General features: G+C 62.7%; 53 protein-coding genes (1 of these 53 only partly in view). 25 read left to right on the forward strand and 28 right to left on the reverse strand.

Annotation, left to right across the window (positions count from 1 at the left end):
• Positions 1-171: 171 nt before the first annotated feature.
• The gene (gene ppk1 / locus MA04_RS04570) at positions 172-2,256 is read right to left on the reverse strand and encodes a polyphosphate kinase 1 (RefSeq protein WP_163121949.1); all 2,085 of its coding nucleotides are present in this window, start codon (positions 2,254-2,256) and stop codon (positions 172-174) included.
• A 251-nt stretch (positions 2,257-2,507) separates the two neighbouring features.
• Here ppk1 and MA04_RS04575 point away from each other — a divergent pair, with 251 nt between their 5' ends.
• Complete coding sequence (locus MA04_RS04575; protein ID WP_262459609.1) at positions 2,508-4,625, forward strand: TonB-dependent siderophore receptor; 2,118 nt, start codon at positions 2,508-2,510, stop codon at positions 4,623-4,625.
• A gap of 50 nt (positions 4,626-4,675) precedes the next feature.
• Here MA04_RS04575 and hemB read toward each other — a convergent pair whose 3' ends face one another.
• The gene (hemB, locus tag MA04_RS04580; RefSeq protein ID WP_262459610.1) at positions 4,676-5,686 is read right to left on the reverse strand and encodes a porphobilinogen synthase; all 1,011 of its coding nucleotides are present in this window, start codon (positions 5,684-5,686) and stop codon (positions 4,676-4,678) included.
• A 190-nt stretch (positions 5,687-5,876) separates the two neighbouring features.
• Between hemB and greB the strand changes: the two genes are divergently transcribed.
• Genes greB through elbB form a run of 3 tightly spaced genes read left to right on the forward strand, consistent with a single transcriptional unit; the run spans position 5,877 to position 7,689 of the window.
• Positions 5,877-6,392, forward strand: coding sequence for a transcription elongation factor GreB (gene greB, locus MA04_RS04585; RefSeq protein WP_163121945.1), 516 nt, complete (start codon positions 5,877-5,879; stop codon positions 6,390-6,392).
• The gene (locus MA04_RS04590; RefSeq protein ID WP_163121943.1) at positions 6,389-7,042 is read left to right on the forward strand and encodes a DUF502 domain-containing protein; all 654 of its coding nucleotides are present in this window, start codon (positions 6,389-6,391) and stop codon (positions 7,040-7,042) included. Before greB ends, MA04_RS04590 begins: the two co-directional genes overlap by 4 nt.
• The gene (elbB, locus tag MA04_RS04595) at positions 7,039-7,689 is read left to right on the forward strand and encodes an isoprenoid biosynthesis glyoxalase ElbB (protein ID WP_262459611.1); all 651 of its coding nucleotides are present in this window, start codon (positions 7,039-7,041) and stop codon (positions 7,687-7,689) included. The genes MA04_RS04590 and elbB overlap by 4 nt, the downstream gene beginning before the upstream one ends.
• A gap of 153 nt (positions 7,690-7,842) precedes the next feature.
• On the opposite strand, the gene MA04_RS04600 is transcribed toward elbB, so the two are convergent.
• From MA04_RS04600 to MA04_RS04625, 6 genes are all read right to left on the reverse strand, one after another.
• Entirely contained in the window at positions 7,843-8,166 is a 324-nt protein-coding gene (locus MA04_RS04600) for a YqcC family protein (protein ID WP_163121939.1), read from the reverse strand.
• Positions 8,159-8,866: an HAD family hydrolase gene (locus MA04_RS04605; RefSeq protein ID WP_163121937.1), complete on the reverse strand. Its 708-nt coding sequence runs from the start codon at positions 8,864-8,866 to the stop codon at positions 8,159-8,161. Before MA04_RS04605 ends, MA04_RS04600 begins: the two co-directional genes overlap by 8 nt.
• 69 nt (positions 8,867-8,935) lie before the next feature.
• Entirely contained in the window at positions 8,936-9,844 is a 909-nt protein-coding gene (xerC, locus tag MA04_RS04610) for a tyrosine recombinase XerC (RefSeq protein WP_262459612.1), read from the reverse strand.
• A gap of 4 nt (positions 9,845-9,848) precedes the next feature.
• Positions 9,849-10,562, reverse strand: coding sequence for a DUF484 family protein (locus MA04_RS04615; protein ID WP_063140985.1), 714 nt, complete (start codon positions 10,560-10,562; stop codon positions 9,849-9,851).
• Positions 10,563-10,584: 22 nt separating this feature from the next.
• Positions 10,585-11,463: a diaminopimelate epimerase gene (gene dapF / locus MA04_RS04620; RefSeq protein WP_163121933.1), complete on the reverse strand. Its 879-nt coding sequence runs from the start codon at positions 11,461-11,463 to the stop codon at positions 10,585-10,587.
• Positions 11,464-11,533: 70 nt separating this feature from the next.
• Positions 11,534-12,142, reverse strand: coding sequence for a TetR/AcrR family transcriptional regulator (locus tag MA04_RS04625; RefSeq protein ID WP_262459614.1), 609 nt, complete (start codon positions 12,140-12,142; stop codon positions 11,534-11,536).
• A gap of 136 nt (positions 12,143-12,278) precedes the next feature.
• On the opposite strand from MA04_RS04625, the gene MA04_RS04630 reads away from it, so the two are divergent.
• From MA04_RS04630 to MA04_RS04640, 3 genes are all read left to right on the forward strand, one after another.
• Positions 12,279-13,754, forward strand: a complete 1,476-nt coding sequence (locus MA04_RS04630) for a flavin-containing monooxygenase (protein ID WP_163121929.1) — start codon at positions 12,279-12,281, stop codon at positions 13,752-13,754.
• Between the two features lie 47 nt (positions 13,755-13,801).
• Positions 13,802-14,761, forward strand: a complete 960-nt coding sequence (locus MA04_RS04635) for an alpha/beta fold hydrolase (protein ID WP_163121927.1) — start codon at positions 13,802-13,804, stop codon at positions 14,759-14,761.
• An 85-nt stretch (positions 14,762-14,846) separates the two neighbouring features.
• On the forward strand, positions 14,847-15,686 hold the full coding sequence (locus MA04_RS04640; protein WP_262459615.1) for a 23S rRNA (adenine(2030)-N(6))-methyltransferase RlmJ: 840 nt from the start codon (positions 14,847-14,849) through the stop codon (positions 15,684-15,686).
• Between the two features lie 171 nt (positions 15,687-15,857).
• Here the strand turns inward: MA04_RS04640 and lysA are convergent, their stop codons facing one another.
• On the reverse strand, positions 15,858-17,099 hold the full coding sequence (gene lysA / locus MA04_RS04645; protein WP_163121923.1) for a diaminopimelate decarboxylase: 1,242 nt from the start codon (positions 17,097-17,099) through the stop codon (positions 15,858-15,860).
• A 13-nt stretch (positions 17,100-17,112) separates the two neighbouring features.
• Complete coding sequence (gene lptM / locus MA04_RS04650; protein ID WP_163121921.1) at positions 17,113-17,283, reverse strand: LPS translocon maturation chaperone LptM; 171 nt, start codon at positions 17,281-17,283, stop codon at positions 17,113-17,115.
• 306 nt (positions 17,284-17,589) lie between these two features.
• On the opposite strand from lptM, the gene rnk reads away from it, so the two are divergent.
• The 4 genes from rnk (at position 17,590) to MA04_RS04670 (ending at position 22,118) form a co-directional block, all read left to right on the forward strand.
• The gene (gene rnk / locus MA04_RS04655; RefSeq protein ID WP_163121919.1) at positions 17,590-17,988 is read left to right on the forward strand and encodes a nucleoside diphosphate kinase regulator; all 399 of its coding nucleotides are present in this window, start codon (positions 17,590-17,592) and stop codon (positions 17,986-17,988) included.
• Between the two features lie 172 nt (positions 17,989-18,160).
• Positions 18,161-18,688: a sigma-70 family RNA polymerase sigma factor gene (locus MA04_RS04660; RefSeq protein WP_163121917.1), complete on the forward strand. Its 528-nt coding sequence runs from the start codon at positions 18,161-18,163 to the stop codon at positions 18,686-18,688.
• Positions 18,685-19,632, forward strand: a complete 948-nt coding sequence (locus MA04_RS04665; protein ID WP_163121915.1) for a FecR domain-containing protein — start codon at positions 18,685-18,687, stop codon at positions 19,630-19,632. The genes MA04_RS04660 and MA04_RS04665 overlap by 4 nt, the downstream gene beginning before the upstream one ends.
• A 212-nt stretch (positions 19,633-19,844) precedes the next feature.
• Entirely contained in the window at positions 19,845-22,118 is a 2,274-nt protein-coding gene (locus tag MA04_RS04670; protein ID WP_262459616.1) for a TonB-dependent siderophore receptor, read from the forward strand.
• A 16-nt stretch (positions 22,119-22,134) separates the two neighbouring features.
• On the opposite strand, the gene MA04_RS04675 is transcribed toward MA04_RS04670, so the two are convergent.
• Both MA04_RS04675 and MA04_RS04680 read right to left on the reverse strand, forming a co-directional pair.
• On the reverse strand, positions 22,135-22,701 hold the full coding sequence (locus MA04_RS04675; RefSeq protein WP_262459617.1) for an NnrU family protein: 567 nt from the start codon (positions 22,699-22,701) through the stop codon (positions 22,135-22,137).
• Between the two features lie 73 nt (positions 22,702-22,774).
• Positions 22,775-23,380, reverse strand: a complete 606-nt coding sequence (locus MA04_RS04680; RefSeq protein WP_163121909.1) for a TetR/AcrR family transcriptional regulator — start codon at positions 23,378-23,380, stop codon at positions 22,775-22,777.
• 103 nt (positions 23,381-23,483) lie between these two features.
• Between MA04_RS04680 and MA04_RS04685 the strand changes: the two genes are divergently transcribed.
• The 3 genes from MA04_RS04685 to MA04_RS04695 all read left to right on the forward strand — a co-directional run bounded on the left by MA04_RS04685 (position 23,484) and on the right by MA04_RS04695 (position 24,633).
• Complete coding sequence (locus MA04_RS04685; protein WP_262459618.1) at positions 23,484-23,948, forward strand: hypothetical protein; 465 nt, start codon at positions 23,484-23,486, stop codon at positions 23,946-23,948.
• A 61-nt stretch (positions 23,949-24,009) separates the two neighbouring features.
• Complete coding sequence (locus MA04_RS04690; RefSeq protein ID WP_163121905.1) at positions 24,010-24,240, forward strand: CopG family transcriptional regulator; 231 nt, start codon at positions 24,010-24,012, stop codon at positions 24,238-24,240.
• Positions 24,241-24,633, forward strand: a complete 393-nt coding sequence (locus MA04_RS04695; RefSeq protein ID WP_163121903.1) for a type II toxin-antitoxin system VapC family toxin — start codon at positions 24,241-24,243, stop codon at positions 24,631-24,633. It begins immediately after the preceding gene.
• 67 nt (positions 24,634-24,700) lie between these two features.
• Here the strand turns inward: MA04_RS04695 and argH are convergent, their stop codons facing one another.
• Positions 24,701-26,095, reverse strand: a complete 1,395-nt coding sequence (argH, locus tag MA04_RS04700) for an argininosuccinate lyase (RefSeq protein ID WP_163121901.1) — start codon at positions 26,093-26,095, stop codon at positions 24,701-24,703.
• A gap of 116 nt (positions 26,096-26,211) precedes the next feature.
• On the opposite strand from argH, the gene MA04_RS04705 reads away from it, so the two are divergent.
• Both MA04_RS04705 and MA04_RS04710 read left to right on the forward strand, forming a co-directional pair.
• Positions 26,212-27,297, forward strand: coding sequence for a sensor histidine kinase (locus MA04_RS04705; protein ID WP_163121899.1), 1,086 nt, complete (start codon positions 26,212-26,214; stop codon positions 27,295-27,297).
• 25 nt (positions 27,298-27,322) lie between these two features.
• A complete protein-coding gene (locus MA04_RS04710; RefSeq protein ID WP_097058834.1) occupies positions 27,323-28,066 on the forward strand; it encodes a LytR/AlgR family response regulator transcription factor in 744 nt (247 codons plus the stop codon).
• A gap of 28 nt (positions 28,067-28,094) precedes the next feature.
• On the opposite strand, the gene fic is transcribed toward MA04_RS04710, so the two are convergent.
• Entirely contained in the window at positions 28,095-29,216 is a 1,122-nt protein-coding gene (gene fic, locus MA04_RS04715) for a protein adenylyltransferase Fic (RefSeq protein WP_262459619.1), read from the reverse strand.
• A gap of 168 nt (positions 29,217-29,384) precedes the next feature.
• Here fic and hemC point away from each other — a divergent pair, with 168 nt between their 5' ends.
• The 4 genes from hemC (at position 29,385) to MA04_RS04735 (ending at position 33,423) form a co-directional block, all read left to right on the forward strand.
• The gene (gene hemC / locus MA04_RS04720; RefSeq protein ID WP_080531644.1) at positions 29,385-30,314 is read left to right on the forward strand and encodes a hydroxymethylbilane synthase; all 930 of its coding nucleotides are present in this window, start codon (positions 29,385-29,387) and stop codon (positions 30,312-30,314) included.
• On the forward strand, positions 30,311-31,018 hold the full coding sequence (locus tag MA04_RS04725) for a uroporphyrinogen-III synthase (RefSeq protein WP_233925464.1): 708 nt from the start codon (positions 30,311-30,313) through the stop codon (positions 31,016-31,018). The genes hemC and MA04_RS04725 overlap by 4 nt, the downstream gene beginning before the upstream one ends.
• Positions 31,019-31,225: 207 nt before the next feature.
• The gene (locus MA04_RS04730) at positions 31,226-32,206 is read left to right on the forward strand and encodes a uroporphyrinogen-III C-methyltransferase (protein ID WP_080531643.1); all 981 of its coding nucleotides are present in this window, start codon (positions 31,226-31,228) and stop codon (positions 32,204-32,206) included.
• Positions 32,203-33,423: a heme biosynthesis HemY N-terminal domain-containing protein gene (locus MA04_RS04735; RefSeq protein WP_080531642.1), complete on the forward strand. Its 1,221-nt coding sequence runs from the start codon at positions 32,203-32,205 to the stop codon at positions 33,421-33,423. Before MA04_RS04730 ends, MA04_RS04735 begins: the two co-directional genes overlap by 4 nt.
• A gap of 122 nt (positions 33,424-33,545) precedes the next feature.
• Here MA04_RS04735 and MA04_RS04740 read toward each other — a convergent pair whose 3' ends face one another.
• The 14 genes from MA04_RS04740 to MA04_RS04805 form a co-directional block, all read right to left on the reverse strand.
• Complete coding sequence (locus MA04_RS04740; protein ID WP_080531641.1) at positions 33,546-34,091, reverse strand: PqiC family protein; 546 nt, start codon at positions 34,089-34,091, stop codon at positions 33,546-33,548.
• Complete coding sequence (gene pqiB, locus MA04_RS04745; protein ID WP_262459620.1) at positions 34,069-35,709, reverse strand: intermembrane transport protein PqiB; 1,641 nt, start codon at positions 35,707-35,709, stop codon at positions 34,069-34,071. The genes MA04_RS04740 and pqiB overlap by 23 nt, the downstream gene beginning before the upstream one ends.
• Positions 35,678-36,961 (reverse strand): paraquat-inducible protein A, encoded by a 1,284-nt coding sequence (locus MA04_RS04750; protein ID WP_080531639.1) that lies wholly within the window; start codon positions 36,959-36,961, stop codon positions 35,678-35,680. The genes pqiB and MA04_RS04750 overlap by 32 nt, the downstream gene beginning before the upstream one ends.
• 168 nt (positions 36,962-37,129) lie before the next feature.
• The gene (locus tag MA04_RS04755) at positions 37,130-38,125 is read right to left on the reverse strand and encodes a 2Fe-2S iron-sulfur cluster-binding protein (protein WP_262459622.1); all 996 of its coding nucleotides are present in this window, start codon (positions 38,123-38,125) and stop codon (positions 37,130-37,132) included.
• 41 nt (positions 38,126-38,166) lie between these two features.
• Positions 38,167-38,862 carry a class I SAM-dependent methyltransferase gene (locus MA04_RS04760; protein WP_163121880.1) on the reverse strand — a complete coding sequence of 232 codons (696 nt, stop codon included), beginning with the start codon at positions 38,860-38,862 and terminating at the stop codon, positions 38,167-38,169.
• An 8-nt stretch (positions 38,863-38,870) separates the two neighbouring features.
• Positions 38,871-39,257, reverse strand: coding sequence for an MAPEG family protein (locus tag MA04_RS04765; RefSeq protein ID WP_014996311.1), 387 nt, complete (start codon positions 39,255-39,257; stop codon positions 38,871-38,873).
• Positions 39,258-39,506: 249 nt separating this feature from the next.
• The gene (gene ilvD, locus MA04_RS04770; RefSeq protein ID WP_262459623.1) at positions 39,507-41,354 is read right to left on the reverse strand and encodes a dihydroxy-acid dehydratase; all 1,848 of its coding nucleotides are present in this window, start codon (positions 41,352-41,354) and stop codon (positions 39,507-39,509) included.
• A gap of 231 nt (positions 41,355-41,585) precedes the next feature.
• Positions 41,586-42,917, reverse strand: coding sequence for an ATP-dependent protease ATPase subunit HslU (hslU, locus tag MA04_RS04775; RefSeq protein ID WP_163121876.1), 1,332 nt, complete (start codon positions 42,915-42,917; stop codon positions 41,586-41,588).
• Positions 42,917-43,438: an ATP-dependent protease subunit HslV gene (gene hslV / locus MA04_RS04780; protein WP_022995158.1), complete on the reverse strand. Its 522-nt coding sequence runs from the start codon at positions 43,436-43,438 to the stop codon at positions 42,917-42,919. The genes hslU and hslV overlap by 1 nt, the downstream gene beginning before the upstream one ends.
• 209 nt (positions 43,439-43,647) lie before the next feature.
• Complete coding sequence (locus tag MA04_RS04785) at positions 43,648-44,301, reverse strand: SPOR domain-containing protein (RefSeq protein ID WP_080531638.1); 654 nt, start codon at positions 44,299-44,301, stop codon at positions 43,648-43,650.
• Positions 44,301-46,055 carry an arginine--tRNA ligase gene (argS, locus tag MA04_RS04790; protein WP_262459624.1) on the reverse strand — a complete coding sequence of 585 codons (1,755 nt, stop codon included), beginning with the start codon at positions 46,053-46,055 and terminating at the stop codon, positions 44,301-44,303. Before argS ends, MA04_RS04785 begins: the two co-directional genes overlap by 1 nt.
• Before the next feature lie 95 nt (positions 46,056-46,150).
• Complete coding sequence (locus tag MA04_RS04795; RefSeq protein WP_262459625.1) at positions 46,151-47,296, reverse strand: HlyD family secretion protein; 1,146 nt, start codon at positions 47,294-47,296, stop codon at positions 46,151-46,153.
• A 14-nt stretch (positions 47,297-47,310) separates the two neighbouring features.
• Positions 47,311-48,900, reverse strand: a complete 1,590-nt coding sequence (locus MA04_RS04800) for a DHA2 family efflux MFS transporter permease subunit (protein WP_262459626.1) — start codon at positions 48,898-48,900, stop codon at positions 47,311-47,313.
• Between the two features lie 80 nt (positions 48,901-48,980).
• The gene (locus MA04_RS04805) at positions 48,981-51,179 is read right to left on the reverse strand and encodes a primosomal protein N' (RefSeq protein WP_262459627.1); all 2,199 of its coding nucleotides are present in this window, start codon (positions 51,177-51,179) and stop codon (positions 48,981-48,983) included.
• 134 nt (positions 51,180-51,313) lie between these two features.
• Here MA04_RS04805 and rpmE point away from each other — a divergent pair, with 134 nt between their 5' ends.
• The 5 genes from rpmE to MA04_RS04830 form a co-directional block, all read left to right on the forward strand.
• The gene (rpmE, locus tag MA04_RS04810) at positions 51,314-51,532 is read left to right on the forward strand and encodes a 50S ribosomal protein L31 (protein ID WP_014996299.1); all 219 of its coding nucleotides are present in this window, start codon (positions 51,314-51,316) and stop codon (positions 51,530-51,532) included.
• 192 nt (positions 51,533-51,724) lie between these two features.
• On the forward strand, positions 51,725-52,999 hold the full coding sequence (locus tag MA04_RS04815) for a malic enzyme-like NAD(P)-binding protein (protein WP_026948244.1): 1,275 nt from the start codon (positions 51,725-51,727) through the stop codon (positions 52,997-52,999).
• Between the two features lie 132 nt (positions 53,000-53,131).
• Positions 53,132-53,680 carry a hypothetical protein gene (locus MA04_RS04820; RefSeq protein ID WP_262459628.1) on the forward strand — a complete coding sequence of 183 codons (549 nt, stop codon included), beginning with the start codon at positions 53,132-53,134 and terminating at the stop codon, positions 53,678-53,680.
• A 35-nt stretch (positions 53,681-53,715) separates the two neighbouring features.
• The gene (locus MA04_RS04825) at positions 53,716-55,113 is read left to right on the forward strand and encodes a DKNYY domain-containing protein (protein ID WP_262459629.1); all 1,398 of its coding nucleotides are present in this window, start codon (positions 53,716-53,718) and stop codon (positions 55,111-55,113) included.
• Positions 55,110-56,292, forward strand: partial view of a DKNYY domain-containing protein gene (locus MA04_RS04830; RefSeq protein ID WP_262459630.1) — the 5' portion only. 140 nt of this gene lie beyond the right edge of the window; the window shows 1,183 of its 1,323 coding nt (coding positions 1-1,183); the start codon lies at positions 55,110-55,112; the stop codon falls past the right edge of the window. Before MA04_RS04825 ends, MA04_RS04830 begins: the two co-directional genes overlap by 4 nt.

Genomic DNA, 56,292 nt, shown 5'->3' on the forward strand with positions numbered 1-56,292 from the left:
GGTAGCCATGTTCAAGGCAGGGTTGACAGCAACGGGCGAGTCCATACATAGGAGCTTGCCTTGCAAGCGAATTGAGCTCTGGGCATCCCGAGAGATTCGCCAGCAGGGCTGGCTCCTACAGTGGCTTCGTAGCCCCATCAATGGGAAGCTGCTGGCTCACGAGGAGGCCGGTCAACCGTTGCTCAGTGCTTCCAGCAAAGCTTGTTGGGCCAGGAAAGGCTCCTCGCCAGCGGCTGGTTCGGCGCGGCGATAAATACCGTCGGCATTCAATATCCAGGCCTGGGTATTGTCGCGCAGGTAGAAGAGCAGCCCTTCTTCCAATATCTGCTTCTTGAGTTTGGGGTCATTGACCGGGAAGCAGGTTTCCACCCGGTTGAACAGATTGCGGTCCATCCAGTCGGCGCTGGCGCAGTACACCAGATCCTCGCCGGCATGGTGAAAATGGTAGATGCGGGTGTGTTCCAGGAAGCGGCCGATGATGGAGCGCACCCGGATATTTTCCGACAAACCGGGGATGCCCGGCCGCAAACAACAGATCCCGCGCACGATCAAGTCAATCTCCACCCCTGCCTGGCTGGCCTGGTACAGCGCCTGCATGATGTGCTCTTCGGTGAGGGAGTTGAACTTGGCGATGATCCGCGCCGGTTTGCCGGCACGGGCCTGTTCGGTCTCGAACTCGATCCATTCCATCAGGCTTGGATGCAGGGTGAACGGTGCATGCTTGAGTTGCTTGAGCCGCGCCGCCTTGCCCATGCCGGTGAGTTCCTGAAAGATCTTGTGCACGTCCTGGCAGATTCCCGGCTCGGCGGTGAGCAGCCCGTAGTCGGTGTAGAACTTGGTGGTTTTGGTGTGGTAATTGCCAGTGCCCAGATGGGCGTAGCGCTTCATGCCGTCGCCATCCCGACGCAGCACCAGCAGCATTTTCGAGTGGGTTTTATAACCCACCACGCCGTACACCACGATGGCGCCGGCTTCCTGCAGGCGGCGGGCGCCCTCGATGTTGGACTCCTCGTCGAAGCGGGCGCGCAGTTCCACCACCGCGATGACTTCCTTGCCGTTACGGGCAGCGGTTTCCAGATGATCCAGAATTTCCGAGTTGGTGCCGGTGCGATACAGGGTTTGTTTGATCGCCAGAACCTTGGGATCCCGGGCCGCTTCGGCCAGCAGGTTGACCACCGGGCTGAAACTCTCGAACGGGTGGTGCAGCAGGATATCGCCCTGATCGATGGCATCGAAAATGCTTTCGTATTTGCGCACCGGCGCCGGCACCCGCGGGGTGAAAGGCGGATAGTGCAGGCGTGGCCGGTTGACGCTGGTGAACATGCGCGCCAGGTTCACCGGCCCATTGGCCTTATAGGCGTCCACCTGACCCAGTTCGAACTGTTCCAGCAGATAATCGATCAGGTGCTGCGGGCAGTTGTCGGCCACTTCCAGCCGCACCTCATCGCCGTAGCGTCGGGACAGCAGCTCCCCTTTGAGCGCGCTGGCCAGATCCTCCACGTCCTCGTCCACCTCCAGATCCGCGTTGCGGGTGACGCGGAACTGATAGCAGCCGGTGGCTTTCATGCCCGGAAACAGATCGCTGACGTGGGCATGGATCATGGAGGAGAGAAAGATGAAATTATCATCGCCGTTTTCGCACACCTCGTCGGGCAGTCGGATCAGGCGCGGCAGTGAGCGCGGTGCGGGCACGATGGCCAGCCCCGTGGAGCGGCCGAAAGCGTCCTTGCCGTCCAGTGGCACGATGAAATTGAGACTCTTATTGACCAGTCGTGGGAACGGATGGGCCGGGTCCAGGGCGATGGGTGTGAGCACCGGGTAGACCTGGTCACGGAAGTATTTCTTGACCCATTCGGCCTGGGCGGTGTTCCAGTCTTCACGACGCAGGAAATGCACCCCCTCTTCCGCCAGCGCCGGCAGAATGATGCCCTGGAGAATATGATACTGGCGCTGCACCGCTTCATGGGTAATGCGAGAGATTTCCGCCAGCACCTCTTGGGGCAGCATGCCATCCGGTCCCGGCGTGCCGGTGCCGGTCTCCATCTGATTACGCAGCCCGGCCACCCGGATCTCGAAGAACTCGTCCATATTGGAGGAGAAAATCAGCAGGAAGTTGAGGCGCTCCATCAGGGGGTGGCGCTCATCCATGGCCTGCTCCAGTACTCGCAGATTGAACTGCAGCAGGCTCAGCTCGCGGTTGATGTAGTTGTCGGCGTTACTCAAGTCCATGGACGGCTGATTGGCGTTGGCGTTCATGATGACATCCTGGCCCGGGGGGAGGCCATCTATTGGATGACATTAATATGACATGGCAATGACAGCCACAAATAGATTTTCGTCCAGCCCATGGATTGTTGTGGTCACCTCCGTGGGCACCTGTGGGTCGTCGCAGGTGACGTCAAAAAGGGCTAATGCAATTTTTGGAAATTTATCTGTTAATGCGCATCGTAGTGATAATTGTTATCATTTGATGATCTTGCCAATGTCCATGCAGTATGGGAGTTATCATGAATCATCACACAGTGACCGGGGTGCGCGGTGGGGGCCGTCCCCTTGGTTTGATCGGGGTATTGCTGCCCCTTTGGGCTTTTTTACCATCCCTGGCCTTGGCCGAGGAGGCCACCAATGTACTCGACCCGGTGGAGGTGAGCACGGACGCTCCCGAGCGCGAAAACTACATTGCGCTGGACCGGCCCGCCGCGGGCAGCAAACTGCCGGTGGCGGTGGAACGCCAGCCGTTCGCCATCGAGGTGGTGGACCGGGCAACCATGGAAGATACCGGCGCCAAGAATATCCAGGATGCCTTGCTGTATTCACCCGGTGTGCATAGCGGTAACTTCGGCTTCGATACCCGGATCGACTCGGCTAAGGTGCGCGGGATGGAACCGTCGTTCTATGTCGACGGGCTGCGCTATCTGTACGGTTCCTACAATACGGTGCGCCCCAATCTGTACGCCCTGGAAAGTATCGAGGTTCTCAAGGGGCCTTCTTCCGTCCTGTATGGACAATCGGAATTGGGCGGCATCATCAACGCCGTTTCCAAGTTGCCAAAAGCGGAAAAGCAGGGGGAGCTGTGGGCCCAAGTGGGTTCGTTCGATCGCAAGCAGATCGCCGCGGATGTCACCGGCCCGCTGTCGGAAGATGGCAGGCTGTTGTATCGGTTGGTGGCCCTCAAGCGGGACAGCGGTACGCAGGTGGACCACGTCGACGACGATGGCTATTTGTTCGCGCCGTCCATCACCTGGCTGCCCACCGATGACACCACCATCAGCCTGTTGTTCAACAGTCAGGAGGATAACGGGGCGGTGTCCGCCCAGTTTCTGCCGTCCGAGGGCACCATCGATCCCGGTCCGTTGGGTGATATCGGGTCCGAAACCTTTGTCGGCGAGCCCGACTGGGACCGCTATGACCGCCGCCGGGATGAGGTTTCGCTGCTGGTCGATCAGCGTCTTGACGAGCAATGGTCCATCGGCCTGACCGCACGTTATTCGGAGAGTGACACCGAGACCCGGGAGCATTGGGCCGCCATCGGCTCCCCGCCGGATGCCGACGGCATGATCAACCGGGCCATCTACATGTCCGACAAGGGCACGGAGGTGTTGAACTTCGACGTCCGCCTCAAAGGTAACATCGACGTGGGCGTTACCCACCACAACATCGTAATCGGAGTGGATCGGCAGGACGCGCTCTGGACCGAGGACAACACCTTCTCCGGGGTGGGTACGCCGATCAACGTCTACGATCCGGTCTACGGCGACGTCAATTACGCGGCCCTTGATCCTCAGGACATGAACGACAATGAGCTGAAACAGACGGGCGTTTACCTGGTCGATCACATGGAAGTGGGCCGCGTGGTGGTGTCCGGCGCCCTGCGTTATGACGACACCACCAGCACCACGCTGGTGGTGAATGGCGCGGACACCGACAAGGACGATCACGCCACCACCGGCCGTCTCGGCCTGATGTACCGGTTCGATTTTGGTTTGTCACCCTACATCAGCTATTCGGAATCGTTTGTTCCCAATCTGGGGACCTCCGGTGGTCAGTCGCTCGATCCCACCACCGGTGAACAGCGCGAGGCGGGCATCAAGTACCTTTCACCCGCCAAGGATTGGGAAGTCACCGCCGCCTGGTTCGATATCGAGGAAACCAACCGGGTCATGACGTCGGGGACCAACCCCCAGGAGGTGGATCAAACCGGTGCCACCGCCGACGGCTGGGAAGTCGGTATCAAGAAACGGTGGCGCAACCTCAGCCTGTTGGCGAGCTACACCAAACTGGACGCCAAGCAGGATACCAGCGGGGAGCGGCTGCCCTTCGTCGCCGAGGAAGTTGCCTCCGCCTGGGGTAAATACGAAATGGAGAACGGCTTGCGCTTCGGTGCCGGTGTCCGCTACCAGGGAACGACCGTTGGCTACGATTACGGAAATGGTGTTGGGCCCGAGGTGCCGTCGGTGACGTTGTATGACGCCATGATCGGTTACACCACCGGGCCCTGGGATTTCACTCTTACCGGCAAGAATCTGGCGGACAAGGAATACGTTTCCTGGTGCCGGGGCGAGGGCTATGACTGCGGTTATGGAGAGCGGCGGATGATCCTGGGGGATGTGCGTTACCGGTTCTGATATGGAGAAGGGGAAGGCCGGCGTGTTTCCGGCCTTCCTTCACCAGAGTCTCAGTTGCGTTCCGCCAGTTTTTGCGCCGCGCGTTTGGCGAAATAAGTCAGGATGCCGCTGGCGCCGGCCCGCTTGAACGCCAGCAGGGACTCCATCATGACCTTGTCCTCGTCCAGCCAGCCGTTCTGGAACGCGGCCATGTGCATGGCGTACTCACCGCTCACCTGGTAGGCGAACACCGGCACCTTGAACTCGTCCTTGACCCGCCGGATGACGTCCAGATAAGGCATGCCCGGTTTCACCATCACCACGTCGGCGCCCTCGGCCAGATCCAGGGCGATTTCGTGCAGCGCCTCGTCGGAGTTGCCCGGATCCATTTGGTAGGTGTTCTTGTCCGCTTTGCCCAGATTGCCGGCGGAGCCCACCGCGTCGCGGAACGGACCATAGTAGGCGGAAGCGTACTTGGCGGAGTAAGCCATGATGCGGGTGAGGATATAGTGGTTGTCTTCCAGTGCCTGGCGGATCTCGCCGATGCGGCCGTCCATCATGTCCGATGGCGCGACGAAATCGGCGCCGGCCTCGGCATGGGACAAAGCCTGGCGCACCAGCGCTTGCACCGTTTCCTCGTTGAGTACATAACCGTCTTCGTCGAGGATGCCGTCCTGGCCGTGGATGGTGAACGGATCCAGGGCGACGTCGGTGATCACCGCCATTTCCGGCACCGCCTTCTTGATCGCGCGGGTGCAGCGCTGCACCAGGCCGTCCGGGTTCCAGGCTTCCGCCGCGTCCAGGCTTTTGGCCTCCGCCGGAGTGGACGGGAACAGGGCCATTGCCGGTACTCCCAGGGCCGCCAGTTGCTCCGCCTCGCGGCACAGCAGATCGATACTCATGCGTTCCACGCCGGGCATGGAAGCCACGGCTTCGGTACGGTTCTCGCCTTCGATGATGAATACGGGGTAGATCAGGTCGCTGGGAGTGAGCACGGACTCGCGCATCATGCGGCGGGAAAAATCGTCTTTGCGCATGCGACGCATGCGGGTGTGCGGCCAGGGTGCACGGGGAAAGGACATAGGGCGTTACCTTACAGTGAGAGTCGTATTTGAAAGCCTTGGTTCATCAGCCTCGATGGGGACTCGGTAAGCCGATCGGCGCCAGGGCTCCGGGGCGCCGCTGGCTGTGACGTAACAATCGCGAGATGATAGCGCGATGTGCGCAGGGCAGTTTACCAATGCCGGCAAAGTTGATCCATTGAGGAAGGCTATGGGACGTTGGCGACCCCGGGGCAGCCCGGGTTCCAAATACATCACGCCCGAGGGCTATCAGGCCATGAACCGGGAATTGCAGACCCTGTGGAAAGAAACCCGTCCCCAGGTGACGCAGTCGGTACAGGAGGCCGCCGCCCAGGGGGACCGTTCGGAGAACGCCGAGTATATCTACGGCAAGAAGCAACTGCGCGAGATCGATCGCCGGATCCGCTTTCTCAGCAAACGCCTGGACGGCATGGTGGTGGTGGACCGGCCGCCGGAGGATACCGGCAAGGTCTTCTTTGGCGCCTGGGTGGAAGTGGAGGACGAGGATGGCAAGATCCATCGGTACCGTCTGGTCGGGCCGGATGAGGCCGACGGCGGACGGGGTTACGTCAGCGTTGATGCGCCTCTGGCCCGTGCCTTGCTTGGCAAAAGGGAGGACGACGAAGCCTGGGTGAGAACCCCCGCCGGGGAACGTTGTCTCTACGTCAACAAAATCTGGTATCAGTTTCCGGAAGCAGCCCCATGAAAGCGGACCGAGGTTTCTGGTTTTTCGTGCGCAAATCGCTGATCGGCGGTGTCATCATTCTGCTGCCGATCTCGATCATCGCGTTCTTCTTCAAGTGGCTTTACGATGCGGTCACCAGCCTGATCGCGCCGTTCACCCGATTTGTGGTGCATACCTTCGGGTTGCCGAAGTTTGCCGCCGACTGGGTGGTGGTGGCGGTGCTGGTGGTGTTCTGTTTTCTGGTGGGCACCCTGGTGGCGACCCGTCTGGGAAGCTGGTTGTGGCAGCGCTTCGAGGCGCGCACCATGATCCGGCTGCCGGGCTACCGGCTGGTCAAGGAAATCATTCTTCAGGTTTTCGGCAAGGATGAGGACAGTCCTTTTCATCGGGGCGAAGTGGCCCAGATATGGCTGTACGGACGTCAGGCGGACGTCTCGGTGATGGGTTTGATAACCTCGCACCATGGCAATGGCCGGGTGACCGTGTTCGTGCCCACCGGGCCCAATCCCACCACCGGTTTCATATACCATGTGCACGAAGATCTGGTGACCCGGCACCCACAAGTGAGTGTCGAACAGATGATGAAATCCGTGGTGGCCTGCGGCGCTGGCAGTGGTCAGTTGTTGCGGGGTGACAGTGACGGATCCGAAATACGAGGAGAGCAATCATGAAAGTGGCCGTATTACTGGCAGGCTGTGGCGTCTATGACGGCAGCGAAATCTATGAGACCACCATTACCTTGCTGGCCCTGGATCGGGCCGGCGTGACCTATCAATGCATCGCGCCGGACATCGATCAGGCGCATGTGATCAATCACCTCACCGGCGAGGTGGACGAGGGCGAGACCCGCAATGTGCTCAAGGAAGCGGCGCGTCTGGCGCGTGGTGAAGTGATCGAGCTGGGTCAGGCGAAAGCGGAAGACTATGACGCCCTGATCGTGCCCGGTGGGTTCGGTGTCGCCAAGAACCTGTGTGACTTCGCCTTCAAAGGGGCGGAGATGAGCATCCATCCGCCGGTGAAGGACTTTATTCAGGCCGTGCACGAGGCCGGCAAGCCAGTGGGCCTGATCTGCATTTCCCCGACCATGACCGGTCTGCTGTTCGGTGATGCCACCTGTACCATCGGCTCCAACACTGAGGTGGCCGCCGCCATCGAACAGATGGGCGGGCGTCATCAGCCGTGTCCGGTGGACGACTTTGTCGTTGATGAGGAAAACCGTTTGGTGACCACGCCGGCCTACATGGAAGCCGGCAGCATCAAGGAAGCCGCCGCGGGGATCGAGAAGCTGGTGGGCAAGATCCTGTCGATGGCGGGTTAGCCCCGGGAGTGGCTCCCGCATTGATGCGAAGCCGCTGTGGGAAGCTTGCTCGCAAGCGAAGTCCTTCCAGCATTTTGGAAACGCCTTCGCCGGCAAGCCGGCCTCCCACAGTGGCTTCGTCGCCATGCTGAGGGATCGGAGAAAGTGGGGATTCTACCCCGGAAAGTGGTCGTCGAATTCCTTCAGCACCGTCACCAGCGCCTCGGTGTCCTGAGGCAGATCCTTCAGCGCTTCCTCCGCCATCGGTGCCACGTCGCACTGCGCCGGCAGCGGGTATTCCCCTTCCAGCAGGGCCCGGAACCGGGCGATGAACACCCATTGCAGCCACTGGCTGAACACCATGGTATCGGCGAAAAACGGGGTAACGCTCTCGAAGGCCTCGGGCTCCGGCGGCCGTGTTTCCCATAGATCCAGCCGTTGCAGTTCCCGTTGCAGTTGGTCGAGCAGGGTAGTGAGACGTTGCGTTTGATCAGTCATCGAACAGGGGCAGCAGGTCGGTGAGTTCGTGAAGGTTGTGGATGTAATGGCTCGGCTGGTCCAGATCCGAAGGCCAGGACAGATCGATCAGGTTGGCCCACACCGCATGGAAACCATGCTGACGTGCCGCGTCCACATCCTCCAGTGGATGATCGCCCACGTGCACTGCCTGGGTGGCGGTGACGCCGGCGCTGTGCAGGGCGGCGCGGAACATGTCCGCTTCCGGTTTGCGTTTGCCGATGCTTTCCGCTGAATGGTGGAAAGCAAACAGATCGCGAATGCCGATTTGCTCCAGGTCGGCGTTGCCGTTGCTGAGCGCGCCCAAGGTGTAGCTGTCCGCCAGGGTTTCCAGCACCTCCAGCGCGCCGGGGAAAAAACTGACTTTATTGCGCGCTTCGTGGAACACCAGAAAGGCGTCCTGGGCGATGTGGCGGGCCTCGCGCTCGGCGAAACCGGCCTCGATGAAGGCCTGGGCCATGGCGTCCCGGCGCAGCCGGGTCAGATTATTGAGATAGTCCGGTTGCTCGCCGATCAGTTGGTCACGTACCGAGCGGATGCGCTCGGCGGTCAGCGCCGCGGACGCCTCCGGATGATGCTCGGCGATCCAGGCACCGCAGGTGCGTTCCGCCTGACGGATCACCTCGTCCACCGGCCAGAGGGTATTGTCCAGGTCGAAGGTGATCAGTTTCAGTCCAGTCATAGGGAATCGGCGAACAGCGGGTTGATCGGGGCAGCAGGCTATCCACTATCCCCGATCAACCCGCCGTGATCAATCGTCTTTCTTGCGCTGGGCGCGCGGGTGGGCGCCGTCGTAGATCCGTGCCAGATGCTGGAAATCCAGGTGGGTATAGACCTGGGTGGTGCTGAGATTGGCGTGGCCGAGTAACTCCTGCACCGCGCGCAGATCGCCGGAGGACTCCAGCAGATGGGTGGCGTAGGAATGGCGCAGCTTATGCGGGTGCAAATGCTCGCCAAGGCCCCGCTTAACCGCGGCCTGACGCAGCCGCTGCTGCACCGTGGCCGGTGACACCCGCCGTCCGCGCTGGCTGACGAACAAGGCCGGCTGGTCCGGGGATGTGAGCTGGCCCCGCACCGACAACCAGCGGCGCAGGGCGGCCAGGGCCGGCTTGCCCACGGGCAGCAGACGGGTCTTGTTGCCCTTGCCGGTGACCCGTGCCTGGCCGGCGCTGATGTCGACGCTGTCCAGATTCAGGCTGATCAGTTCCGCCAGCCGCAGGCCGCAGCCATAGAGCAGCTCCATCATCGCCTGGTCGCGCCGGTCCAGAGGCGTGCCGCTGGCCTCTTCGCTATCGAGCAAATGGCGGGTTTGGTCGGCGTCCAGGGCCTTGGGCAACCGTTTGCCGCTTTTCGGAGCACGAATATCCAGGGCGGGGTTGTCGCTGACCCGGCCTTCCCGGATCAGGAAATGAAAAAAGGTGCGTAAAGTGGACAGCAGACGCTGCAGGCTTCGCCCGCCGAGACCCTCCCGGTGCAGTCGTGCCACCAGGGCACGCAGGTCGTGCACCGTGACGCGGCGCCAGTGGAGGCCGTCCAGGGCCTGTCGGGCGCGCTCAAGGTCACGGCGGTAATGTTTGACGGTGTTGGCGGAAAGCCGCCGTTCGCTGTCCAGATGACGGATAAAATCCGCCACCCAATCAGCGTCGCTGGCGGCGGTCACGGGGTCAGGCCCGTTGCGCCTGGCGGGCGGTACTGGAACGGCCCACTTCGCTGAGACGGCGTGCCAGAATGTCGCCCAGGTGGTTGATGAACAGAGTGTCCATGCCGCTGCGGAAGTGCATGGCGTCGCGGCTGCCGATGGCCAGCAGACCGACCGGGCCATGGAAATCCAGCGGGATCAGGGCGGCGGATTGCACCTGCTCGCTCTGCTCCTGGAACAGCGCTTTCAGCTCTTCCTGGCGGAACACGCCGCATACCGACTTGCCTGGACGCAGCATCGGCGCCAGGCCGGAGGGCAGCGCTTCATCGTCGATCAGCCGTACCTGCTTGCGCAATTCGCCGAGAATCGGGATCTCGCGGTCGTGCAGCAGCAAGGCCACGGCGTCGCAATGGAAGTCGTCTTCCAGGGTACGCACCAGACCCCGGAACAGCTTGTCGGGGGTGCGTGCTTCCAGCAGGGCCAGGGTCAGGCTTCGCGTCAGTTCGAACAGACGGTCATTTTCCCGTGCCACATCAAGCAGGCCGTTCAGGCGTTCGCGTAACTCCTGATTGCGTTCGCGCAGGATCGCCGCCTGGCGTTCCAGTAAGGAAACCGCCTGGCCGCGGGCGTCCGGCAGACGCAGCAGTTCCAGCAGCTCCGGCCGTTGCTGGAAATAGTCCGGGTGCTGGCGCAGGAAAGCGGCGACCTGGTCGGCGCTGGTGGGCTTTTGCTCGCTCATGAAATCATCCCCGTGGGTTGGCTCAACGGGCTTTGCTCGGCTGCGGAATGTCGATGGCGCCATCATAGACACGGCTTGCCGGGCCTGTCATCAATACGCCGCTCTGGCCGTCCTGGCTGCTGTAAGGATAGTGGACCTGCAGGGTGCCGCCGAGCAGGTGCACGGTGACGGTGTCGTCGAGCAGGCCGCGGCGCTGGCCGCACAAAACCGCGGCGCAGGCACCGGAGCCGCAGGCCAGGGTTTCACCGGCGCCGCGCTCGTAGACCCGCAGCCGGATCTCGTTACGGCCGATCACCTGCATGAATCCCACGTTGACCCGCTCGGGAAACTGCTCGTGGCTTTCCAGCAACGGCCCGACGGTGTCCACCGGGGCATGGTCCACGTTTTCCACCAACAGCACGCAATGGGGGTTGCCCAGCCCCACGGCGGAGACTTCATAGCCGTTGTTGCCGGCCACCAGAAAATAGCGGTCCGCTTCCGCCTTGGCGGTGAAGGGAATGGCTTCCGGGGCCCAGCGCGGCGCGCCCATATCCACGGTCACCAGGCCATCGTCGGTGACTCGTAACGTCATTTCACCGGCGGCGGTCTCCACACGGATCTCGTGTTTGTCGGTGAGTTCCTCGTCACGGACGAAGCGGGCGAAGCAGCGGGCGCCGTTGCCACACTGACTCACTTCGGAACCATCGCTGTTGAAAATGCGGTAGCGAAAGTCCACGCCCTCTTTGCGGGCCGGTTGCACCACCAGCAGCTGATCGAAGCCGATGCCGAAATGCCGATCGCCCAGGCGCCGTAATTCATCCGCCGGTAACGGTGGGCCGTTTTCCGGCAACGGCTGGCGCACGCCGTCCACGACCACGAAATCGTTGCCAAGCCCGTGCATTTTGGTGAATTTCAGTCGCATGCGACGCATCCGCGCAGATAACGAAAACCACCATTGTACGGGGATTTGCCGGGGAGCAGTAGGGCGGGGATTATTCCAGCAGGGCGGCGCAAATCTTCAGCGCGGTTTCCGTCACCGCGTCCACCGGCTGGGCGTAACCGGTGGCCATCCAATACAACGCGATATGGATGAAGCCGCCCTGGATGCCGGCCTGGAGCATGGGGTCGAACTGCTGACCGGGCTGGGCCAGGGCCTGGGTCATGTTCTGGATGCCGGCCCGCAGGGCATCGTTGATGGCCCGGTCCACCGCCGGGCTGATGCCGCGAATATCGATCAGCAACAGCCGGGCCACATTCGGTTTGTCCTTCAGCTCCTGGAAATAGGAGTGCAGCATGGCGCGGCTGCGAGCCTGCGGATCGTCCCCCGCGGCCTCGGCGGCGGCCATGTTGTGCTCGCGCAGGCGTCGGGTGGCCTGCTCATAACAGGCGATCAGAAGTTCATCGCTGTGGCCGAAGGACTCATAGAAATAGCGCTGGGTCAGGCCGGCGGCGTCGCACACCTGTTTGACACTGGAATGCCGATAGCCGTTGTGGCCGTAGACCTCGGTCGCGGCGTCGATCAACTGCTGGCGGCGCAGTGCGCGCCGTTCCCGTGCGGCGGTGCCCCGGTACGGTCGCTTGCCTGTGGTTTCTGTGGTCATGAGGTTTCTGAAAATCGGCGTTGTCAAATTATAAGTGACAATATAAATTGTCATCCATGCTCACCAGCGAAGGCCCGAGGCCGTTTCATCGCAAATGCGGAAGTCCGTATTGGTGCGAGGCACAGAGGATATCAGCATGAATAAACAACAAGAACAATTTCAACCCGCCCCCCTGGATGTCCTGATCATCGGCGCGGGCCTGTCCGGCATTGGCGCGGCCCGGGCCCTGACCGACAAGTGTCCGGACAAGCGCTATCTGATTCTTGAGCGGCGGGATGCCATTGGCGGGACCTGGGACCTGTTCCGCTATCCGGGGATCCGGTCGGACTCGGACATGTATACCCTGGGTTACAGCTACAAGCCCTGGACCGGCCGTAAGGCGATTGCCGATGGCCCGGACATCAAGCGCTATATCGAGGAAATCGCCGAAGAGTCCGGAGCCATTCACAACATTCGCTTCCGCCATCAGGTGATGTCGGCCAGCTGGTCCAGTGACGAAGGGTTGTGGACGGTGCGGGTCAAGGCCACCGACCGGACCGGGGAAACGCGGGAGGAGCGCATCCGGACCCGCTTCATTGCCTCCTGCTCGGGCTACTACAGCTACGACGAAGGCTACCGGCCGGAATTTCCCGGCGAATCGGACTTTACCGGACAAATCATTCATCCGCAGTTCTGGCCGGAACAACTGGACTACCAGGGCAAGCGGATTGTCGTCATCGGCAGCGGCGCCACCGCCGTCACCCTGGTGCCGGCGCTGGCCGAACAGGGGGCGCGGGTCACCATGCTGCAGCGCTCCCCCAGCTATATCTTCGCGCGCCCCCTGGTGGACCGGCTTGCCCACGCCATGCAGCGCTGGTTGCCCCTGCCGCTGGCCTATCGCCTGACTCGCTGGAAGAATGTGCTGCTCGGCCAGCGCTTCTTCCGCAATGCCCGCACGCGGCCCGGCCCCACCCGGGAATACCTGCTGCATCTGGCACAGCGTCAGGTCGGCTCGGAGGTGGACATGAAACACTTCACACCCGACTACCGCCCCTGGGATCAGCGTGTTTGCGCGGTGCCGGACGGCGATCTGTTCCATATGCTGCGTTCCCGGCGGGTGGATATCGTCACCGATACCATCGACCGCTTCACGCCGGGAGGCATCCGCCTTGCTTCCGGCCAGGAGCTGGAGGCGGACATCATCGTCACCGCCACCGGGCTGAAGTTGAACGCCCTGGGCGATGTGCGGCTGGAAGTGGACGGCAAGACGATGGCGGTGGCCGACTGCATGGCTTACAAAGGCATGATGCTCAGCGATGTGCCGAACCTGATGCTCACTTTTGGTTATACCAACGCGTCCTGGACGTTGAAGGCCGAACTGACCTGCAACTACATGACCCGCCTGTTGCGTTACATGGACAGGAAGGGCGCACGGATAGCGGTGGCGCGGCGCGATCCGGCCGTCAAGGCGTTGCCGTTCCTCGATTTCAGTTCCGGCTATGTCCAGCGTGGCGTGGATGTCATGCCGCAACAAGGCGATCGCGAATGCTGGCGCGTGCATCAGAATTATCTGAAAGACAAATACATGATCCAGTACGGCAGACTGGATGACGGCGTGCTGCAGTTTCAATAACCGCACTGTTTCAATAACGGTATGAAAGAAAAACGAAGGAAACGGCTATGGGGTATGTGCTGAGCGGCCTGTTGATCGTGGTGATCCTGATCGCGGCGGGACTGTTCGTTTTCACCTGGATGACGGTGCGCAAAGTGCAGTTCGGCTTGCCGCCGGAGGGCCGTTTCGTCACGGTCATGGGCAACCGTATCCACTACATCGAGCAAGGCAGCGGGCCGGAAACCCTGTTGCTGATTCATGGGCTGAGCGGGGTTTCCCAGCACTTCTCCTACAAAGTGCTCGGCGAACTGGCCAAGGATTACCGGGTGGTGGCCATCGATCGCCCCGGCAGCGGCTATTCGGAACGCGCGGCGCGTTCCTCCGCCTCCCTGGTAGTTCAGGCCGATGTGGTGGCCGGCGTCATCGACGCCTTGCAACTGGGTAAGCCGATGCTGGTGGGGCACTCGCTGGGCGGGGCGCTGTCGCTGGCCACCGCGTTGCGGTACCCGGATAAAGTGCGGGGGTTGACGCTGATCGCGCCGCTGACTCACATGCCTTCCGCCGGTCCCTCCAAGGCGTTCGCGGCGCTGGGCATACGCCAGTCCTGGTTGCGCCTGTTGGTGGCCTGGACGCTGATGGTGCCGATGACCATGCGCTACCGGGAAAAGGTGCTGGATATCGTGTTCGGGCCGGAGCCAGTGCCGGCGGACTATGCGATCCGGGGCGGCGGCGCGCTCGGGCTGAGACCCAGTCATTTCATCGCGGCGTCCCGGGATCTGTTGGCGCTGGATGGGGTGGTGCCGGAGATGCAGCAGCGCTACACCGATCTGCAAGTGCCGATCCGGATTCTCTATGGCCGCGACGACCGTATTCTGGACCCCCGGGAACAGGGACAGGGGATGGTGGACCGGTTCCCGGACAGAGTGGAACTGGAACTCATCGAAGGGGGGCATATGTTGCCACTGACCCAGCCGGAGGTGACCACGGATTTCATCCGGCGCAGCATGCGGGCCTTGCCGCCCGCCTGAGTCCGGGAAAGCCGGGGCCGCACCGAGTATAGGCGCGCTGGTTGCTCCCCGCGTACAATGCCGGTTTACCGCCTCGGAACCCGCCATGCTCAGTTACCGTCACAGTTATCACGCCGGCAGTTTCGCCGATGTCCTCAAGCATTTGGTGGAAGTGGCGATCCTTGATCATCTGCGGCTCAAACCGAAGCCGTTCACCGTGCACGATACCCACGGCGGCGCCGGGCGCTATGCCATTGACGACGCACACATGCAGAAGACCGGGGAGTATGTGGACGGTATCGCCCGTCTGTTCGGTGAGCGTACCGGCGTGGCGGCGGTGGACCGCTATCTGTCGGTGGTGGCGCAACTCAATCCGGTGGGGCGCCTGAGTCATTATCCCGGCTCCCCCCTGATTGCCGCCCACCTGCTTCGTGAGCAGGACCGTCTGCAGTGTACCGAGCTGCACAGCACCGACTTCGAGCTGCTGCGGCAGGAATTCGCTGGTGACAGACGAGTCCGCGTGGAGAAGCGGGACGCCTGGCAGGGTCTCAAGGCGTTGCTGCCGCCGGAGCACCGTCGTGGACTGGTTCTGATCGACCCGTCCTATGAACTGGAAGCGGACTACACCCAGGTGGTGGAAGCGGTGCGTCAGGCGCTGCGCAAATTCGCCACCGCCACCTACGCGATCTGGTATCCGGTGTTGGAGCGGAACCGCACCGAGCGCTTCGTGCGCCGGTTCGTGGAGGCGGACATTCCCAACTTGCTGCGTCTGGAATGTTGCGTGCGCGCCGACGCCAGCGGACGTGGCATGACCGGCTCCGGACTGCTGGTGATCAATCCGCCTTATACCCTGGCGGCAAACATGGAGCAGGCGCTGCCGGTGTTGCAGGCGGCGCTGGGGGACGGTCACGGCCACCACAGGGTGGCGCAGCTTACTGGAGAGTAGGGGGGCGGAAACATAAATTCAGAGAGGGGAAAAAAGGCCGCTGTGGGAGCTTGCCTGCAAGCGAATCTTTTTGCCGAGAGACCATTCGCTTGCAGGCAAGCTCCCACAGCGGCTTCGTAGCACAATCCGTGGGAGCCAGCCCGCTGGAGAATCCTTGTGCCTGTGTCCCCCTCAGGGCAGCAGCGTTTCCAGCTTGAGCTGATCCTCGATGGTTTCCCGCTGACGCACCACGAAGGCCTGATCGCCGTCCACCAGAATCTCCGCCGGCCGGCCACGGCTGTTGTAGTTGCTGGCCATGACGAAACCGTAGGCGCCGGCGGAACGCACCGCCAGAAGATCGCCGGCCTCCAGTGCCAGGGCCCGGTCCTTGCCGAGAAAGTCGCCGGTTTCGCACACCGGGCCGACGATGTCCCAGTCCCGACAGTCCGCCTCATGCGGCGTCACCGGCACGATGTCCTGCCAGGCGGAATAGAGGCTGGGGCGGATCAGGTCGTTCATGGCGCCGTCGACGATGGCGAAGTTGCGATGTTCGGTGGGTTTCAGGAACAGCACCTGGGTCAGGAACACCCCGGCATTGGCGGCGATGGCGCGGCCCGGTTCGATATGCACCGGCAATTCGCCGGGAATGTGCCGCAGCAGAGCGGCCACGTAATCCTCGTGGGCCGGCGGTGTCTCGTCGTTGTAAGTGACGCCGAGACCACCGCCCAGATCCAGATGATGGATCTCGATGCCCAGTTCCTGCAGTTCGGTCAGCAACGCCAGAACCCGCTCCAGTGCGTCCTCGAACGGCTCCAGACGGGTCAGTTGGCTGCCGATGTGGCAGTCGATGCCGAGAATCCGGATGTGCGGCAGTTCCGCCGCCCGTTGATACAACGCCGGCGCCTTGCGGATGTCGACACCGAATTTGTTTTCCTTGAGGCCGGTGGAGATATACGGATGGGTTTGGGCGTCGACGTCCGGATTCACGCGGATGGCGATGGGCGCTTCCCGGCCCAGTTCGCCGGCCACCAGGTTGAGCAGTTCCAGTTCCGCCGCGGATTCCACGTTGAAACAGTGAATCCCGACTTGCAGGGCACGGGCCATCTCATCGGCGGTCTTGCCGACGCCGGAGAAAACGATCTTGTCCGGATCACCGCCGGCACGCAGCACCCGCTCCAGTTCGCCGCCGGAGACAATGTCGAAGCCGGCGCCGCAGCGGGCCAGTACGTTGAGTACCGCCACGTTGCTGTTGGCCTTCACCGCGTAGCAAACCTGATGGGGATGGTCTCCGAAGGCGTCATCGAAGGCGCGGTAGTGTGTCTCCAGGGCGGCCCGGGAATAGACGTACAACGGCGTGCCAAAGCGTTCGGCCAGCAGTGTCAGGGGCAGTTCCTCGACGTACAGGGTACCGTCGCGGTAGGGGAAGTGATCCATGGGGCTCATCCTGTTAATGCGGGTCCTGGTCCGAGTCGTCGTCGTTGTCCGTGGCCGGGGCGGTCTCCGGCGCCGGCGGTTGATCCTGGGGCTGGGGCGGCGGGGCCGGCTCGGCGAAGTAGAGCGGGCCTTTCTGGCCACAACCGCTCAACAGCACCAACACCAACAGGCTCAATGCACGCATGAAAGGCTCCGGGAAGCAGGGTTGAATGCGGCGAGTATAGCGGGTTACCGGGGGTGGATAACACCGCCGCCGGTCACTTTGACGGCGGTTGGCAAGGGATTCTCTTCCCCGGGCTTGCCAAAAAACACCACTGGCCTAATATCAGGGAACAACAACTCAACGGCGTTCCCATCGGAACGCCGTTTTTATAGTGGCCGCCGTCCATGGCGGTCATTCCCGGACCATCGCCGGGCCGATGTCAAAAATCGTTGCCGGCGATGTTATGCCCGCGCCCCGCGGAAGGGGTGCTTCCACAGGAGTACGAACATGTTGCCGCCGCCTATTACGGTGTCGCGATTGGATGTCAGCCGCATTGAGCCGCTGCTGGACGACCTGGATGACGACCAGGTGCTGGGATTGGAGGACGAATTGCTGCGGGCCACGGTGGTGGAACCCCGCAACATGCCGGCGGATGTGGTGACGATGAACTCCCGGGTCCGCTGCCGTGAGGAAAACAGCGGCCGGGAATGGTCGGTGACGCTGGTGTACCCGCAAGACGCCGGCAAACCGGACACCGTGTCGATATTGGCGCCGGTGGGCGCGGCCTTGTTGGGACTGGCCAAGGGCCAGAGCATCGACTGGCCGGGCCGTAACGGCCGTACCCTGCGCATCGTCATCCTTGACGTCGAGTACCAGCCGGAAGCCGCCGGCGACTACGACCTGTGATCGCGCCGGGCTTTCGCCCGGCGTTCCAGCCCCTGCCGCTTTCATTACCCGGAGAGATAGCCGCCAGCCGGCCAACGAGGTGTGATTTCGCCGCCGGCCCCGGAGGTGAGGTTTGCGATGAGAATGCTTATTATTTATTCTCTGCGCTTCATCCCTTCCTTCGGACACCGGCATGGCACAGGGCAAAGCGGCCGGCGCTCGGCTGCGCAAACAGCTGGGCACCCTCTATGTGGACCACCACGGCTGGTTGTCGTCCTGGTTACAGGCCCGCCTGGGCTGCTCCCATACCGCCGCGGACCTGGCTCAGGACACTTATGTGCGATTGCTGGTGCGGGGTTATCTGCCGGAGCCGGAGCAGTCCCGTCGCCACCTGAGGCGGATCGCCAGTGGTTTGATGATCGACCACCATCGCCGTCGCCGCATCGAAGCCGCCTACCGGGATGCGCTCAGCGCCTTGCCTGAGCCGGAAGTGCCATCGGAGGAAACCCGGGCTGAAGTGATCGACACTCTGGTGCGCATCGATGCCCTGCTGCATAAGTTGCCGGCCAAACCCCGGCGCGCCTTTCTTCTGTCCCGTCTGGATGGTTTGTCCTACCCGCAGATTGCGCACCGGCTCGACGTTTCCGTGTCCTCGGTGGAGAAATACATCGCCCGCGCCCTGGAAGCCTGTTTTATCGCCGCTCTGGAGCAGCGGCCGTGACGGCCGGAGTGGACCCGCGGGTGGTGCGGGAAGCCGGTCGTTGGCTGGCCCGCCTGGGCAGTGAGGATGTCACCGAAGCGGATCATCAGGCTTGCCAACGCTGGCGGCAGGCGGACCCCCATCATGAATGGGTCTGGCAGCAGATGGCCGCGTTGCAGAGTGCGTTTCAGTCCCTGCCGTCCCACGCTTCTCGCAGTGACTTGCTGGAACGGCGGGGGACTTTGTCCCGGCGCCAGTTGCTTGGCTGGGGCGCGGTGACGCTGCTGTCCGGGGCGCTGGGCTACGGCGGTGTGCACTCGGGATTGTGGCAGCGGCAGTGGGCGGATTACGCCGCCGGCGTGGGGGAGACCCGGGCCGTCACGTTGTCCGACGGGTCCCGTCTGGTGCTGAATACCGATACCGCCGTTGACGTGCGCTTCGACGAAACCGCGCGGGAGATTCTGCTGCGCCGTGGCGAGATCCTGGTGACCACCGGAGCCAGGGAGGCCCGTCCGTTGCGGGTACGCGCCGGTGGCGGTGTCATCCGACCGGTGGGCACCCGCTTTTTCGTACGCCTTATGGACAGGGCAACTCAGGTTGGAGTGTTCGAGGGCGCCGTGGAGTGGCGGCAAGGCGCCGGCAATCCGGTGCCTCTGGCTGCGGGCCGGCAGGCGATTTTTGGCGTGGGCGGCATCTCGCCGGTGTCCGCCCTGTCGGTGAACGACGCGGAGTGGGAGAACGGCCGGCTGATCGCCGAGCGCATGACAGTATCCCGGTTCGCGGAGGAACTGGCCCGTTATCGCTACGGGTTGGTGGACTGTGAACCCGAGGTGGCGGCGCTGCGGGTCACCGGGGTGTTTCCCCTCACTGATACGGACCAGGCGCTGGCGGCCCTGGCCCGGGCGCTGCCGGTGAAGGTGACGTATTACACGCCGTTTTGGGTGCGCATCGAAAAAAAACATTGAGGGGGAAGCGGGACTCGTTCGGAAGACAGGTAGAAGACACTGAATTTCGACGACACCAATAAGGGGATTCCATGTTGGTAACCTGTTGCCGCGTCCCGCGACACTCATTACTGGGTGTGTTGCGGACTTGCGCTTTTGCCGTCCTGTCCATTGCGCCACTGTTTTCCGTTCCCGCCATGGCCCAAAGCGGGTCCGTGCAGGAAAGCGCCATCTTGCGTTTCGATATCGACGGCGGAAACCTGGATGGCGTGCTCAATCGTTTCGCCATTGCCGCCAGGCTGGTGCTTTCCGCCGACGCCGACCTTACCTCTGGCAAGACCAGTTCCGGTTTGCGGGGTACCTACACGCCACGAGAGGGGCTGCGGCGGTTGTTGTCCGGGACCGGGCTGCGCGCGGATTTCGAGGGTACGCGTAACGTCACCATCGTGGCCGAACCGCAAGCTCGCCGGCTGGAGCCGGTTTCGGTGCGCGGCAGTAGCGCGGCGGTGGACGCCGGTCGCACCGAAGGGACTGGCGCCTATACCACGGATGCCATCACCATCGGCAAGACCGCTCAATCCCTGCGTGAGACGCCGCAGTCCGTGTCGGTAGTGACCCGCCAGCAACTGGACGAGCAAAACGCCCACACCGTCAGTGAGGCCATGCGCTACGCCACCGGGGTCACCGTCAGACACTACGGTACCGGCACCGACAATATTTCGGCGCGAGGCTATGACTTCAGTAACTATCAGATCGACGGCATGCCGGTGAGCACCGGCAAGGGCAGTTGGAGCAGCAGCTTTTTCGATCTGGCACTCTATGACCGGGTGGAGATCTGGCGTGGCCCGTCGGGGCTGCTCGACGGTGCCGGTGATCCCGGTGGCACGGTGAACTTCGTGCGCAAACGGGCCCAGCGCCAGTTCCAGGCCAGAGGCAGCCTGTCGGCGGGTTCCTGGGACGCCTACCGGGGAGAGCTGGACGTCACCGGCCCGCTCACCCAGGACGGTTCCCTGCGTGGCCGGGCGGTGGCGGTCTACGACGATCGCCAGTCCTTCACCGATTACGTTTACGCCAAGAAAAAGGTGGTGTTCGGCACCCTCTCCCAGGACTTTGGCGACGCCACTACCTTGACGCTGGGCGCCGCCCACCAAAGCGGGGATTACCGGCCCTTTTACGGGGTCTCGGTCTATCCTGACGGGACCTTGGCCCATCTGTCCCGATCCACCTTTGTCGGCGCGGATTGGAACCAGAAGGACGAAGGCATGACCAGCTACTTCGCCGAACTGGCGCATACGCTACAGGGGGGCGGGCAGGCCACGCTGAGCGCGCGCCGGTCGCACCGCCGTACCGACAGCAAACATCTGGGCTGGGGCGCCACGCCGATCGACCCGGATACCGGCGAAGTGCTGATGCTGCCCATGGCCATCGAAACCGATGAGGTGGATACCGGGCTGGATGCGCGCCTGAACCTGCCGTTCAGCGCCTTTGGCGGCCAGCACGAGGCATTGCTGGGAGCGTCCTGGCAACGTAACCGCACCGACAACGGCTACAGCATCGACTCCTACGGGCAGGGCGGGGTTTATCAGGACATCTTCGATCCTGATGTCCACGTGCCGGAGCCGGAGCTGGCGGTGCGCAACAACCGGGAGACCAAGACCGATCAATCGGCGTTATACGGCCAGGCCCGTCTGCGGCCCTGGCAGCGCACCACGGTGTTGCTGGGCGGGCGCCTGGCCTGGTGGAAGACCAGCGACCGGGTGAGGCCCGGGGCGGCGCAAAGTCTGCCCAGGGAATTCGTGCCCTACGCCGGCGTGCTCTACGACCTGACCCCGAGGGTATCGGTGTACGGCAGCTACAGCACCATCTTCGCGCCGCAAACTACGCAGGGACGCGATGGCGATCTTCTTGAGCCGAGAGAGGGGCGGCAATACGAGATCGGCCTCAAGGGCGAATCATTCGAGCGTCGCCTTAATGCCCATGCCGCCCTGTTTCGCATCGAGGATCGCAATCGTTCCATGACCGATCCCGCCGCGCCTCCCGACGCCGGGTTCGCCATTGCTTCAGGGGAAGTGGTCAGCCAGGGGGGCGAGGTCGAGATCAGCGGCGAGATTCTGCCGCGCTGGAACCTCAAGGCCGGTTACACCTACACCGAGACCGAATTCAAGGAAGGCGGGGAAGGGGTGTTCAGCAGCCAGACCCCGCGACACGCCTTCACGCTCTGGACCCGTTACCGGTTCGCGCCGGGGCCCTTGAATGGCTTGTCCGTTGGTGGCGGCGTGCGCGCGCAGAGCAAGATCTGGTATGAGACTTCGGGGATTCGGTCGACCCAGGAGCACTACACCGTGGCGACCCTGCAGGCCGGCTACGAATACGCCCCCGGGTCGGAAGTCACGCTTACCGTCGACAACCTCTTCGACGAGTACTATTACGCCAGTCTGGGGGGAACCCGGCAGACCTATTTCGGCGAGCCGCGCAACGTGACGCTAAGCGTGCGCCATGCCTTCTAGGTATGGCGGCAGGGCCTCACATCACCGGCACACCGATCAACCAGGGATGCAGGAACGCGGCGAACAGGCCATAGGCCACCAGCCCCACTACCACGGTGGTAATGGTGGCGCCGGACCGGCCGCCGGTCCGGCTGGCCGGCTCCCGCCGGCGGGCGGCGCGGAATGCCATAATCGCCCAGACCAGGAAGGCGGCGAACAGAACGATGTCACCGAGCCGGCCGTTGGACAGCAGGTGAGCCAGGGCCCAGACCTTCACCGCCAGCATCATCGGGTGGCCAAGGCGGGCCTTGATGGCATTGCCGGGCACATAGGCCGCTACCAGCAGAATCAGCGCCGGGATCATCAGCAGCACGGTGAGATGGCGCAGCGCCATCGGCGGATTCCAGACAAACACAGGATCAAGCCGGGTCTGACCGTACCCCCAGATCGTCAATACCAGCCCGATCAGGGCCACCAGAGAATAGATCCCCTTCCAGGCGGGTTCGCCCAGCCGTTGAATCCGCGCCTGGCGCCAGGGCTCGGCGAAGATACGTACGGAATGGACGCCCAGAAACAGCACGAGTCCGATAATCATTATTGTCATGACGGGCTTCCCTTATTGTGATGGGTGGCGATGTCAGCCTGGAGCATAGCGGGTTTGGCGGCGCGGGGGCAGGTCAGGACGCCAGCGACGCCACGCACAGCGCTTTGATTTCTGTTACCAGCGTATCCGTGTCGATGCCGCCAGGTGGAGAGAGAACCGCGCCATGGATCTGCGCCTCCAATGACTGCACCAGCAGCAGTGCCCGTGCTTCGGGACGTGGCCCGGCGATGCCGAGGCGCCGCAGTTGCGCGCCCACCGCCGCGGCCATCAGACTCTCCAGCCGCTGGAAGCGCGCCATCAGCGCCGGGGAACGCGGCGTTTGTTCGAACAACAGACGGTGCATGTTCGGATTGTGCCGGTGCAGTTCGACAGTGGTATCCACCAGCCTCGCCACGGTTTCTTCCAGGCCGGGATGTTCGCGTTCGAGGCGCTCGAACACGGCATGCAGCACGGTGCCGCTGTGTTCCATGTGTTGCTCGCTGAGCGCCAGCAGCAGCGCTTCCTTGTTCGGGAAATACTGATACAGCGAGCCGATGGACACACCGGCCCGCTCCGCCACCTTGTTGGTGGTGGTGCCGGTATAGCCCCGTTCCCCGAAAAGCTGAGCCGCCGCCTCCAGAATCGCGTCCCAGGTGGCGCGGGAGCGCTGTTGGCGGGGTTTTTTGCGGATGCCGGTCATGACGGTGAATGCGAGTAGCGGCGGACGGCCTGAAATGTGAGATTTACTCGTGTTTGCGTCGACGTGCAATACGCAGCCCGCCGATAGCCGGCAAGGAGTAACCATGAGCGACCCGATCACACTGCGATTTGAATCCCGCTTATCCGTACCGGAATCCCGAATCTGGCAATGGATCACTTCGGTGGACGGCATTGCCGCGGAACTGCGCCCGTGGTTACGCATGACGGCGCCGAAGGGGATTCATTCTCTGGATGACGTGGAGGTGCGTTCCGGAACACGCCTGTTCCGCAGCTATATTTTTCTGTTCGGCATTCTGCCCATCGATTATTCGGACATGACGCTGCTGGCGCTGGATCCGGGCCGGGGCTTCCTGGAACAGTCGCCCATGGGATCCATGGTCCTGTGGCGTCATGAGCGGCGTATCCTGCCTTGCGACGATGACCCGGACAGCCATCTGCTGGTGGATCAACTGACGTTCAAGCCCCGCCTGGCGGCCCCCCTGACGCGATGGTTCATCCACCGGGTCTTTACCCATCGGCACCGCGTATTGCGGCGCCGGCTCTCTTGAGTTGCGTTTAAAAAACAACCAAATATAATTGGGCATATAAGTGATTCGTGGAGAAGCTTCGATGGGACAAGTGACTATCTATCTGGATGACGAAAGCGAAAAATCGTTGCGCGCGGCGGCGGCGTCTTCCGGTGTGCCGGTCAGCCGATGGATAGCGGAGCTGATCAAGGAAAAGACCAGGACGGACTGGCCCAAGGAAGTCCGTGACCTGGCGGGCGCATGGCCGGACTTCCCCGATGAAGCCGAATTACGTCCAGACGGCGGCCCGGACGCGCCGAGGGAGCCTCTCTGAATGTATGCGCTGGATACCAATACCCTGATTTATTTCTTCAAAGGGAAGGGGCGGGTCGTTGATCGGCTGATGGCCACATCACCGGCGAATGTCGCCATCCCCGCAGTCGTCGCCTACGAAATCGAAACCGGAATCGCCAAATCAGCTAATCCGGACCGGTTACGAAACCAGTTTGATGGCCTGCTGAGCGTGGTCAGGCTGTTGCCTTTCGCGGCGAATGAGGCCCGCCATGCGGCCAGGGTACGTGCGTATCTGGAAAACGCGGGCACGCCCATCGGCCCTCTGGACACCCTGATTGCGGGTACGGCATTGGCGAATGGACTGGCGCTGGTGACCCACAACACCAAGGAATTCGATCGGGTGCCGGGACTGCAGCTTGAGGATTGGTTCTGAGCCGGGAATCGCGGTCCTTTCCTTACAGGGAAGTCCTACAGGAAAGGACCGCGATAGCGCGGATGTCTCAGGCGCCGAGCGCCTCGCGGGCGCGGGCCACGGCGGCGCGTACCTGTTCCGGGGCGGTGCCGCCGATATGGTTGCGGGCGCTCACCGAGCCTTCCAGGGTCAGCACTTCGAAGACATCGTCATCAATCTGGTCGCTGAACTGGCGCAGTTCGGACAAGCTCATGTCACCCAGGTCCTTCTTCTTGCTGACGCCATAGGCCACCGCTTTGCCGACGATCTCGTGGGAGTCGCGGAACGGGATGCCCTTGCGCACCAGGTAGTCGGCCAGATCGGTGGCGGTGGCGAAGCCGCGGCGGGCCGCTTCGCGCATCACTTCCCGGTTCGGTTCCAGTGCCGGGATCATGTCGGCGAAGGCGCGCAGGCTGCCGGCCAGAGTATCCACGGCGTCGAACAGCGGTTCCTTGTCTTCCTGGTTGTCCTTGTTGTAGGCCAGCGGCTGGCTTTTCATCAGGGTCAGCAGGCTGATCAGATGTCCGTTGACGCGGCCGGTCTTGCCGCGCACCAGTTCCGGCACATCCGGGTTTTTCTTCTGCGGCATGATCGAGCTGCCAGTACAGAACCGGTCCGGCAGGTCGATGAAGTTGAACTGGGCACTGGTCCACAGCACCAACTCCTCGCTGATCCGTGACAAGTGGGTCATGGACAGCGCCGCCAGGGCACAGAACTCGATGGCGAAGTCGCGATCGCTGACCGCGTCCAGGGAGTTCTCGCACACGGCGTCGAAACCGAGCAGCTCGCAGGTGCGTTCCCGCTTGATCGGATAGGTGGTGCCAGCCAGCGCGGCGGCGCCCAGGGGCATGCGATTGACTCTTTTACGGCAGTCCTGCAGCCGCTCGCGGTCGCGCTTGAGCATCTCGAACCAGGCCAGCAAATGGTGGCCGAAGGTCACCGGCTGGGCGGTCTGCAAGTGGGTGAAGCCGGGCATGATGGTGGCGGCTTCGCGTTCGGCCAGATCCAGCAGGCCGCTCATCAGACGCAGTAATTCGGTGTCCAGCAGGTCGATCTCGTCACGCAGCCACAGGCGGATGTCGGTGGCCACCTGGTCGTTGCGGGAGCGGCCGGTGTGCAGCTTCTTGCCGGTGATGCCGATTTTGTCGGTGAGTCGTGCCTCGATGTTCATGTGCACGTCTTCCAGTGCCACCGACCAGGCGAATTCCCCAGCTTCGATCTCCTGGCGGATTTCATTCAGCCCCTGGAGGATGGCGTCGCGCTCCTCGGTGGTGAGCACACCGACTTCCGCCAGCATGGTGGCGTGGGCCTGGGAGCCCTGGATGTCCTGCCGGTACATGCGCTGGTCGAACAGCACACTGGCGGTGAACGCCTGCACGAAGGCATCGGTGGATTCGCTGAAGCGGCCGCCCCAGAGTTTGTTTTGCTGCTGCTTGTCGCTCATGTTGCTGCTCGTCTGTTCGTTGATGCGCCGGTACCCACCACCGGACCGGATAACGGGCGCGCAGTATAACACCGGCGGGCTGGCTGTGGTGCTCCCGGCAGGGTATAACCGCTGGCATGGATACCTCCTCGCAAAATGCCTTCCTGCCTGATCTGTGCTCCGCCCGGGCGGTGCTGGTGGTGGTGGTGGTGGCGGAACTGATGGCCATCGTGGTGGCGCTGGTGGCCGGTTACTACCAGGCGTTCAGTCTCGGCCGGCTGGCGCTGACCTCGCTGTTCATCCAATGGGTGGCGCTCAGTTCGGCGGCGCTGATTTGCTTGCTGCGTCGCTGGCTGAACCGCCTGCCTCATTCCTGGGCGGCCCTGGCGGTGGTAGTGGTGGTGTCGGTGAATACGCTGGTCTTCAGCGCCGCCGCCAATTTGCTCACCGGCTGGTTGTCCTGGGCACCGTCGAACAACACCCTCTGGCATCCGAATATCCTCATCAACGTGCTGATCGCCACCATCCTCGCCGGGCTGGTGATGCGTTACGTCTATGTGCAGGAGCAACTGCGGCGTCAGGGGCAGGCCCAGTTGCAAGCCCGGCTGCAGGCGCTGCAGTCGCGTATCCGGCCGCATTTCCTGTTCAATTCCATGAACATCATCGCCAGCCTGATCAGTATCGATCCGGACGCCGCTGAGCGGGCGGTGGAGGATCTGTCCAAGCTGTTCCGGGCCAGTCTCAAGGACAATGCCGACCCGGTGCCCATGACCGAGGAACTGTCGCTGTGTGAGCGCTATATCAATATCGAGCAACTGCGTCTCGGAGAGCGGCTGCGGGTGAATTGGCGTGTCGAGCTGGATCCCCGGCATCAGGAAATGCCGCTGCTGACCCTGCAGCCCTTGTTGGAAAACGCCATTTATCACGGTATTCAACCGCTGCCCGGCGGGGGTGTGATCACCATCAGAGCCCGGTGCCAGGAAGGCCGTATAGTGTTGAGCGTGCGTAATCCGAAACCGGAAGGGGAAGGCCATCACCGCGGCAACCGCATGGCGCTGGAAAATGTGCGTCATCGTTTGGAAGTGCTGCATGGCAATCAGGTGGAGGTGCGCGCCCGTGATCTGAAGCGGCATTATGATGTGGAAATCCGTTTTCCCGCCCGTCCCGGGCCGGAGGCCGGGCAGAGGCGGGAAAATGTGCCGGAAGACATAACTACAGAATGAAGCACGGACAGGAAAAGGGGGACGCATGCGTGTATTGGTCTGTGACGACGAAGCCCTGGCCCGAATGCGACTGAAGCGGCTGGTGGAACGATGCGACATGGAAGTGGTGGCCGAGGCCGGCACCGGACGTGAAGCCTTGGCCAGCGCCAGTCGTTTGCACCCGGATGTGGTGCTGATGGACATCCGCATGCCGGATATGGATGGCCTCGAGGCCAGTGCCCACCTGACCCGCCTGGAACCGGCACCGGCGGTGATCTTCTGTACCGCTTTCGAGGAACACGCGCTGCAGGCCTTCCGGGTCCATGCATTGGATTATCTGCTCAAGCCGGTGAGTGAAGCCGATTTACGCCAGGCGCTGGAGAAAGTCCGAGCCCTGAATCAGGTGCAACTGGCGGAAGTGCAGCATCGCATGGCCGCCAACCGGCCGCGTCAGCGTCGTCATATCAGCGCCCGCACCTACCGTGGCCTGGAACTGGTGCAGGTGGAGGACGTGCGCTATTTCCAGGCTGACCAGAAATACGTCACCGTCTATCACACCGGGGGATCGGTGGTGATCAACGAACCGCTCAAGGATCTGGAGAAGGAATTCGACGGCCTGTTCGTGCGCACCCACCGCAGCACCCTGGTGGCGCTGCATTACATCGAAGCGCTGGAGCACAGTGGCTCCGACGGCGGCTATGAAGTGCGCCTGCGCGATCTGGAGGCGCGCTTGCCGGTCAGTCGCCGCCACCTGTCCGCGTTGCGCCAGGCGCTGCTGAATCGAAACTGATGCTGATTCCGATGATGGAGCGGTGAGGCTAGCGGCGGTCGTCGTAGGGAGTGGGATGATTGTCGTTGGTGGTCAGAACATGGATCAGCTTCGGGTGTACGAACAACTTTTCCCTGCCCGCTTGGATTTCCTCCAAAACCCCTATTTCCACGAGGTGTTTCAGATAGACAGAGGCGGTTTGGCGTTTAGCTATGCCGCTCCGCACCAGGTTATGAATCCGGCAGTAGGGTTGTTCGAAAAGGGTTTGGACCAGTTCGTGGCTGTAGATTTTGGGCAGCTCGGCTTGTACATGCCGGTTGGTGTGCTCGATCAGTTCACGTATGGCGGCAATTTTGCCGCTGGTCCAGCGGGCTGTTTCGGTGACCGCATTGAGCATGAAAAGCAGCCACTCCTGCCATGCCTGCTCTCGCGTAACCGCGATGAGAAGCCGATAGTAATCGCTCTTGTTCTGTACGATATAACGGCTCAGATACAGGATCGGCAGAGTCAGCAGGTTCTGTTCGATCAGGTACAGGATGTTGAGTATCCGTCCGGTGCGGCCGTTACCATCGGTAAAGGGGTGGATAGCCTCGAACTGGTAGTGAGCCACAGCCATGATCACCAGAGGGTCCAGCCCGTGGGAGTCGTTATGCATGAATCGCTCCCAGTTTGATAGAAGGTCACGTAGCAGGGGCTCGCCGACCGGAGGCGTGTAAATCACTTCATTGGTGAGGGTATTGGCGATGGTGCCCGGCACGCGACGGATATCCATGGTGGCATCCTTGATGGTGGAACATACCGTCACCGCGGTGGAGGTGTTGAGAGGGCGGGTCGCCAAGCTGCGGTACCCCTGGTATAGGGCTGTTCGGTAACGCAGTGCTTCCTTTGTCGCGGGATCGGCCTGGCCTTCTTCGTCCGCATAACGAAACAGCTTGTCGCTGGTGGTGACAATATTCTCGATTTCGGAACTGCTTTGGGCCTCCAGCAAAGGAAGGGTGTTGATCAGCAGGGTCGGGTTGGGGATTAACTCGGCCGATTGCTTGAGTTCAGCCAGAGCCGCCCGCGCCGGGATGCAGGCTTTCAATACGGCAATGCTTTCCAGTTCCGTGTTCGGAGGCAGGGGCGGCAATTGATTGTAGGGCTGTCCGGGGATCCAGATTGAGGCGGACATGTTTATAATTTCCAACTATATCGACATATGGTCAGTCTAATGTCGATGGCATAAACATGTCTATTTTTTATGTCGATAAAAGATGGTTATGTCGACATAAGTGTCTTCGTGCCTGCATGGAGGGTAGAATGTGCGGCCCACGGTTCCTTACCTGTTCAGGAGAGCTTCATGAGCCGCATTCTGCGCATCGCCACCCGTTCCAGCCCTCTGGCCATCTGGCAGGCTGAGTATGTCCAGCGGCGGCTGGAAGCCCTGCATGAGGGGCTCTCGGTGGAACTGGTGCGGATCAAGACGCAGGGCGACAAGATCCTCGATACGCCGCTGGCGAAGATCGGCGGCAAGGGCCTGTTCGTGAAGGAACTGGAGCAGGCGATGATGGACGGCCGCGCCGACATCGCCGTGCATTCCATGAAGGACGTGCCGATGGAACTCCCGGAAGGTATGGCTCTGCCGGTGATCTGTGAACGGGAGGACCCCCGCGACGCCTTCGTCTCCAACCACCACGATGCCCTTTCCGCCTTGCCGGAAGGCGCCTGTGTCGGCACCTCCAGCCTGCGGCGTCAGGCCCAGGTGCTGGCCAACCGGCCGGATCTGAAGGTCTCCAGCCTGCGCGGCAATGTACAGACCCGGCTCGGTAAGCTGGACAGTGGTGACTTCGACGCCATCATTCTGGCCGCTGCCGGCCTCAAGCGGCTGGAGATGCATGACCGCATTCGCTATGAAATGCCCCCGGAAGAGTCCCTGCCGGCGGTGGGGCAGGGCGCGGTGGGTATTGAATGCCGGGCTGGAGATGAGCTGGTGCAGGCTTTGCTGGCACCGCTCAATGACCCGCTTACCTGGGACCGGGTCAGCGCCGAGCGGGCCATGAATCGTCGTCTGGAGGGCGGCTGCCAGGTGCCGATCGCCGGTTTTGCCCTGCTCGAGGGCGATACCCTTTGGTTGCGCGGTCTGGTGGCCAGCGAAAACGGCGATACCGTGCTGCGGGCCGAGGCCCGGGCGCCTCGCGAAGAAGCCGCGGCACTGGGTGTGCGGGTGGCTGAGTCATTACTGGAGCAGGGCGCCGAGCGCATTCTGGCGGAGCTGTATCAACGCTCATGAGTACGGTGCTGATCACCCGGCCGCGGGGGCAGGGCGAGACGCTGGCGGCGTTGTTGCGTGATGCCGGCCATGTCCCCATCCATCAGCCGGCGCTGGCTATCGAGCCGTTGCCGCTGTCGGCGGCGGACCGGCGGCGAATCCTGGATCTGGACCTTTACCACGCGGTGTTCTTCGTCAGCGCCAACGCCGCCGAGCTGGCCCTGGAGGCGTTCGCCGATGTCTGGCCGCAGTGGCCGGTGGGCGTGCATTGGCTGACGGTGGGCGAGGCCACCGCCCGGGTGTTGGCGGCGGCGGGGTTGACGCCAGAATATCCTGGTGCCGGTTTCAATTCCGAAGCGGTGCTGGCGTTGCCTTGTCTGTCTGACGTGGTGGATCAGCGCATTCTGATTTGCCGCGCGGACAGCGGCCGTGACTGGTTCGCCGCCCGGTTGCGCGAACGCGGTGCCGAGGTCGACATCATTCCCTTCTACCGGCGCTGTGCCGATCCCTCCTTTTACTGGCCCGATGCGGCTTCGGTGGTGCTGGTCACCAGCGTCGATGGCTGGCGAGCGATAGCGGCGCGGGTGCCCGCCGCGGCCAGGGTGGTGAGCGCCGGGGAACGGGTGGCACAGGCGGTGCGCGAAGACCACCAGGGGCCTGTGACGGTAGCCGCCAGTGCCCATGATCGGGATATGGTGGCGGCGTTGGGCGCCACCGGCGATTGAAGTAAAAAATTGCAACCGTGGCGCTACCGCCACGCATCAAAGGTTTTCTTCTTTCCGGAGCGGGTTATGCTGTGGCTTGTTGGGCGTTTCATCGTCCTCGTTTTTCAGGCTTGTTCCGGATCGTATCAAAGGAAATGCCGCCATTTTGGCGATCACCGGCGCGGGGCGCCGGGATGACAACACGGGATGACAAAAAAGGGAGCTCCCATGACGCTGTACCGTCCACTTTCGTCCCAGCGGGGCCTGGCCCTGTGGCCGTTGATTATTCTGCTTATCGTGATTGCCGCGCTGGCGGGAGCCGGTTGGTGGGGATGGCAGCAATGGCAGATCCTGGAAGGGCAGCGCAGTGGTCTGGAACAGCAGGTAGCCGGTTTGGAAAAACGGCTGGACCAGCAGAGTGAGGAAAGCCGGAAACAGCGTCAGGCGCTGGCGGCTTTGCGTCATACCCAGGAAGAGACTGAAGCCCGCATGGCGCGGGATCGCGAAAAACTGAATGACATGAGCCAGGGCGGCCAGCGTCTGTGGCTGATCACCGAGGCGGAATCCCTGGCCAGTCTGGCCAGCCAGCGCCTGCTGCTCACCGGCGACGCCGAAGCGGCGCGGCGTTTGCTCAAGGCCGCCGACGAAACCCTGGCCCGACTGGATGATCCGCAGACACTGCCGGCCCGCCGTGCCCTGGCCGCCGATATGGAAGCGCTCAACGCGGCCCTGCAAATGGACGTCCAGGCGCTGGTGCTGCGGCTCGGCGCACTGCGCGAGCGGGTCGATGAACTGGCGGTCCCGTTGCGTGAGCGTCCGCAAAACAGCAGCGCCGGTGATGACAACGCCAAGCCTTCCTGGTGGCAACAATTCCTCTCCCACCTGCCGGTGAACATTCGCCATCACGATGACGCCGAGCCGCTGCCGATGACGCAAAGCGAAGCGGCGCTGGTGCAGTTGGGCATTAATACCAGCCTGCAGCAGGCACAATTGGCGCTGTTGCAGGGGCGCGCGGAAAGTTACGGACAGGCTCTGAACCAGGCCCGGGAGACCATCACACAGTGGTTCCGTGGAGACAATCCGGCCACCCGCCATCTGCTTTCCGCACTGGATGAGCTGGACGAGGAAGCGGTCAGTCAGGCGCTGCCGGATATCGGCGGCGGTCTGGCGGCGATTCGTGAGCTCAAGCGCAAGGAGGGCGACGCATGAAAAAAATCCTCCTGTTGCTGGTTCTGGCACTAATCGCGGCGGCCGCGTTGGGCCGCTGGATGGCGGCGGATTCCGGCTATCTGCTGTTGGTGCGCGGTAATTGGGAAATGGATACCACGCTGGGTTTCGCCGTGCTGGTGACGGTGCTGGCGGCGGTGGCGCTGGTGGTGGTGACCCTGATACTCAACGGACTGTGGCAATTGGCGGAACCGGTGCGTGCCACGCGCCGGTTTCGCCAGTCGGTGGCCCGCCGCCGTTTGAAGAGCGGCCTGGTGCTGCTGGTGGATGGCGACATCAAAAAGGCGGAACGGCTGCTGAGTGCCGCTGGCCGTGAAGGCGACTGGCCGCTGGCGGCCTGGCTGCTGGCGGCGGAATGCGCTCGCGAGCGCGGTGACGGTGAGGCGTTGGAGCAGTATCTGGGCGAGGCGTCGGCGGATCGCCGGGGGCTGCTGATGAGCGGCCTGATGCGGGCTCGGTTCGCTCTGGACGACGGCCAGCCGGAGCAGGCCCGCCATGAATTGGAGGCGCTGCTCAAACAAGCGCCCAACAATCGCCGGATTCTGACACTGTACGCCGATGTGCTGGATCGGCTGCATGACTGGCCGGCACTGTGCGACCTGATTCCCCGGCTGCGCAAGGTGCTTGATGAGCAGAGCGTGGTGCGCCGCGAGCGCCGGGCCTGGCTGGCGCGGGTGCAGGAAGTGGCGCAGAAGCCCGGGTTCAATGATGCCGAGTCCCGCGCCGCTGAGTTGCGGCGGCTATGGAAATCGGTGCCGGTGGCGCTGAAGAACGATCCGGCCATGAAAGCCCGCTACGCCGGCTTCCTGGCGCAACTGGGGCAGGGCAAAGTGGCTCTGGGCCTGGTGCGCGAGCAGCTGAGCAAGGAGTGGGATGACCGTTTGCCGCCGGTGCTGGAGGCCATCGACGATGTGCCGCCGGATGACTTGCTGCAGGTTCTGGAAGGGTGGCTGGCGGAACGGCCCGGTAATGCCGCGGTGTTGATCACCGCTGGGCGGGTGGCGCTGAAAGCGCGCCTGTGGGGCAAGGCGCAGAGCTTCTTCGAGGCCGCGGCCAATTCCAGCCAGAGCGCCACCGCCCTGGCGGAATTGGCGCGGCTGTATCGGGCGCTCGGCGATCACAGCAAAGCGGATCAGGCGCTGGAACGCCGGGTTTCCCGGTTGGACAGCGAGCTGCCGACCCTGCCCATGCCGAACTGAACAGGCCCCGGTCAGTTGCCACGAAGCCGCTGTGGGAGCTTGCCGCAAGCGAATGGGGTCTTGCTTCCCATAAAGATTCGCTTGCAGGCAAGCTCCCACAGAAGCCGTGCCGTGGTTTTTTATTACCGGGCGGCGCCGGTCAAACCGTTCGCGATGCCATCCGCCACCGCGTTCCAGCCTTCATCCAATTGCTCCACCAGAGCCGGATAGCCGTCCTGCCGCAGCGGCCGCCGTTCCAGGAAGTGTGCGCCCGCACGGGCGCCCTGATCACCCAGGAAACGCCATTGCCCCTCGATTACCGCCTCGCCTTCGGCGGTGCCCTGGAAACGGGTGACCAGCACTTCCAGGCGCCCGGGAGCGGCAACCCCGGACCGTGCCAGCCGAGCCGCCAGTGAACGCGCCAATTGCCGGGGCAGCGGTTCCGCCCATTGATGCTGGCGGGCGGCACGCACTTCCACCGCGCTGGTTTGCATGACCACCCCGGACTGATCCAGGTAACCGGCGGTGTCCAGCCGGATGTCCGGCAACTCCCCACGAAGCGCGGACTGCGCCGCGCCCGGCAGCAGATATTGGACCGAGGGGCCGGCGGGGTTGCTGGCGCAGCCGGCCAGCAGTGTCGCCAGCAACGGTAGAACAAGAACAAGTCTAGCGGGCCGCTTTCGGCTCATAATCCGGCTCCGGGTCAGTGCTGAAAATCAGGGCGTTAGGGTGTTCCTTGAGAGTCCGCATCAAGGGCTCGGCGTCGCGCAGTAACTGTTCCATCCGTTGCAAGGTCCCGGACAGCTGCCGATAGGCGTCGGAGCCGGGCTCCAGACCCGCCAGGGTTTTTTCCAGAGCACTCAGGGTGTCGTTGAGGCGCTCCGGCATGCCGGCCACCGCCGGATCCTCAAGCAACTGCTGCAACCGTTCGGCGGTACCGGCGAAGGCCTTGAGCGTGGATTCCGAGGCCGCCAGATTGCGGTCCAGCTTGTCGCCAATCTGTTCCAGTGGCAGGCTGTTGACCTTGTCCATCAATTCCGCCACCTGGCTTTCCAACTGAGCCAGCCCCCCGGTGGTGCTGGGGAAGACCTGCACCCCTTCAAATCGGGCTTGCTCGAATGGCTCTGCATTGCGTTGGAAATTCAGGTCCACGAAAAGGGCACCGGTCAGCAGGTTGCCGGATTTGAGCGTGGCGCGCAGGCCATGATCGAACATGCGATCCAGGCGGTCGCGCCATTCGTCCAGGTTCGCTTCCTCATCTTCGAGAATCCGCTGGGGCTCGATGCGAATCAGCACCGGAATAGCGAAACGCGTCAGCGTCTCCGGCTGGTCGGCGGTGAAGTGCCAGGGCACCTGCTCCACCGTGCCCAGGCGCACGCCCCGGTATTCCACCGGCGCGCCCCGGCGCAGGCCGCGTACCGAGTCCTGCACCAGCATCACATATTCCAGGTACTGGTCGAACAGACCGCGGCGGGCGGCTTCCTCGTCGGCGTACAGTTCGAATTCACTGTCCGGCTTGGCCGGCGCGCCGGCGGGCATATCCTGATCCGGCACGCCGAAGGTGATGCCGCCGCCGATCAACGTTTCCATGGATTGCACACCTACTTTGAAGCCGCCGGAGTCCAGTTGCAGCGTGACGCCGGATACGTTCCAGAAACGCACACTCTCGGTGACCAATACGTCGTAGGGCTCCTCAATGAAGATACGGTGGCGAATGATCTTTTCCGCGGCCAGGAATTCGGTGTCCACCACCCGGCCCACGGTGAGGTTGCGGTAAGTGACCGGATCGCCGGTGGCGACGCTGCTGCCGGGACGGGCATTCAGGGTCAGATACAAACCCCTGGCGCCGGCTTCGGTGATCGGTGGCTTTTCTTCCACCTGGAAGCGGCGTTTTTCCTTTTTGCCGTCGCCGGGCTGCAATTCAATGTAGGCGCCGGAGAGCACCGTGCCGAGGCCGCTGATGCCTTCCCGGCCGATGCGGGGTTTCACCACCCAGAAACGGGTCTTGTCGTTGAGCATACGGGCAGTGTCCTGCTGCATGCGCACTGTCACCAGGGTATGGCTGAGATCCTCGGACAGCGCCACTTCCTCCACCTGGCCCACCTGCACATTGCGGGTTTTCACCGAGGTCTTGCCGGCCTCGATGCCCTCCGCGTCGATCATTTTCAACACCACGGTGGGGCCCTGGCTGGCCCAGTGGTCGAAAGCCAGCCACAGACCGATCAACAGGGCGCCCAGCGGGATCAGCCACACCGGAGAGAATTTTGGGCGCCGTTCAGGCGCGGCGTTCGAGGGCGTCGTAGTCATCCGTTCGTCGCTGTTGTTGGTCCCAGATCAGGCGCGGGTCGAAGCTGTGCGCGGCCAGCATGGTGAGAATCACCACGCCGGCGAACGCCATTCCTCCCGGGCCGGGGTCGATGGACATCAGATTACCCAGGCGCACCAGCGCCACCACGATGGCCACCACGAAAACATCGATCATCGACCAGCGGCCGATCCATTCGGTAAAGCGATACAGTGCCATTTGCGCCGGCATATCCAGAGGTTTCTCGCGGCGGCTGGCCAGACACAACCAGCTCAACGCCAGGATCTTGCCAAACGGCACCACCACGCTGGCGGTGAAAATCACCAGGGCAATGGGCCAGTCACCATGAGCGATGAATTGTAATACACCGGAAATGATGGTGGCCGGTTGAGTGTTGCCGAGGCTGGTGGTCACCATGATCGGATACAGATGGGCCGGGAAACAGGCGATGGTGGCCGCCACCAGATAGGCGAGAGTGTGCTGGATACTGTCCGGGTGCCGTGAATGCAGGCGTGCGGAACAACGGCCGCAGTGCTGGTGTTCGATGGGTTGCAACTGGCTGCATTGCTCGCAGCCCTGGTAATGCTGCAGACGCGCGGACAGTCCTGGACGCAGGGCGGGTGGTGCTTGCGGCGGACCCTCAAGGCGTGTCCACAACACCAGGGGATTGACCCGTTGCACCACCATCAGCAGGAACAGGGCGAAGCCGGCGAAGGTCCAGAACCCCGGTTTCAGGAACACCTCCGCCATGCCGATAATCTTGACCAGGCTGACCAGCGCGGCGATGGCGAACACATCGGCCATCATCCACGGTTTGCAGTAATGCAGGGCGCGGATCAGGGTTCGGGTACCCGGCAGATGCGGGCGTCGGCCCAGACTGAATTCGATCCACAATACCGCCAGCAAGTACAACGCCGGCAACACCACGATGGTGCCGAATACCAGCAAGCCCAGTTCCGGATGGTGAAAGGCGGCCAGTTTGGTGGCGGCGTCGAGCACGGTCATGCTTTCGCCGATACCGGAGCGTTGGAATTCGATATAGGGAAACGACAGCGCCACGGCCAGCATCACCAGCGCGGCGACGGCCAGGGCCGGGGTCAGATGGCGGTCCTCCGGCGGACGCACCAACGGGTGACGGCAGCGCGGACAGCGCACCCATTGCCCCTTGTCCGGCGCTGAAACCCGCAAAACCAGGTCGCATTCCGGGCAGGCGACCAGGGTTTCGGGTTTCGAAGCTGTATTCGGATCGTCCATGGGCCAAGGGGTCCGCGCTGACAAACAGTGCCCATTGTGCCGTCTGGCCGGGCCAGGAGCCAGACGGCGGGGCGGTCATCGGCGTGCGCCGATGCCGGATTATTCAATTTTTTCGAGATATTTTTTCGGGATAGCGCGCCGACGGGAGCCCGGTCAGCGCACGGAACATCAATCGCGGGGCGCGTAATCGAACACGTCGGAATGCATGTTGCTGGCTGGAACCCCTTCTTCCACCAGCGCGTCGTGCACCGCCCACACCATGGCCGGTGAGCCACCGATGTAGAACAGCGGCTGCTCCGGTTGTTCCAGCGCTTCCAGGGCGGCCTCGTGGACCAGCCCCTGGGCGTGCCCGGGTTTGCTGATGTCGGACAGCGCGGTGACCGCGTGGAAGTCTGGCAACGCGTCCTGCCATTGGGAAGGCAGATCGGGCAGGTACAGGTCCTGTTCAGTGCGAGCACCCCAGAACAGCCGCACCGGGTGTTCGAAGTGGACCTGGATCAGGCGTTCGATCATCGCCTTCACCGGCGCGAAACCGGTGGAGCCGCAAATGAACCACAGTGGACGAGGCGGCGGCGAGTCCAGGTAGCGCAGGCCCTGCGGCAGGATCACCGATACCGTGCTGGCGTCGGCCAGGTCCGCCATGATGCGGCGGGCGCCGGGGTTGTCGTGGCCGTGACGGATATGCAGTTCCAGTTCGCGGCCGCCGGGGGCGTTGGCGATGGAAAACGGGTACTGCCCGTGGGGCAGGTCGAGAATCAGGTATTGGCCGGCATACCAATGGGCCTGTCGGCCGGCGGGCAGTCGCAACCAGATCCGACTGACGTCGTGGTTGAGGGGCTCCCGCTGGCGAATTTGGCAACGCAAAGTCTGCTCCGGAATTTCTCCGGGGGCGGTTATATCTGGCACATCGATCTCGCAGTCGCTGATCGGAAAGGCCACGCAGTATAGCACCGCATCGGCGCCGCTTTCTCCCGCGCTCAGCGGGCCACAAGGGCGGGTCAGGAGTACGCTGCCGCGCTCGAGGCACCCCTCGCAGCGCCGGCAGACGCCATTGCGGCAGGCGTGAGGAAAACCGAATCCGGCTTCCCGGGCGGCTTCCAGAATGGTCTTCGATTCCGGGCAGTCCAGGATGTGCCGCTGGTTGATGCGTATGCGGTACGGCATGGCATGATGCGGGGCGCCGGGCGCCCCGTCGGCTCGGGTGGTCAGCCTACCTTGCGGCCGGTAATGATGCTTTTCACATGTTCCAGGTCGGCCCAGGCGCCTTCGGCGAAGATTTTCTTCACGTCTTCCACTACCGCGGCGTAACCGTAACGGGGGTGGGCATCATGCACCGCCACCCGGGCGCCGGGGTTGAGGAACGGTTCGAAGTCCTTGAAGTCCCGGTAGGCCTGCTCGTGGTTGCCGTCGATCCACAGGAAGTCGATTTTCACTTCCGGATTCCAGTTGTGGGCGGCTTCCTGGGAGAAGCCCTCGATCAGCTCGAACATGCCGTCGAAGCCGTTGCGCTTGAGGCGCTGTTCCACCAGGGATTTGGTCGGTTTATTCTCCAGCGGCACACAGTCGTCGGTGAGCTCTTCCTGCTTGTCCAGGTCGGAGTTGAACGGGTCGATGGCGTAGATCTTGCCGCCTTTCTTGCGCAAACCGTTGAGCAGGTAGCTGGTGGACAGACCGCCGTAGCAGCCGATTTCCACGATCACGCCGCCGGCGGGGACCTGGCTGGCCCACTCGGTGAGCATGCCGGCCTCGGTGTGGCGGATCATGCCGCCGTAGGCGCGCTTATCGTATTTGCGGCCTTTCAGCAGGCCCACCAGATTGTGGTACAGCGGGCGTGAAAAGCCGCTGACCAGCTTCGGGCCCTTGTCGGACCAGGCTTTTTCCAGAAATTCGTTAACCGACATGAGAATCCTCAGGCACCGGTGCCAATAAAGAGTGCAATGATACAGCCGATGCCGAAAAACCACACCAGGGAACGGGCGCTGGCCCAATCGGCGATGTAGCAGACACCGTACATGACACGGCTCAAGACAAAGGCGACGGCAATGCCGTCAATGGTGGGTTGCGGCGCGGTCTGCGCCAGATGAGCGATGATCACCGCGGCGGCGAACGCCGGGGCGATTTCGAAACTGTTCTGTTGAGCCCAGTGGGCACGCTTGCGGCCGCCTTCCAGGGTTTCCAGGAACTCACGCGGATTGTGGTTCTGACGCAGCCCGAAACCGCCCTGGAACTTGGCGAAGCCGGTGAACACGTAAGGCAACAAAATCGCCGCCAGTACGCACCAATAAGCCAGGGTCATGAGAACTCTCTCCTTGATCGGTTTGGCGCATCATAACGCGCTGGACCGCCGGCTCCCATGACCTTTGCTACTAAAAGGAGCGCGCCGCCCGGCCCGCTTCCCACGGAAGGGATTACAAAGCCGCAGTGGGAGCTTGCCTGCAAGCGAATAGGGCCTCCCGCGCATTGGCCATTCGCTTGCAGGCAAGCTCCCACAGTTACCTGGTCGCTATCTCTGAGTTCATGTTCCCAACGTCCGCGATCGGGCTGGTTACTCCCCGATCTGGCTGAGATCGCGCACCGCGCCGCGGTCGGCGCTGGTGGCCAGGGCGGCGTAGGCCTTGAGTGCGGTGGAGACGCTGCGCTGGCGGATTTCCTTGGGCTTCCAGGCCAGCTTGCCGCGTTTTTCCATGCGCTCACGTCGCTGGGCCAGCTCGTCATCGTCGATGGCCAGGTGGATGCGGCGATTGGGAATGTCGATCTCGATGGTGTCGCCTTCCTCGACCAGACCGATGGCGCCGCCTTCCGCCGCTTCCGGTGAGGCGTGGCCGATGGACAGGCCGGAGGTGCCGCCGGAGAAGCGGCCGTCGGTGAGCAACGCGCAGCTCTTGCCCAGGCCCTTGGATTTCAGGTAGCTGGTGGGGTAGAGCATTTCCTGCATGCCGGGCCCGCCTTTCGGGCCCTCATAGCGGATCACCACCACGTCGCCGGCGACGACCTGATTGCCGAGGATGGCGCGTACCGCGGAATCCTGGGATTCGAACACCCGGGCGCGGCCGGTGAAGGTGAGAATGGACTCGTCCACGCCGGCGGTTTTGACGATACAACCCCGTTCGGCGATGTTGCCGTACAGCACCGCCAGACCGCCATCCTTGCTGTAGGCATGCTCGTAGTCACGGATACAACCGTTGGCGCGATCGATATCGAGGCTTTCCCAGCGGGTATCCTGGCTGAAGGCGGTCTGGGTGGGGATGCCGGCGGGGCCGGCGCTGTACATCTTCTTCACCGCGTCGTCGCCGGTGAGCGTCACGTCGTACTTCTCCAGCGCTTCCGCCACCGTGGCGGAATGCACCATGGGCAGGTCCCGGTGCAGCAGGCCGGCGCGGTCCAGCTCGCCCAGGATGGCCATGACGCCGCCGGCGCGGTGCACATCTTCCATATGGTATTTCTGGGTCGCCGGCGCCACTTTGGACAGGCACGGCACCTTGCGACTGAGGCGGTCGATGTCTTCCATGGTGAAGTTCACTTCACCTTCCTGAGCGGCGGCCAGCAGGTGCAACACGGTGTTGGTGGAACCGCCCATGGCGATGTCCAGACTCATGGCGTTCTCGAACGCCCGGTGGGAGGCGATATTACGCGGTAGCACGCTGTCCATGTCCTGCTCGTAGTAGAGCCGGGCCACATCGACGATACGGCGGCCGGCTTCCAGGAACAGTTCGCGGCGGTCGGCGTGGGTGGCCAGCAGCGAGCCGTTGCCCGGCAGCGACAGGCCCAGGGCCTCGGTCAGACAGTTCATGGAATTGGCGGTGAACATGCCGGAACAGGAGCCGCAGGTGGGGCAGGCGGAGCGCTCCACTTCATTCACGGTTTCGTCGTCGACGCTGTCGTCGGCGGCCATCACCATGGCGTCCACCAGATCCAGTTTGTGTTCCGCCAGTTTGGTCTTGCCCGCTTCCATGGGGCCGCCGGAGACGAAAATAACCGGGATATTCAGCCGCATGGCGGCCATCAGCATGCCGGGGGTGATCTTGTCACAGTTGGAGATGCAGACCATGGCGTCGGCGCAGTGGGCGTTGACCATGTACTCCACCGAGTCGGCGATGATGTCGCGGCTGGGCAGTGAATAAAGCATGCCATCGTGGCCCATGGCGATGCCGTCGTCCACCGCGATGGTGTTGAATTCCTTGGCGATGCCGCCCGCTCTCTGCACTTCCTCGGCCACCAGCTGGCCCAGATCCTTCAGGTGCACGTGCCCGGGCACGAACTGGGTGAAGGAGTTGGCGATGGCGATGATCGGCTTGCCGAAATCACCGTCCTTCATGCCGGTGGCGCGCCACAGGGCGCGGGCCCCGGCCATGTTGCGGCCGTGGGTGGTGGTGCGGGAGCGGTACTCGGGCATGGGAACCTCGTTGTTGCTGCGACCAAGTGCGAAAGGGGAAACATTGTAGCGTACAATTCGCTGGCACGCTTACAGGCAACACGTTGGTACGTGTCGCATCTACAAGGCCGCTGTGGGAGCTTGCCTGCAAGCGAATATTGTAAACGCCCGAGTAACTCCCATTCGCTTGCAGGCAAGCTTCCCACAGCGGCTTCGTAGCTTTCTCCATGGGAAGCTGCCTTGGCTTTCTTCCTACAGGATGTAGCGGCTCAGATCCTCGTTGTCGGCCAATTCGCCCAGGTAGCGGTTGACCGCCTCGGCGTCCAGGCTCAGCGGCGTGTCGTGGTACTGGGTGGCGAGGTCGTCGGCGTCGTAGCTGATTTCCTCCAGCAGTTTCTCCAGCACCGTATGCAACCGGCGGGCGCCGATATTCTCGGTCTTTTCGTTCACTTGCCAGGCCACTTCGGCGATGCGACGGATGCAGTCCTCGGTGAACTCGACTTTGAGACCTTCGGTGGCCAGCAGCGCTTTGTATTGCTCGGTGAGCGAACAGCGTGGCTCGGTGAGGATGCGCTCGAAGTCTTCCGGAGTGAGCGCGCTCAGTTCCACGCGGATCGGCAGACGGCCCTGCAGTTCCGGGATCAGGTCACTGGGCTTGGCCAGATGGAAGGCGCCGGAGGCGATGAACAGGATGTGGTCGGTGCGTACCATGCCGTACTTGGTGCTCACCGTGCTGCCTTCGATCAGCGGCAGCAGATCCCGCTGCACCCCTTCGCGGGATACGTCGGTGCCGCCGGTTTCGGAGCGCTTGGCGACCTTGTCGATTTCATCGAGGAAGACGATGCCGTTGTTTTCCACCGCGTCGATGGCTTCCACTTTCAACTCGTCCTCGTTGATGAAGCGGGCCGCTTCCTCGTCACGCAGCAGGCGCAGGGCGTCGCGCACTTTCAGTTTGCGGTGGCGTTTCTTCTGGCCGCCCATGCGTGAAAACATCTGCTGCAGCTGACTGGTCATTTCCTCCATGCCCGGCGGCGCCATGATTTCCACGCCGGCCGGATTGGCGCTGACCTCGACATCGATTTCGCGGTCGTCCAGTTCCCCTTCCCGCAGCTTCTTGCGGAAAACCTGTCGGGTAGTGGAATCGGTGGCGCTGCTCTCTTCGCCACGGGCGGCGGGCAGCAGGGCGTCGAGAATGCGTTCCTCGGCGGCGTCATCGGCCTTGGAGCCGACCCGCTCGATGGCTTTTTCGCGCAGCATCTTGATCGCCATTTCCACCAGGTCGCGGATAATTGATTCCACGTCCCGGCCCACGTAGCCCACCTCGGTGAATTTGGTGGCTTCCACTTTCAGGAAGGGGGCGTCGGCCAGTTTGGCCAGGCGGCGGGCGATCTCGGTTTTACCAACCCCGGTGGGGCCGATCATGAGGATGTTCTTGGGGGCGACTTCGGCACGCATTTCCGCTGGCAGCTGCATGCGGCGCCAGCGGTTGCGTAGGGCCAGGGCCACTGCTTTCTTGGCCTCTTCCTGGCCAACAATGTGCCGGTTCAGTTCGGATACGATTTCTCTCGGTGTCAGGGAAGCCACTATTCCAGCTCCTCGAAGGCGTGATTCTGGTTGGTGTAAATACAGATGTCGCCGGCGATCTTCAGGCTTTTCTCGACGATCTCGCGGGCGCTCAGGTCGGTGTTTTCCAGCAGTGCGGTGGCGGCGGACTGGGCGAAGGGGCCGCCGGAGCCAATGGCGATCAGACCCTGTTCGGGCTCCACCACGTCACCGTTGCCGGTGATGATCAGGGAGTTGTCCTTGTCGGCTACCGCCAGCAGCGCTTCCAGGCGGCGCAGGGCGCGGTCGGTGCGCCAGTCCTTGGCCAGCTCCACGGCGGCTCGCACCAAATGGCCCTGGTGTTTTTCCAATTGCGCCTCGAAACGCTCGAACAGAGTGAAGGCGTCCGCGGTACCGCCGGCGAAACCGGCGATCACCTTGCCGTGGTAAAGGCGGCGTACTTTGCGGGCGTTGCCTTTCATAACGGTGTTTCCCAGGCTTACCTGGCCGTCGCCGCCGATCACCACATTGGTGCCGCGTCGAACGGATACGATAGTGGTCACGCGTCTATCTCCTTATTCGTGTTCCGGGGGATATGCGGGTGGCGGACGGGATTTCAATGGCGGAATCGCTGGCACGCAACACGCTGGCACGCCATGCTTGCCAGCCCCGCGGCCAGATGGAAGGGCCGGATTGCCCGGGAATCAGGGCTGAGCCAACAGAGGCCGGTCCGCTTAGCGTGTTTGCGTGCCGGCGTGTTGCGTGTAAGCGATTACTTTTTCACCTGAATCGGCAGGGTTTCCACGCCGTTGGAGGCCAGCTGGTCCTGGGCCTTATGCAAGGTGTTGACGCTGTTGTAAGGGCCGATCATGACCCGGTGCCAGGTGTCGCCGTTTTCCAGCTTTACCGGTTGCAGGCGCACTTCATAGCCCTTGAGGATCAGCTCGGCGCGGCGGCGGTCGGCGTCACTGGCGTTACGGAAACTACCGGCCTGAAGCATATAGATCTTGCCGTCGCCGGCATCGGCGGTGGTGCCGCCGTTCGTGCTGGTGTCGGGTTTGGCGGCGGTGGCCGGTTTGTCATCGCGGCCGGCGGTGGCCGGTTTTTTCGCCGGTGCCGGTTTCTCGTCCTTGGATTTGGGCACGATCACTTCCATCTTCGGTAGCACCGCGTAGAAATCGAAGGTCGGCTCGTCGCCACTGGCCTTGGGTTTGCCGTCGTTTTTACCCTTGTTCTGGCCGGACTGTTCCGGGGCTTTCACCAGGGTGGCGGTGCCCGCTTCTTTCTGTACCTGGGCCAGATGCACCAGGAACGCCAGGAACAGACCGGCCACCACGCCGGTGAACAACCAGACCCAGCCCGGGACCTGACGCTTTTTGCTGTTCTTGCGAGGGCTGCGGCTGGCGCCGCGGGTGTTCTTTGCCATTACATACGCTCCAGCGGCGTCAGTCCAAGCAGTCGCAGGCCCTCGGACAGGGTGCGGGCGGTCAGGGCGGCCAGCTTCAGGCGGCTGGCGCGCAGGGCGTCGTCATCGCCGGACAGGATCGGGCAGTGCTCGTAGAAGCTGGAGAACAGCCCGGCCACGTCGTAGAGGTAGGCGCACAACAGATGGGGCTGGCCCTTGTCCGCTACCGACTGCACGGCTTCGCCGAACTGTACCAGACGGGCGGCCAGGGCCTGCTCCGCTTCCTCGCGCAACAGCAATTCGCCAGCCACCTGATCCAGCGACAGGCCGGCCTTGCGGAACACGCTGACCACCCGGGTGTAGGCGTAAAGCAGATAGGGCGCGGTGTTGCCATCGAAGCTCAGCATCAGATCGAAATTGAACACGTAGTCGCTGGTGCGGTTCTTGCTCAGATCCGAGTACTTCACCGCGCCGATACCAACGGCGTGGGCAATGGCGCGCAACTCGTCCTGATCCAGTTCCGGGTTTTTCTCGCTGACCAGTTGATAGGCCCGTTGCTCCGCTTCGTCGAGCAGGTCGATCAGCTTCACGGTGCCGCCGTCGCGGGTTTTGAACGGCTTGCCGTCGGGGCCGTTCATGGTACCGAAGCCCATGTGGGCCAGATCCACTCCAGCGCCGACAAAACCGGCTTCGCGGGCCACCGCGAACATTTGCTGGAAGTGCAGGGCCTGACGCTGATCAACGAAATACAGGATGCGATCAGCGTGCAACTGATTGGCGCGGTAGCGCAGGGCCGCCAGGTCGGTGGTGGCATAGAGGTAGCCGCCGTCCGCCTTGCGCACGATCACCGGCAGGGTGTCGCCATCTTTGTTGCGGAACTCATCCAGGAACACGCACAGGGCACCCTGATCCTCGGTGAGCAGGCCGGCGGCGTCCAGGTCCGCCACGACTTTTGGCAGGTCATCGTTATAGGTGCTTTCACCGCGCACATCGGCGGCGGTGAGACTGACGCCCAGGCGCTCATAAACAGCGTAGCAATGGCTCAGAGAAACCCGGTTGAACTCGTTCCACAATTTCAGACAGTACTCGTCACCGGATTGCAGCTTCACCACCAAAGCACGGGCACGATCGGCGAATTCCGGGGACTCATCGAAACGCAGCTTGGCGGCGCGGTAGAAGGTTTCCAGATTGGCCAGTTCGCGGCTCAGTTCGGTATCGCCTTCCTCGGCTTTCTGTTCCTCCAGATACGCCAGCAGCATGCCGAACTGGGTGCCCCAGTCGCCCACGTGGTTCTGGCGGATCACCTTGTGGCCGAGAAACTCCAGCGAGCGCACCACGGCATCGCCGATAATGGTGGAACGCAGATGGCCGACGTGCATTTCCTTGGCCAGATTGGGGCCGGAATAGTCCACCACCACGGTTTGCGGCTGGCGCGGACGGGGCACCGCCAGATGCTCGTCGGCCAGGGCCGCTTCCAGCTGCGAGGCAAGCCAGTTGTCGGATTGAAAAAAATTGATAAAACCGGGGCCGGCGATCTCTGTTTTCGCCAGGGCCGGGTCTTCCGGCAGGGCATCCACCAGGGCCTGGGCCAGATCACGGGGCTTCACACCGGCGGGCTTCGCCAGCATCAACGCGATGTTGGTGGCGAAGTCGCCGTGGCTTTTATCCTTGGTACGCTCGATCTGCACCGGCCGGCGCGCTTCCGCGGGCAGCACGCCGTTGGCGGTCAGGGTATCCAGGGCGCTGTCGATCAGCGCGATCAGACGGTCTTTCATGGTTTCTCAAGACGGGTTCGATTGGGCGGCGATTGTACGTGAATCCGGATCGAATTGCCGCCCCCTGAAAGGCGCGCCGGAGGTCCGGCCCGTCCTCAATTCCCCCTCACATCGATATCCACTTCCACCATCATCCCCGGACCGATCAGCTCCAGTGGGCCATCCTCCAGGCGGATGCGTACTGGCAGGCGCTGGGTGATCTTGGTGAAATTGCCGGAAGGGTTGGGATCCGGCAACAGCGCGAACTGGCTGGTGGCGGCGCGGCCGATGACCTGCACCGAGCCACTGAAAGACTCCTCCGGATAGGCATCAACGGTGATTTTCACCGGCTGGTCAAGGCGCAGCTCGGCCACATCGGTTTCCTTGATGTTGGCCGCCACCCACAGGTCGTCCGGATCGTGCATCATCAGAATCGGTTGCCCCGGTGACACGTACTCGCCCTCATCGATCAGGGTCTTGTTGACCACACCGTTGATCGGGCTGCGTACGGTGAGATCCTCCAGGCGCAGTTCCTGTTGCGCCAGTCTTGCCTTGGCCTCTTCCAGTTGTTGCCGGGCGATGCCTACCTGGGCTTTCATCACCGTCGGCGGCGGCAGAGGCACTTGCACGCCATTGAGAAAACCGACGTGGGCGTTGTCGGCCTGCGCCTGACCGACCGCCACCTCTTCCCGCGAGCGTTGATATTCCGCCTGGGCGGCCTGATAGGTGTAGTAGTCCTGATCCCGTTGTTGCTGTGAAACGGCGCCGCGCTGGTGCAGGGCGTCGGAACGTTCAAAATCCTTGCGGGCCTGAGTCAGTCGTGCCTGGGCTGCTCTTTCCGCCGCTTTGACCGATTGCAGTTGCTGGCTGGTGATGTGCAGACCACCCTCGAATTGCTGTTGGCCGAGGTCCAGGCGGGCCTGTTCGTAGTCGAGCCTGGCCTGCATCGCGGCGACGTTGGCTTGCAGGGTCTTCAGTTGCTGTTGATCCGGCTCACTGTACAGGCGGGCCACCACGTCGCCCTTTTGCAACCGGTCTCCCTCGGTGAGGGTGAACTCCGGGACCCAGCCAGGCAGCCGGCTGCTGACAGTGACCTGACTGGACATCACCCGGGCGTCCTGGGCGCTGACGTGGGTGAGCCGGTGATGGATGGCGAAGGCCATCCAGATCAGGCACGCCACCACCAGAGCCACCAGCGCGGCGAGCTTCAGCCACCGCGAGGGGCGGCGCAGATAGCGGGAACGGGACGAGCTGTCGGTCATGGTGTCGTCATCCTTCATTGTATTGCCGGGTTGTTGGCGGGGGCATTGGTCACGGGGCGGGGCCGGTTATGCAGGCGGCTCAACAGCACCGAGGGGATCGCCACCAGCACCAGGCTGGCCACCAGAATCCAGAACCCGTCCTGGTAAGCGAAAATCGATGCCCAGATGGTTTCCAGCCGCCCCATTAAATGCCCGGCCATGGCCTGTAGATGGGTGTCCGGTACCCCCAGCCGGTCGGCCAGTTCGGCCAGTTGACTCAGTTGCTGCTGGGCGGTGGTGTTGCCGGCATGCACGCCGGCGTTGAGTTGCTGGCCATGCTGTACGGTGCGGCGTTCCAGCATGATCACCAGGCCGGCGGTGCCGAGCGCGCCGCCGAGCTGCATGGCGAAGTTGATGGCACCGGAGCCGTGGCCGGTAAGGCGGGGCTCCAGCGCGGCGATGGCCTTGGACAGGGTGGGTGGTGGGAACGCCGCCATGCCCACGGAGAGAATCGCCATGGTGGTGGCGAGGTAGGCGAAGGAGGTATCCCAGTCCATCAAGGCCATGTGCCAGACCGCGAACAGAGCGCAGGCCAGCCCGGGCAGCGTCAGCCAATGAGCCGGATAGCGGTCACTGAGGCGGCCCACCAGCGGCACCAGAATCGCCAGGACCAGAGTGGAAGGCAGGAATATTTTGCCGGCACTGACCGGACTGTAATGCAGAACGGTCTGCACGAATTGGGGCAGCAGATACATGATGCCGTAGAAAGTGCCGCCGAACAGGAACATGGCGGAGGTTCCGGTAACGAACACGCGGTTGCGGAAAATGGCCAGATCCAGCAGTGGGTGGCGGCAGCGCTTTTGCCAAAGGAAAAAAGCGGTGCCCAGCAGGACGCCGGTGACCATCAGAATCGGCACCCGGGGATCATCCCAGCCCCAGCGCTGACCATTGGACAGCGCCGCCAGCAAGGAGAAAACGGCGGCGAAGGAGATCACCACGCCAGCCCAGTCAAACGGTGAACGCGGTCCTTTACCTTCGCGGGGCGGTAAAAAGAAGTAGCCCATCACCACCGCGGCGACACAGATCGGCAGAGTGATGAAGAAGACGTAACGCCAAGTGAAATTCTCCACCAGCCAGCCGCCGATCACCGTGGCCAGGGTCAGCGGCAGCCCCAGACACATGCCGTACATGGCGGTGGCCATGCCGCGGCCTTCCGGCGGATAGGCGGCGAACAGCGCTTCCATGGCCACCGGCCGGATCAGTCCGGTCATCGCCCCCTGAATGACCCGGGCCGCCACCAGCGCCGCCATGCCCTCGCCCAGACCGCCGAGCAGGGAGGCGGCGATGAACACCAGCAACAGCCCCATGAAGGTGGCGCGCTGGCCCACCGCTGACACCAGCCAGGGGGCCACCAGGAGGGATACGGTGGTGGAGGCCAGAAAGCCGGTGGACAGCCATTGCACCTGGCTGTCGCTCATGCCGAAGGCGCCCTTTATATAAGGAATGGCGACGTTGACGATGGTGATCGACATGCCCAGCGCCACCAGACCGAGCATGACGGTGAGCGTTACCCACAAACGGTAACGCGGACCGTAGCGCTGGAACAGAATGTCCACCTGACTCATGCATGCTCCTGAAGCGCCCGGGCGGGGTGCGCGGGAAGCCGCCAGTTTAGTCAAGTGAGGTGACGCATTCCAATGGCGAATTACACCATTTCGGTGGGATCCACATCCACATGCCAGCGGCAGTGGCGGGCGGAGGGCAGGCCTCGGGCGTGCCGCACCAGAGCGTCGAGCACGCCGTGCAGAGCCGGACGCTGGCGCGCCTGCAGCAGCAGTTGGGCGCGATAGCGGCCGGCCCGTTTTTCCATCGGCGCCGGCGCCGGTCCGAGCAGATTCACGCTGTCATCATCGACGTTACTGTGCTGCAGAAAGGGCGCCGCGCACTCATCAAGAAAGGCCAGGGCCTTGTCCATGGACATGGCCTCGCAGCGCAGTAAAGCGAGATGGCCGAACGGCGGCAGCCCGGCCATCCGCCGTTCCTCCAGCAGCGTGTCGGCAAGGGCGTGATAGTCGCCGGCGGCGGCCAGACGCACCAAATGATGATCAGTATGGCGGCTTTGCAGCAGCACCCGGCCACGCAGATCTTTGCGGCCGGCGCGGCCGGCCACTTGCAGCAGTAATTGCGCGGCCTGTTCGGGGCCACGGAAGTCAGCGCTGAGGAAGCCCGCGTCCAAATTGGTGATCACCACCAGGCTCAGACGGGGGAAATGGTGACCTTTCGCCAGCATCTGCGTGCCCACCAGCACCGCCGGCGCGCCGCCCCGGATTTCCGCCAGTTTGGCATCCAGGCTGCCCTTGCGGCGGGTGGTATCACGATCGATGCGGACCACCGGCGCCTGGCAGTGATCACTTAACAGGGCCTCCAGTTTTTCCGTGCCGGCGCCGGCGTCGATCAGATTGCTGGAGCCGCATTCCGGGCAGCGCCGCGGCACCCGCTGCTGATGATCGCAATGGTGGCAACGCAACTGTGACAAGCTGCGATGCCAGGTCATGACGCTGTCGCAGCGTGGGCATTCCGCCTGCCAACCGCAATCCCGGCACAGGATTACCGGGGCGAAGCCGCGCCGGTTGAGAAACACCAGAGCCTGTTCGCCACGGCGCACGGTGTCTTCGATGGCGGTCAGGGCGGAGGGCAGCAGCGGCGCGTCCGGGGCGGCGTCCCGGGCATCCAGCAGCTCGATATCCGGCAGCGCGGCGCCGCCCGCCCGTTCGCGCAAACGCAGCCACTGGTAGCGGTCGGTGTGGGCCAGATGCAGGGTTTCCAGGGCCGGAGTGGCGCTGCCGTGGACCACCGGAATGTTCCATTGGCGGGCGCGCCAGGTGGCCAGATCCCGGGCGTGGTAGCGGAAACCGTCTTGCTGCTTGAGGGACCCGTCATGGGCTTCGTCGACGATGATCAGCCCCGGGGCTTGCAACGGTGTGAATATCGCCGAACGGGTGCCGATAATGATGCGTGCCCGGCCTTCGCCGGCGGCAAGCCAGGCTTCCAGCCGCTCGCGGTCGTTCAGGCCCGAATGCATGACCGTCACCGGCACCGCGAAACGTTGGCGGAAACGGCGCAGGGTCTGCGGCGTCAGGCCGATTTCCGGCACCAGTACCAGCACCTGCCGGCCGGCCGCCAACACGGGCGCCATCGCTTGCAGATAGACCTCGGTTTTGCCGCTGCCGGTGACGCCGTCCAGCAGGAAGGGTTGAAAACCGCTGGCCTGATTGATCGCCTCGATCGCCAGACGTTGTTCCGGGCTGGCGCTCAGAGCAGGCTCGGCCAGGACATCCGCTGGCAGCGGCGGTACCTGGGGCAGGAGTTCTTCGCGCTCCGCCCACTGCTTCTCGCGCAGGGCCTGGAGCGCGGGGCGCGATACCGACAGCGCTTCCAGCATGGCCGGGGTGAGGCCGTCCGGGTGTTCGACCAGCAAGGCCAGGGCTTCCTGTTGGCGTGGCGCCCGTTTCAGGCGGTCCGTCGTCACATGCCGGCCGCGGTCGGTGATGCGCCAGCGGATCTCGGCGTCCGGCCGTGCCGCCTGCCCTTGGCGCAGCAGTGTCGGCAGCACGAAATTCAGCACTTCGCCAAGGGGGTGGTGATAGTAGCCGGCGGCCCATTCGCACAGGGCGTAGAGCCGGTCATCGATGATCGGTGCCTGGTCGAGGACTCGTTTGACCGGTTTGAGGGTTTTCAGGCTGCTGGGCTGATGATCATGGACCACGCCCACCAGGATCCGTTTGCCGAACGGCACTTCCACCCGGGCGCCACGGGGCGGCACCGGCGTCTCCGGTGGCAGGGAATAGTCAAAACAGCCTGGCAGGGGGACCGGCAAGGCAACCTGTAAGGTGGAGAGCGGCACGTGGAAATCCGGAAAACAGCGGTTACAGCTTGCGCATCGGGCGCAAACTGATATAGTTCGCGTTCACTTTTCCCGGCGTAAGCCAGTGTGGTGCCCGGCCTTGATCGGGTAGCGACACGCAATGGAGCCCAGTTATGAAAGCAGACATTCATCCTGAATACCAGGACGTGGCGATTTCCTGCAGCTGCGGAAACGTCATCCAGACCCGGTCCACCCGTGCGGGTGATTTTTCCGTGGACGTATGCTCCGCCTGCCACCCGTTCTACACCGGCAAGCAGAAGCAGGCGGACAGCGGCGGTCAGATCGACAAGTTCAAGCAGCGCTTTGGTGTGGTGCGCTCCAAGAAGAACTGATCGTTCTCATTGCTTGGCGTTCCACCTGTAAAAAGCACCCGGAAGGGTGCTTTTTACGTTCATCGGCAGCATTGTTTTACACAAATGACGGTTTTGCATCGATAGTGTTGATATCGATGGAAATTTACGTCGATTGATATTTATTTGGCCAATATAGTGTTTTAAAGCCCGTTTCGGGGAGCGGAGACCACCATGTCCGAGGATTTCAAGAAGGCGGCCCTGGATTATCATGCCAAACCGCGTCCAGGGAAGATCAGCGTCGAGGTGACCAAAAGCGCGAAAACCAGTCGCGACCTCAGCCTGGCCTATAGCCCCGGCGTAGCAGAACCGGTGCGTGAAATCGCACGTGAACCGGAGTTGGCATACCGTTTTACCGCCAAAGGCAACCTGGTGGCGGTGATCAGTGATGGCACCGCTATCCTGGGATTGGGCAATCTGGGCGCGCTGGCTTCCAAGCCGGTGATGGAAGGCAAGGGCATCCTGTTCAAGCTGTTCGCCGGCATTGATGTGTTCGACATCGAAGTGGAAGCGGAGGATCCGCAGGCGTTCATTGATACCGTGGTGCGCATCCATACCACCTTTGGCGGTATCAACCTGGAAGATATCCGCGCGCCGGAATGCTTCGAGATCGAACGCGTACTCAAGGAAATCTGCGACGTGCCGGTGTTCCATGACGACCAGCATGGTACCGCCATCGTGGTCGGCGCCGGGCTGCTCAACGCGCTGGAAATCCAGAACAAGCGCATCGGGGACATCAAGGTGGTGTGCGTCGGCGCCGGCGCAGCCGGTGTTGCTTCCGTGCGGTTGCTGATCGAAATGGGCGCGCGCAAGGAAAACATCCTGGTATTGGACCGCAAGGGTGTGATCCACAACCGCCGCGATGATCTCAACCAATACAAAGCGGCGTTGGCCAACGACACCGACAAGCGCACTCTGGATGACGCCATCGAGGGCGCCGACGTGTTCATCGGCGTGTCCGGCCCGGATATGCTGACGCCGGAAATGGTGAAGAAGATGGCGGACAAGCCGATCATCTTCGCGCTGGCCAACCCGGACCCGGAAATTCGCCCGGAAGTGGCCAAGGCCGCCCGGGCCGATGCCATCATCGCTACCGGCCGCTCCGACTATCCGAACCAGGTCAACAACGTCCTGTGCTTCCCGTACATGTTCCGCGGAGCCCTGGACGTGCGCTCCACCTCCATCAACGAGGACATGAAGCTGGCGGCGGTTCACGCCATCGCCGAGCTGGTCCGCGAGGCGCCGCCCCAGGAGGTACTGGAAGCTTATGGTGGCGAGCCGTTGAACTTCGGTCCGGAATACATCATTCCCAAGCCCAACGATCCGCGCCTGCTGGGCCGGGTCTCCGCCGCCGTGGCCCGCGCCGCGGTGGATTCCGGTGTCGCCCGTAAAGGCTACCCGTCTCACTATCCGCTCAAGTCCCTGGACGATATCTTCCCGGAACTGTAACGACGGTCCGCAGGGAAAAAAGCCGGAGAATTCTCCGGCTTTTTTTGTTGAGAGCGCCGGTCTTGAAAAGTGGATCTGAAAAACGGAATTGGACGTTGGTGCGCCGACTTCCCGTGATGAGACAATCACGAGGTGATTGTCGTGAAGGGGATGGCAATGTCCGGGGTTGAACCTCTCAGTCTGGATAGTCCGTACTGGTCGGAATTGAGCCACGCCTATGGCGGCGCATCGGATATTCCCCCATTACTGAAACAGCTTGATGCCTTGCCGGAAGCGAAAGGCGAGCGGGAGCCCTGGTTCACCTTGTGGAGTGCCCTGGCTCATCAAGGCGATGTCTATTCCGCATCTTTCGCGGCGGTGCCTCATGTGGTGGCGGCAATCGCACGGTCGCCGGCCACGGTGAGTGGTGGCTACTTTCACTTTCCTGCCTGGATCGAGATCTGCCGATGCCGCAACGGTGTGAGGGTCCCCGAGGAGCTGCGCGCGGCCTACTTTGAAGCGCTGCGTCAATTGCCGATGCTTGTCGCGCTAGCGTCGTCGCGGGAATGGGATGCGGAGCTGATCAGCGGTTGTCTGGCCGCTATCGCGGCGTCAAAAGGGCACGCCTCTATTGCTGAAGCGGCTTTGGAGCTGACACCGGAGATCGCCGAGGAATTTCTCGAAGGATTCTTTGGGCGGTAAGCTCCTTCCTTTGAGACTGCATGGAGGCAGGGGTCTTGGAGAAGACAAAAAGACGTATCCCTCTCATTGGGGGCAAAATCGCGGTCATCATCACCTTGCTGGTTTGTGTGGTGAGTGGCGTGGCGATTTATGTAATGCTCGCTCCGAAAGGTCCTGAAGCGGATCCTGTCAGTTATCCCGCAAGTCGTTATGCTCATGACCAGACTGGACAGGTCTGGTTTCTGCGTCCCGGTGACGGCTATCAGTTGGTGACGGGGGCGGATCCGGACAGTTTTGAGCCGATACCCGGTGACACGGGACGGGGCTACGTCTACAGCGGTCTGGGGCGTGACCGTGATCACGTCTATGCACTGGGACAGCGCATGCCGGGTGTGACGCCGGACAGCGTGGGTTACCTGGAATCGCGCTATTACATCGCCGGCGATCAGGCCTATTACGGCATCACGCTGTTGGAAGGAGCCGATCCCGGCCGGTTGCGGGTATTCCAGAATGCCCCAAGGTACATGAACGAGTACGCCCATGATGATCGGCGCCTGTATTTTCAGGGGAACTGGATCCAGGGCGCGGACATCGCGTCTCTGGCGAAAGTCCCCCGGGAGGCGCCGACGCCGGCGGAACGGGTATATCTGAGGGATCGCCACCGGGTGTACTACCGGGACCGCGTGGTGCCGGGCGCCCGTCCGGATCGATTCACTCTGATCAACGTGGAAGGCCAGAGTCGGAACCTGGTCTACGATGCGCATTACGGTTACGACGGCCGGCGTTATTTTCTGGGGGCCCGGGCGCTGCCGGATCGGGTGTCCGGTACCGATCAGGCGCTGCCGTCGGGCAGCCTGAAACTGCTGCTGGCGGACAAGGAGCTGGGCTGGCATGCCCTGTTCTATCAGGGCCGGGGACTCTTTTATCACCAGCCCCTTACCAATGAGTTGAAGCCCCTGTGCCAAAGGGATTCCGGCGCTTCCCTGGAACGGATCGGACGTGGGTTCTACCGGGATGATCGGCATCTGTACTACGCCTGGACGGCACTGGATCATCGCAGGGGGCGGTACGCCAGCGGCCTGCGTGGCTGGTACACCGGGTTGGAAGTGGTGCCCGGTGTCCATCCCGATGATTTGCGCCTGATCGGCGAGCGCCGCTTGCGCATGCAAGGCAAAACCCTGACCGGGAATCTGTACCAGGCCGGTGAACACCGTTTCCTCAATCCCACCGAGGGATATGTGGCCGGCCTGTGGGGCGTGGATGAAAAAGGGCAGCCACAGAGGCTGGACAGCGCCCGCAAATGCCTGGCGTATACCCGCAATCCGGACTGGAATTACGTTCCGGTGCGTGCCCGCGGTATTCTCATCCTGCTCGCCATTGCGCTGACGGTCATCGGTGGTATCCGCTGGCTGTGGCGGCGAAAGGCAGCAGGAACCAAAGGAGAGCATCAATGAGAAGATGGGGGCAGGGACTGGCCTGGGTCATGGCGGTTCTGTCATTGCTGGTTACGCTGATGCTGTTGCTGGACCCTGGGGAAGAACCCAAGGTGACTCGCACTGATTATCCGGTGAGCCGCTACAGCCATGATGAGGACGGCGGTATCTGGTTTCTACGGGCCGGGGAGGGCCAGCATCTGGTCGAGGGTGCCGATCCGGAAACCTTCGAGCCAGTGCCTGGTGACAGCAGGAAGGGTTTCTTCTACAGCGGTCTGGCCCGGGACCGGGAGCACTTTTACGTGGATGGACACCGCAAGCCGGAAGTGGATCCGGATTCCGTGGGTTATCTGGGCCGCCATTATTACCGGGCCGATGAGCGCGTGTACTACCGGAATACGTTGCTGGACGGCGCCGAGGCCGCCAGAGTCCGCGTCCGCCACGGCGATTACGCCGACGACGGTGCCCGTCTGTACTATCAAGGGCACTGGATCGCCGGTGCCGATGTGTCCTCGCTGAGCGAAGTGGCGGTGACCGAACGGACTTCGGCGGACTTTTACTATCTCAAGGACGCCAGCCGGGTCTATTACCGGGGAAAGGTGGTGCAGGGGGCCGAACCGGCGGACTTCACCGTGATCAGGGTCGAGGGCGACACCTGGGGTAACCACTACGGCTACGATGGTCGGCGCTATTTCTTCAAGGACCAGCCATTACCCGATCAAGTGGCGGACACCGGCCGGACTCTGCCGCCCGGTGCGCTGCAATTGCTGCAGGCGGACAAAGAATTCGGCTGGCATGTGCTGTTCCATGAAGACGACACCTTTTATTTCCATCAACCCTTCACCAATGAATTGAAGATGTTGTGCCGGCGTGATTCCAGTGCGCCCTTGGAAGCCCTGGCACAAGGGCTCTATCGGGACGACCGGCATCTGTATTACGCCTGGGTGGAATGGGACTGGAACCGGGGAGGCCGGGGAGGAGGGCACGGGCTGCAGGGTTGGAGCAGCGGCCTGGCGGTGGTGCCGGATGTCGATCCGGATAAGTTCCGTTTTATCGAAAAGGCGCGCTACCGCCGGGCGGGTTCCGCGCTGCGTGGCGGCGTGTACGATGCCGATGGACAGCGTTTTTTCCACCCGGATTACAAGGGAGCAGCGCCCTACCAGGCGGCGTTGATGGGTTTCGATGAGAGTGGCGAGTTGC

This window comes from Alloalcanivorax balearicus MACL04 (assembly GCF_025532145.1).
Taxonomy (GTDB): domain Bacteria; phylum Pseudomonadota; class Gammaproteobacteria; order Pseudomonadales; family Alcanivoracaceae; genus Alloalcanivorax; species Alloalcanivorax balearicus.

What these genes read in the sequence shown, in the direction of transcription:
- ppk1 (WP_163121949.1), bottom strand. Translation starts at nt 2,256, where the DNA reads ATGAACGCCAACGCCAATCAGCCGTCCATGGACTTGAGTAACGCCGAC.
- MA04_RS04575 (WP_262459609.1), top strand. Translation starts at nt 2,508, where the DNA reads ATGAATCATCACACAGTGACCGGGGTGCGCGGTGGGGGCCGTCCCCTT.
- hemB (WP_262459610.1), bottom strand. Translation starts at nt 5,686, where the DNA reads ATGTCCTTTCCCCGTGCACCCTGGCCGCACACCCGCATGCGTCGCATG.
- greB (WP_163121945.1), top strand. Translation starts at nt 5,877, where the DNA reads ATGGGACGTTGGCGACCCCGGGGCAGCCCGGGTTCCAAATACATCACG.
- MA04_RS04590 (WP_163121943.1), top strand. Translation starts at nt 6,389, where the DNA reads ATGAAAGCGGACCGAGGTTTCTGGTTTTTCGTGCGCAAATCGCTGATC.
- elbB (WP_262459611.1), top strand. Translation starts at nt 7,039, where the DNA reads ATGAAAGTGGCCGTATTACTGGCAGGCTGTGGCGTCTATGACGGCAGC.
- MA04_RS04600 (WP_163121939.1), bottom strand. Translation starts at nt 8,166, where the DNA reads ATGACTGATCAAACGCAACGTCTCACTACCCTGCTCGACCAACTGCAA.
- MA04_RS04605 (WP_163121937.1), bottom strand. Translation starts at nt 8,866, where the DNA reads ATGACTGGACTGAAACTGATCACCTTCGACCTGGACAATACCCTCTGG.
- MA04_RS04615 (WP_063140985.1), bottom strand. Translation starts at nt 10,562, where the DNA reads ATGAGCGAGCAAAAGCCCACCAGCGCCGACCAGGTCGCCGCTTTCCTG.
- dapF (WP_163121933.1), bottom strand. Translation starts at nt 11,463, where the DNA reads ATGCGACTGAAATTCACCAAAATGCACGGGCTTGGCAACGATTTCGTG.
- MA04_RS04625 (WP_262459614.1), bottom strand. Translation starts at nt 12,142, where the DNA reads ATGACCACAGAAACCACAGGCAAGCGACCGTACCGGGGCACCGCCGCA.
- MA04_RS04630 (WP_163121929.1), top strand. Translation starts at nt 12,279, where the DNA reads ATGAATAAACAACAAGAACAATTTCAACCCGCCCCCCTGGATGTCCTG.
- MA04_RS04635 (WP_163121927.1), top strand. Translation starts at nt 13,802, where the DNA reads ATGGGGTATGTGCTGAGCGGCCTGTTGATCGTGGTGATCCTGATCGCG.
- MA04_RS04640 (WP_262459615.1), top strand. Translation starts at nt 14,847, where the DNA reads ATGCTCAGTTACCGTCACAGTTATCACGCCGGCAGTTTCGCCGATGTC.
- lysA (WP_163121923.1), bottom strand. Translation starts at nt 17,099, where the DNA reads ATGGATCACTTCCCCTACCGCGACGGTACCCTGTACGTCGAGGAACTG.
- lptM (WP_163121921.1), bottom strand. Translation starts at nt 17,283, where the DNA reads ATGCGTGCATTGAGCCTGTTGGTGTTGGTGCTGTTGAGCGGTTGTGGC.
- rnk (WP_163121919.1), top strand. Translation starts at nt 17,590, where the DNA reads ATGTTGCCGCCGCCTATTACGGTGTCGCGATTGGATGTCAGCCGCATT.
- MA04_RS04660 (WP_163121917.1), top strand. Translation starts at nt 18,161, where the DNA reads ATGGCACAGGGCAAAGCGGCCGGCGCTCGGCTGCGCAAACAGCTGGGC.
- MA04_RS04675 (WP_262459617.1), bottom strand. Translation starts at nt 22,701, where the DNA reads ATGACAATAATGATTATCGGACTCGTGCTGTTTCTGGGCGTCCATTCC.
- MA04_RS04680 (WP_163121909.1), bottom strand. Translation starts at nt 23,380, where the DNA reads ATGACCGGCATCCGCAAAAAACCCCGCCAACAGCGCTCCCGCGCCACC.
- MA04_RS04685 (WP_262459618.1), top strand. Translation starts at nt 23,484, where the DNA reads ATGAGCGACCCGATCACACTGCGATTTGAATCCCGCTTATCCGTACCG.
- MA04_RS04690 (WP_163121905.1), top strand. Translation starts at nt 24,010, where the DNA reads ATGGGACAAGTGACTATCTATCTGGATGACGAAAGCGAAAAATCGTTG.
- MA04_RS04695 (WP_163121903.1), top strand. Translation starts at nt 24,241, where the DNA reads ATGTATGCGCTGGATACCAATACCCTGATTTATTTCTTCAAAGGGAAG.
- argH (WP_163121901.1), bottom strand. Translation starts at nt 26,095, where the DNA reads ATGAGCGACAAGCAGCAGCAAAACAAACTCTGGGGCGGCCGCTTCAGC.
- MA04_RS04705 (WP_163121899.1), top strand. Translation starts at nt 26,212, where the DNA reads ATGGATACCTCCTCGCAAAATGCCTTCCTGCCTGATCTGTGCTCCGCC.
- MA04_RS04710 (WP_097058834.1), top strand. Translation starts at nt 27,323, where the DNA reads ATGCGTGTATTGGTCTGTGACGACGAAGCCCTGGCCCGAATGCGACTG.
- fic (WP_262459619.1), bottom strand. Translation starts at nt 29,216, where the DNA reads ATGTCCGCCTCAATCTGGATCCCCGGACAGCCCTACAATCAATTGCCG.
- hemC (WP_080531644.1), top strand. Translation starts at nt 29,385, where the DNA reads ATGAGCCGCATTCTGCGCATCGCCACCCGTTCCAGCCCTCTGGCCATC.
- MA04_RS04725 (WP_233925464.1), top strand. Translation starts at nt 30,311, where the DNA reads ATGAGTACGGTGCTGATCACCCGGCCGCGGGGGCAGGGCGAGACGCTG.
- MA04_RS04730 (WP_080531643.1), top strand. Translation starts at nt 31,226, where the DNA reads ATGACGCTGTACCGTCCACTTTCGTCCCAGCGGGGCCTGGCCCTGTGG.
- MA04_RS04735 (WP_080531642.1), top strand. Translation starts at nt 32,203, where the DNA reads ATGAAAAAAATCCTCCTGTTGCTGGTTCTGGCACTAATCGCGGCGGCC.
- MA04_RS04740 (WP_080531641.1), bottom strand. Translation starts at nt 34,091, where the DNA reads ATGAGCCGAAAGCGGCCCGCTAGACTTGTTCTTGTTCTACCGTTGCTG.
- pqiB (WP_262459620.1), bottom strand. Translation starts at nt 35,709, where the DNA reads ATGACTACGACGCCCTCGAACGCCGCGCCTGAACGGCGCCCAAAATTC.
- MA04_RS04750 (WP_080531639.1), bottom strand. Translation starts at nt 36,961, where the DNA reads ATGGACGATCCGAATACAGCTTCGAAACCCGAAACCCTGGTCGCCTGC.
- MA04_RS04755 (WP_262459622.1), bottom strand. Translation starts at nt 38,125, where the DNA reads ATGCCGTACCGCATACGCATCAACCAGCGGCACATCCTGGACTGCCCG.
- MA04_RS04760 (WP_163121880.1), bottom strand. Translation starts at nt 38,862, where the DNA reads ATGTCGGTTAACGAATTTCTGGAAAAAGCCTGGTCCGACAAGGGCCCG.
- MA04_RS04765 (WP_014996311.1), bottom strand. Translation starts at nt 39,257, where the DNA reads ATGACCCTGGCTTATTGGTGCGTACTGGCGGCGATTTTGTTGCCTTAC.
- ilvD (WP_262459623.1), bottom strand. Translation starts at nt 41,354, where the DNA reads ATGCCCGAGTACCGCTCCCGCACCACCACCCACGGCCGCAACATGGCC.
- MA04_RS04785 (WP_080531638.1), bottom strand. Translation starts at nt 44,301, where the DNA reads ATGGCAAAGAACACCCGCGGCGCCAGCCGCAGCCCTCGCAAGAACAGC.
- argS (WP_262459624.1), bottom strand. Translation starts at nt 46,055, where the DNA reads ATGAAAGACCGTCTGATCGCGCTGATCGACAGCGCCCTGGATACCCTG.
- MA04_RS04795 (WP_262459625.1), bottom strand. Translation starts at nt 47,296, where the DNA reads ATGACCGACAGCTCGTCCCGTTCCCGCTATCTGCGCCGCCCCTCGCGG.
- MA04_RS04800 (WP_262459626.1), bottom strand. Translation starts at nt 48,900, where the DNA reads ATGAGTCAGGTGGACATTCTGTTCCAGCGCTACGGTCCGCGTTACCGT.
- rpmE (WP_014996299.1), top strand. Translation starts at nt 51,314, where the DNA reads ATGAAAGCAGACATTCATCCTGAATACCAGGACGTGGCGATTTCCTGC.
- MA04_RS04815 (WP_026948244.1), top strand. Translation starts at nt 51,725, where the DNA reads ATGTCCGAGGATTTCAAGAAGGCGGCCCTGGATTATCATGCCAAACCG.